Genomic DNA, 55,619 nt, shown 5'->3' with positions numbered 1-55,619 from the left:
GCCGCCGGCGTGGACCACGGTGGCGCGGATATAGTCGATCAGTTGGTTCTGGATGAGATCCTTGCAGTCCCAGATCGAATTGAAGATCTCCCCCACCGCCAGCGGCGTGGTGGTGTGCTGGCGGATCAGTTTGAACGATTCCTGGTTCTCGGCCGGAGTGGCGTCCTCGAGCCAGAATGGACGGTATTGCTCGAGATCCTTACCGAGCCGCCCCGCCTCGATCGGCGTCAACCGATGGTGAATGTCATGGAGCAGGTGCACGTCCCAGCCGAGCGCCTCGCGTGCCGCCTTGAACAGCTCGGGCACGATCCGAAGGTACTTGCTCGTGTTCCAGACGTTCTCGGTCGGCAGATCGGCGTCGGCGGGCTCATAGAAGTACTTGTCCTTGGACACACCATAGGTGGAGGGCATGCCGGGCACACCGCATTGAATGCGGATCGCCTTATAGCCTTGCGCCTGATATTCGAGCGCAGCGGCGATCGTATCCTCGATGGTCGTGCCGTTGGCGTGACCGTACACCATCACGTTCTCACGCGCCGCACCGCCGAGCAGTTGATAGACCGGCAGACCGGCGATCTTGCCCTTGATATCCCATAGCGCCATGTCGACTGCGGCGATCGCGCTCATCGTCACCGGGCCGCGCCGCCAATATGCACCCTTGTAGAGATACTGCCAGATATCCTCGATACGGTGCGCGTCACGGCCGATCAGGCACGGGACGACATGATCGGCGAGATAGCTCGCCACCGCCAGTTCGCGGCCATTAAGCGTCGCATCGCCGACCCCGGTAGTGCCGTCGTCGCATTCGATCTTGAGCGTGACGAAGTTACGTCCCGGCGAGGTGATGATGACGCGGGCGGAAACGATCTTTGGCATGACTATCCTCAGGCGAATTCAAGATTGATGGTTTCAAAGTCGGAGCATCTCGGCGCCGCCACGATGCCGGGCAGGTCGGACTCGATCACTTCACTCAAGGCGGCATCGCTCAGGCGGTGCGTACGCGGTCCAGGGCGGCGGCAACGCTTGCGCTGCGCGGCGAGTGTCGCCATCGACCTGTCGGCAGTCAGACGCAGGAGACTGCGGCGGCTGTTTACAGCGCTGAGCTTCATGATCTGACCAGCCTCCTAGAATTGGTCAGGTCATATGCCGACAGAAGCGTCGCTGGGGAAGTGCAAAATGGGTGTGAACAGTCCCTCGACTGCCGATTGGCCGCAGGCGTGTGTTCCATCCCAGCACTTCCTCCCGCGTGTTCACGCGCGGCATTGCTGTGGTGCCGTGCTGATGATACCCCTGTCAATCACGAGGATACGGGCGGTTGTCAATGGCGACGCGGCACCAAGGAGAGGCATGTGAAGGCAATTCAATCGCTGTTGGGCGCAGTTGCGATATTTGGTATGACCAGTGGCGTTGCCCATGCCGATGACGGCTACGACCTGTGGCTGCGAAACGGCGAGCACGCCGCAACGTCGGTCGTCGCGCAGCAATCCACGCCGACACTCAGCGTCGCCGCCGCCGAACTTCGCCGTGGGCTACCCGCGGGCGCGCGGGAGGTGCTGCTCGCGCGCACCACCTCCCCTCAAGTGACCGCGCTGAAGCTCGGTCTCGGTACGCTGGGCGAGGAAGGCTATGCAGTGCGACCGGTGTGGATCGGCGGGCGCGCGGTGACGCTGATTACCGGCAACAGCGATCGCGCGATCCTCTACGGGGCCTTCGCGTTGATCCGCTACGTGCATACCGGGAACGCACTGGCCACCGCGACGCTGACCTCAAGCCCACGTATCAAACTGCGCGTCCTGGATCATTGGGATAACCTCGACGGCACGGTGGAACGCGGCTACGCGGGGCAATCGCTGTGGGACTGGTGGACCCTCCCCGATTTCCGTGATCCGCGCTACGTGGATTACGCCCGCGCCAATGCGTCGATCGGCATCAACGGGACCGTCCTAAACAACGTCAACGCCAGTCCGACCAGCTTGACGGCGCCCTATATCGCCAAGGCCGCCGCACTCGCCGACGTGTTCCGGCCCTATGGTATCAAGGTGTATCTGTCGGCGCGTTTCTCCGCACCGATCGAGATTGGCGGCCTCAAGACCGCCGATCCGCTCGACCCTCAGGTTGCCGCTTGGTGGAAGGCGAAGGCGGACGAGATCTACCGCGCCATTCCCGATTTCGGCGGCTTCCTCGTCAAAGCGAATAGCGAGGGTCAGCCCGGCCCCCGCGATTACCACCGTACCCACGCCGATGGCGCCAACATGATGGCGGCGGCGGTCGCCCCGCATGGCGGCATCATCATGTGGCGCGCCTTCGTTTATGCCGAAACCAACGCAGAGGACCGCGCCAAACAGGCCTATGACGAGTTCAAGCCGCTCGACGGGAAATTCGCGCCCAACGTGATCGTGCAGGTCAAGAACGGTGCGATCGATTTCCAGCCGCGTGAGCCATTCCATCCGCTATTCGGGGCTATGCCGAAGACGCCGCTGATGATGGAATTCCAGATCACCAAGGAATATCTCGGCTTCGCGACGCACCTCGCCTACCTTGGGCCACTGTTCACGGAAACCCTCGACGCCGACACGTTCGAGAAGGGACCGGGCTCCACAGTCGCCAAGGTCATCGACGGGTCGCTGGAAGGGCATACGCTGACCGGCATGGCCGGGGTCGCCAACATCGGGCGTGACCGCGATTGGTCCGGATCGACGTTCAACCAGGCGAACTGGTATGCGTTCGGTCGGCTGGCGTGGGATCCGTCGTTGTCGTCCCAAACGATCGCGCGTGAATGGGCGGAGCAGACGTTCGGCACCAACCCGCGCGTCGTCGGTACCGTCACGCAGATGATGCAAGGCTCCCGCGAGGCGGTGGTCGATTACATGACGCCGCTCGGGCTTGCGCATCAAATGAGTACATCAGGCCATTACGGACCAGGACCGTGGATCTCCGATCTCAAGCGGCCGGAATGGAACCCGACATATTACAATCATGCGGATGCGGGTGGCATCGGCTTCGACCGCACCGCCACGGGCAGCAACGCGGTTGCGCAATACGCCCCGCCGGTCGCCAAGATCTTCGCCGATCCCGCGTTGACGCCGGAGCGGGACCTGCTCTGGTTTCATCATGTGAAGTGGGATCGCAAGATGGCGTCCGGTCGCACGTTATGGGCCGAAATGGTCGCGGATTATGATCGCGGCGTTGCTTACGTCGCCGACATGCGTACGCGCTGGGCGACTTTGAAGCCGCTCATCGATGCGGAACGCTGGCAGAAGACCGCCACGTATCTCGCCGTGCAGGAGCGCGAGGCGCGATGGTGGCGCGATGCAAGCCTTGCTTACTGGATGTCGGTCAACCATTTGCCGCTTCCAGCCGGCGCGGCGCCGCCGCAGCACGATTTGACGTGGTACAAGCAACTGAGCTTTCCATTGGCGCCGGGCCAAGGAAAATGATCGAGACGGCGCGGCAGTAATCGCCCATATACTGCCGCACGACTGCACATGCCGGGAAAGTTGCGCGCATCGGCCTTGCGCAAATGTCGCGTGTCCGTAATCTGCTGTGCGAAAGGTTTGCATGTGAAGGAACCCCGCCCCCGGCGCCAACGCAATGTGCCGACGATCAGCGATGTTGCGGCCAAGGCGGGCGTATCACCGATGACGGTGAGCCGAGTCATCAACCATGAGGCGAACGTTCGCGACGAGACGCGACGTCGCGTCGAGGCGGCGATCACCGCGCTCAACTACCGGCCAAGTGCCGCAGCGCGCACCCTGGCAGGCGGCGACGAAATTCGCATCGGCCTGCTCTATTCCAACCCCAGCTTCGCCTATCTGAGCGCGTTGCTGGTTGGCAGCCTCGATCAGGCGAGCCGTGCCAACGTGCAGATCATCGTCGAGAAATGCGACGAGGAAGGCACCGAAGGCGCGGCGATCGAACACCTGCTGCGCGGCCGCATCGACGGCCTTGTACTGCCGCCACCGCTCGGCGACTCACAGGTGATCCTGGAGGCGCTGGCGGATTGCGACATACCTATCGTCGCTCTGTCGACCGGTCATGCGCCGGATTGGGCGATGTCGGTCAGCATTGACGATCGCCAGGCTGCGTATGACATGACGCGACACCTGGGATCGCTTGGCCATCGGCGGATCGGGTTCATCACCGGCAACCGCAATCTTACTGCGAGCGGTGAGCGGCTGGAGGGATATCGCGCGGCATTGGCCGATCTGAACCTCGCCGACGCGCCGGAGCTGATCGCCGAGGGGCTGTTTACCTATCGATCCGGCCTCGACGCGGCAGACCAGTTGCTGGAGCTTGCCGATCCGCCGTCCGCGATCTTCGCGTCGAATGACGACATGGCGGCGGCGGCGGTGGCGATCGCGCACCGGCGTGGGCTGGATGTGCCGGGCGATCTGACCGTCTGCGGGTTTGACGATACCGCGCTTGCCACCACGATCTGGCCCGAGCTGACCACGATCCGTCAGCCCGTCACCGATATGTCGCGCATGGCGGTCGACCTGCTCGTCCGCGAGATCAAGGCGCGCAAGGCGGACGAGACGGGTGTGCCCTCGCAACATCTGCTTGCCGAGTACGAACTGATCCGCCGCCAGTCCGACGCCGCGCCTCGTCGCCGGCCGACCGTGCGATCCCCGCACCACGACGTCGCGATACAGATCGCCAAACACGCGCGCGAAGCGCTCTGACCCGCTAACAAAAAGGGGCGGCCGCTTTGCCAAGCGGCCGCCCCTCTTCGTGTCTGGCGTACTGCCGCTCCCCGACGGGGAGCGGCGCGGCACTCAGCCTTCCATCGCCTCCAGTTCGCGTCCGCGCGTTTCCCGGACCATCTTCTGCACGAAGAAGAACGAGATTGCCGCGAAGGTGGCATATCCCACGTAGGTGACCGCGAGACCCGGCGTCTTGGCGAGCGTCGGGAAGCTGACGGAGACCACCGCGTTGGCGATCCACTGCGCGAAGCCGGATACCGCCAGCCCCGAACCGCGAATCTGGTTCGGGAACATCTCGCCGAGCATGACCCACATGATCGGGCCCCAGCTCATGTTGAAGAACACGGTGTACAGGTTGGCGGCGATCAGCGCGATCAGCCCGTTGCTGCCCGGCAGCGCCACGGCGCCATCGGCGCCGGTCACAGCCGTCGAGAACGCCCAGGCGACCGTGCCGAGCGTCACCGTCATGCCGGCCGAACCGATCAGCAGCAGCGGCTTGCGGCCGATCTTGTCGACGGTCGCGATGGTGAACACGCATGCAGCGATCGACAGCACACCCGACAGGATGTTGATCATCAAGGCGTCGTTTTCGGAGAAACCAACCGCCTCCCAAAGTGTGGCGCCGTAGTAGAACACGACGTTGATGCCGACGAGCTGCTGGAACACGGCCAGACCGATACCCGTCCAGAGGATCGGGCGGATCTTGCCGGTCGTCTTGTCGATCAGGTCCGACATCTTCGGCTTGTGGTGATCGCCGGCGAGGCTCGCACGGATTTCAGCGACCTTGCGGTCCGCCTCGTTCGAGCCGAACAGCTTGGTCAGCACGGTGTGCGCCTCGGCCTCACGACCCTTGGCGACCAGGAAGCGCGGACTTTCCGGGATGAAGAACAGCGCCGTCAGATAGATCGCGGCCGGAACCGCCTGCAGCCAGAACATCCAGCGCCAGGCGGTGAAACCCAACCAGAAGTCCGCAGTCGATCCACCGGCATAACGCGCCACCGCGTAGTTGGCGACGAACGCGCCGGTCAGACCGGTGATGATCATCACCTGCTGCACGCTCGACAGGCGACCGCGGATCGCCGCCGGCGTCACTTCCGAGATGTAGACCGGCGAGATCACGCTTGCCGCCCCGACGCCGAGGCCGCCGAGGATGCGCGCGCAAATGAAGATCAACGAACTGCCTGCGGCGCCAGCGACCAGCGCGCTGATAAGGAACAGCACCGCCGACAGCATCATCACGTTGCGGCGGCCGATCGCATCGGCCATCCGCCCCGCGAGGAACGCACCGATCGACGAACCGACCAGGATGGCGCCGACGTTGATGCCGAGACCAAACTTGCCGAGCGAGAACGCCGCCTCCAGCCCCTTTTGCGTGCCGTTGATGACACCCGAATCGTAGCCGAACATAAAGCCGCCGATCGTCGCCACCGCCACGATCAGGGCGATGAAGCCGATATTCAGCTTTTGTCCGGGCGAAATTGCCGCCGTTCCTGTCACATCCTGCTCCTTGTTATGCCCCGTCGGTCCTTGCCGACCCCTCGTATTCCGTACTCGTACCGCGATCAGCGATCAGCGCCAGCCGGCATCGACGAAATAATCGTGACCGGTACACATGCGAGCATCGTCAGATGCCAGGAACAGCACCAGTGCCGCCACGTCGGCGGGCTGGATGCGCCCGTCCAGACACTGCGCGGCGACGATCTCCGCCTCGCCTTCCGGCGTGTACCAGCGTTCCTGGCGCGGCGTCTGCACGTTGCCCGGCACGATGGTCGATACGCGGATGTTGTCGCGGCCGAGGTCGCGCGCCATCGCCTTCGTCATGCCTTCGATCGCCGCCTTCGCGGTTTCGTACAGCGCGATCCCGGGCAGGCCGAGATGCCAGCTGATCGAACCGAAGTTGAGGATCACGCCGCCGCCGTTCGCGCGCATGCCCGGCACCACCGCTTGTGCGGCGAAGAACAGGTGGCGCAAATTGGTCGCCATCCGCTCGTCCCAATAGGCGGGCGTCACCTCGTCAATGGTATGACGATCATCACTGGCCGCGTTGTTGACCAGCACGTCGATGCCGCCGAACTCACCAAGGATCGCGTCGATCGTGCCCTGCAGCGCCGAAAGGTCGCGCAGATCGCACGGGCGGAACACGACACCCTCGTACTGCGCGGCATGCGCCTCGCCGGCTTCCGCGTTGATATCGAGAAACGCGACGCGCGCGCCCTGCCGCGCGAACGCCTCGACGAGGCCGGCGCCGATGCCGGTGGCGCCGCCCGTCACCAATACGCGTTTGCCCTTGAGACTTGGGTAGACTGCCCCGCTCATGCCGCGTGCCCAAGCAGGCCGCGCTTGGCGAGGTTGGCGATGAACGCGCCGATGCCGAGCTCCCACGGCGCGGCGTCGCGCGAGAACACCACCCGATTGACGAGGCGGCCAAGCCGGTCGCTTTCGATCGTCACGGTGTCGCCGACCTTGTGGGTGAAGCCACGGCCCGGCTCGTCACGGTCCTGCACCGGCGCGAACAGCGTGCCGAGAAACAGCACGAAGCCATCGGGATATTGATGTTCGCTCAGCGTCTGCTTGACGAGATCGAGCGGATCACGGCTGATTTCGGCCATGTTGCTGGCACCCTCGAGCCGGTAATTGTCTTCGCCGGCGATGGTCAGCTTCACCTCGGCCTTGCGTACGTCGTCGATGGTGAAGCTGTCGTCGAACAACCGCACCAGCGGGCCGAGCGAGCAGGACGCATTGTTGTCCTTTGCCTTGCCGAGCAGCAGCGCCGAACGCCCTTCGAAATCGCGCAGATTGACGTCGTTGCCGAGACACGCGCCCACCACCTGGCCCTTGCTGTCGACCAGCAATGCGATTTCCGGTTCGGGGTTGTTCCAGCTCGAATCGGAACGGATGCCGATCTCGTCGCCCGGCCCTACGGTGGAAAGCACCGGCGCCTTGGTGAACACCTCCGCATCCGGGCCGATCGCGACTTCGAGATATTGCGACCACAGCCCGGCTTCGACCAGCGCCGCCTTCAGCTCGGCCGCTTCCGACGAACCCGGCTGCACCGAACGGATCGAGCCGCCCACGCGCGCCTCAAGGCTGTCACGGATCGCGCCCGCCGCCGCCCAATCGCCACGCGCACGCTCCTCGATGACACGTTCCACCGCCGACACCGCGAACGTCACGCCGCACGCCTTGACGCACTGAAGATCGACCGGGCTGAGTACCTTGATATCGGCGGCATCGAGCGTGCCGAGCGACGTGCCGCCCTTGCCGGAGAAATCGCCAGCTTCAACCAGCGCCGAGACGGTTGGCGCGACCTGCGACATGTCGAACACCTCGCCCTCCAGCACCAGCACCGGGCTGGGGCCAGCGTGGGTCTCCACGCGGCCGAGAAAACGCCCGCTCCGCCAGTCAGCCGGCAGGCTCGCAACAATCGCGGTATCGCCCCTCATATCCCACTCCGCTCGTCTATCGGTTTGATAGCGCTACCAGCACGGTCGGCCCATCACTGTCAATAGAACCGGCCAATGCTTCAACAGGATTATCGCATTCGTTCACCGTCAAGTTCAAGCGGTGAAGCAAGAGCTTGGATGCGTTGCGGATTACGTATGATCGACGCCAACGCAAGACCTGCAACCGCTCCCAGTGGAGCCGTTTGGCTCGCCCGATCAAGCCGAGGAGCGGAATCGCGAATGCGAAGTCGGCGTGCTTTGCGCGGTAGCGGCAGCAGCGAAGCGGTGGCAATAGGGTCGCCGATGCGCCGCCGCCTTGCCTTCATGCTGCTTTTTGGCCTCGCCGGGTGCGACGTGCGTCGTGACGCGGGCGCGGTCGTGGCGAGCGTCATCGGCGAACGGCCCGAACTGAAGGATCCGGTCCGTGGCGGGCTTGCCGGGCCCGACCGGTTGCTGCTCGATTCCGTAGCGGAAGGGCTGGTCCGGTTCGATGCAAGCGGCCAGATCGAGCCCGGCGTCGCCGAACGTTGGACCGTGATCGACGGCGGCATGAGCTATATTTTCCGCATCCGCGACGCGGCGTGGAGCGACGGCAAGCCGGTCACCGCCGCTGAGGTAGTGGCGATCCTCAAGCGACAGCTCGCCCGCACCTCACGCAACCCGCTACGCCCGTTTCTCACCGCCATCGACGAGATCGTCGAGATGACGCCGGAGGTCATCGAAGTACGGCTCACGCGTCCGCGACCTGACCTGCTGAAACTCTTCGCGCAGCCCGAACTGGCGATCGTTCGCGCCGCGCCGCCGGGCGGCAGCGGTCCATTTCGCATCGTCGCCGCGCGCGGTCCACGGCTGGTGCTACGCCCCGCGCCCGATTTGGAACAGGCTAGCGACGACGGCGACGACACCCCGCCGCCCGAAGCGACCGTCCGCCTGATCGGGGAGCGCGCGGCCAAGGCGATCCTGCGGTTCGCACATCAGCGATCGGATCTGGTGAGTGGCGGCACGTTCGCGGATTGGCCGCTGCTCGCGCAAACGACGATCGCGCCTGCAAACGTCAGGATCGATCCCGCTGCCGGGCTGTTCGGGTTCGCGATCGCGGACCGTAGCGGCTTTCTCGCCGATCCCGCGAACCGCGCCGCAGTTGCGCGCGGCATCGATCGCAACGCGGTCGTCGCCGCATTCGCGCCGGGCTGGGCTTCGACGCCGACGATCCTGCCCGAGCAACTCGACTCGGCGGCACCGCCGGCGGTGCCGGCATGGCAGTTGGGCGACGACGCGGTGTTGTCACCCGCCGAGCGCGTGCGGCAGTGGCGGCAGGGTCATCCGGAGCCGCTCGTGCTGCGCGTGGCGCTGCCCGCCGGGCCAGGTGCGACGACCCTCTACGCTCAGGTCGCCGCAGCCCTGATCCGGATCGGCATCGTACCGCAGCGCGTCGGCTGGAACGAGCCTGCGGCACTCCGGCTGGTCGATGCGGTGGCGCCGTACGACAGCGCGCGGTGGTACCTCGCCACCGCGTGCCAGCCGTGCAGCGACATCGCGCAGGCTGCGCTAGATGCCGCACGGGACGCGCCGACGTTGACCGAGCGCGCGCGCCACATCGCGGAGGCCGATGCCGCGCTCGCCGCCGATGTAGCATACGTCCCGGTGGCGCAGCCGTTGCGCTGGTCGCTGGTGTCGCTGCGGCTGAAGGCGTGGACGGGGAACTCGCGCGCGTGGCACCCGTTGAATCGGCTGCGCTCCGACACCAATTGAGGTTCCATGACCCAGGCCACCCGCATCAAGCCCGAACCGCTGCACGGCCGCGCCGCCGGATATGTCGGGACCGATGTGGCGGCTGTGCGCAAGCGTATCGAAGCGCTGGAGCACCTGCTCGAAGGATTGTTCGTGATCCCCGGAATCAACCGGAAAATCGGCCTCGACGTGATCCTGGATCTAATTCCGATCGGCGGTGACGCGGTCGGCGCGGCAATGGGGGCGTACATGGTTTGGGAAGCGCGCAATCTCGGCATGTCCAAGACGCAGATGGCGCGGATGATGGGCAACGTTGGCGTGGACTTCGCCCTGGGCCTGATCCCGTTCGTCGGCGCCATTCCGGACGCGCTGTTCCGCTCGAATTCACGCAATCTGAAGATCATCCGGCGCCACCTCGACAAGCATTTCCCGTCGAGTGTTATCGTCGAGCAGCGCTAGCCAACCTTAGGCGGCTGGCTGTGGATCGCGACCAGTATCTGCCGACGTTTCTCGCGATTTCCTAGCGCCGCCCGCGCCAGATCTTCAACGCCGTCCCCGAGGTGACGCCGCCAGAGTTCGGCTTGCACCGTTCAAAAGCGAAACTCCGGTCGAGGCATAGCCACAGTTCGTTCAGCCACCCCTTGCCATTCGCGGTGACGCGGATCGCACTGGCAGGCAGTCCCGGGTTTGCGGCTGCAAACGCCGCCGCGAAAGCGCCTGCCGTCAGCGCCTTACGGGATAATGCGTCCATATCGGGATAGCGCAGCTTGGCGTACAACCCGGTCGAGCGCTTGAAGTAATCCGCCGGTGCGTTGGGCATGCAGGTGCCGTGCTTGGCCCATTCGTGCTGCATCAACTGGGCCGAAGGGGTCGCGCACAGATGTTGCTTGATCAGCGCGGCGGGCAGGATCGCTGTAGCCTGACAATATTGCGGCCACTCCGGGCCGACACCGTCCGGCCACAGCCCGTGCAGCGTGAAACCGAAACGGTTGCCACCGCCACATTCCATATCGGCACTGTTATCGCGGCGATGCGCCTGGCAATATTCCGGTGCCCAGGTCAGCGCGAGTGTGTAGCTGCCGATCGGTAAGTTCCGCACCGGTTCCTTGTCGGACGGAAGTTCCGGGTGCGGGCGCGGCACTGACGCGGGTATCGCACATTGCAGCGCCTGCGCCTGTGCGAGCCCGGGCAGCGCCACCGCAAGCAGCGGCAAGATACGATAGAGTTTCATGCGCGTCGTCCCCTCAACCATGCGCCCGCGAAAGTCAGGAAAGCGCGGCGAAATCAAGACCGATGTCGGCAGCCGGCGCCGACTGGGTGATCCGACCGACGCTTACATACGTAACGCCGCTTTCCGCAATGGCGCGGATCGTGTCGAGCCGAACCCCACCCGACGCTTCGGTCGGCACCCGGCCGGCCACCAGCGCCACCGCCTCGCGCAACACCGCGGGCGGCATGTTGTCGAGCAGGAGGTGCGTCGCTCCGGCTTCCAGCGCGGGCGCGATCTGCTCCACTGTGTCGACCTCGGCGATGATGCTGGCGATCCCTGCCGCTTTCGCGCGCCGCACCGCCTCACCGATGTCCCCCGCCACCGCGACGTGATTGTCCTTGATCATCGCAGAATCCCACAACCCCATGCGGTGATTGGTCGCGCCGCCCATTCGCGTTGCATATTTCTCCAGTACGCGCAGGCCCGGGATGGTCTTACGCGTATCGAGCAGGGTCGCGCCCGTCCCCGCGATCGCATCGACATAGGCGCGGGTCATCCTCGCCACGCCGGACAGATGCTGCACGGTGTTCAACGCAGACCGTTCGGCGGTGAGCATCGCACGTGCTGATCCGCGAAGCCGCAGCAAGTCGGTGCCAGGGGAAACGCTGTCGCCATCCTCGACCAGCCGCTCGATCACCACGCCTGGGTCGAGCGCGCGGAAGAACGCCTCCGCCACGCCGAGCCCGGCAACGACGATGGCATCGCGGCTATCCATCACGCCGCTGAACCGCGCCTCTGCCGGGATTACGGCAGTGGCGGTGATGTCGCCGCCCTCCCCCAGATCCTCGGCAAGCGTCGACGCCACGAAGGCGTCGAGGTTGAATCGATCGAGATGAAAAGGCATCAACCTGTCCCGCACCACTAGAAGATGGCCCGGCTTTGCCAGATCGGCCCTCTCAACGACAGTGTGTTGTTCAAGCCTATTCAGTTCCCGCAACGGCACCGTTCCCGCGCCGTGTCTCGCTGGTCGACGCAGCGAAACTCGGCGCGGGAACGGTTGCCAGGGTCAATTACCGGTCGCGGCCATCAAATGTTGCGGGTAGCGCGCACCCTCGACGTCGATCTCCGAAAGCGCGCTGGCGATCTCGGCGAGTTCGTCCTCACTCAACGTCACGCCCGTCGCACCGAGATTTTCCTCAAGCCGGTGCAGCTTGGTCGTGCCGGGGATCGGCACAATCCAGGGCCGCCGCGCGAGCAGCCACGCAAGCGCGATCTGCGCGGGTGTCGCTTCCTTCGCCTGAGCGATGGCCTTGATGCGATCGATCAGCGCCCGGTTCTTCGCCATTGCCTCGGGCGTGAAGCGCGGCAGCATCTTGCGGAAATCGCCTTCGGTCAGTTCGCCCGCCCCGAGTGCGCCGGTCAGAAAACCGCGACCAAGCGGACTGTAAGGCACCAGCCCGATGCCGAGTTCCTCGCATGTGTCAAGAATGCCGTTAGTCTCCGGGTCACGCGTCCACAGCGAATATTCGTTCTGGAGCGCCGCGACCGGCTGCACCGCGTGCGCCCGCCGAACCGTAGCGGCGGCGGCTTCCGACATGCCGGAATGGCGGACCTTACCCTCCGTGATCAGATCCTTGAGCGTGCCGGCAACGTCCTCGATCGGGACAGCGGTGTCGACGCGGTGCTGGTAGAACAGATCGATCACGTCCACGCCGAGGCGCTTGAGCGAAGCGTCGCACACCTCACGGATATGATCGGGCCGGCTGTTGAGCCCGCCGCCGACACCCTTGTCCGCGTTGAAGCCGAACTTGGTGGCGATCACCACCTGATCGCGCACCGGACGCAGCGCCTCGCCGACGATCACCTCATTGGTGAACGGCCCATAGACTTCGGCGGTATCGAAGAACGTCACGCCGAGATCGACCGCTTTGCGCAGCAGGGTGACGCTTTCGTCCTTGGATATTCCCTGACCGTAGCTGGAATTCAGCCCCATGCAGCCGAAGCCGAGCGCCGAAACTTCAAGCCCGCTGTTGCCGAGTATGCGTTTTTCCATGTGCGATACGCCTTTGCCGCTGTGATGTCGGCCCTGAAGATAGGCATTCGGAGCCGTAACGATTAGGGGGAGGAAAGCGGCATGGGCTTCGGCGCGGGTTCATCGACACCGCTGCACCTATGCAAGATCAGCGACGGCGCGACACCGCCAGCAGTCGCAACGCGAGCGCAAGTCGGCTGGCATCGTCCCGCGCGACGTGTTCGGCCGGCAGCAAAAGCTTCGCCCGCTCCAGTGCGGAAACGACATCGCCGCGCGACGCACCTTCCGCACAGAGCAGTTCACCCAGATATCGGACGGTAAACGGCGGTGCCCGGTCGCACGCTTGCGCCAGCGTTTCCAACCAATAGGCGTCGAGATCGCAATCCGCGTAGATCGCGCAATCTCCTGCCTCCGCAACCAGTTCCTGGAGCACCTCATCCGGATGTTGGCCATGCTGCAGCAGCATCTCGCGGGTTATGCCGTGAAGCTGCTCCGCCTCGCTCGACCAATCCCAGAACAGCCAATCGGGTGACGGACGGATCAACCAGCTCCGGGTCGATCCATCGACCTTCGCGAGCGCGACTTCGATCGGATAGGACTCTCCCGCCTCCGGCAGACACGACGCCTCGAAGTCGATGATCGCCACCTGCTGCGCCTGGGTAGAGAGACACTGAGTCGACACCGACCACCTCCGGACAGCAAGGTGCTGGCAATTCGCTTTCCTGTCACGAATTAAAACGCGCCGGCACGCCCGCGAAAGCCGCAATCCGCGCGAACCATGCCGCGCGTTCGGCCAGGCCAACCGCGCCGCCGTTGACCAGTCGCGTGACCCCCGCGAGATCGTTGCGGTCGGCGGCGGCGTTGCAGTTACGGTCGGACCATTGCGCAAGCGCGGGTTTGAGCGCGTGTTCGGCGGATGTGACAAGATCGGGATCGCCGACGAAATCCACGCCATGCCGCGCGGACGCCGTCGCATAGGCGGCGCGGCCGGTGGTTTGCAGGATGCCGCGTCCACGATACGTCCAGCCGTCCCGTGTTGCGGCCGGACCGTTGCCGAGCCTGCCGCCGTACACCAGACTGAACAGCGCTACGCCCTCGTCGCGCCGGCAGTGGTCGGCCATCTGCACGCAGGCCGCGCGATCGGCGAAATAGCCGTGCCAGTTGCCGGCATCCCAGATGGCGCCGAGCGCCTTTGCCGAATACCTGCCGTTCTCGACCAATTGTGTCAGCGCGCCGGTTTCATGCAGTACCTGCGCCATGAAGTGCGCCAGCCGCAACGGCGTGGTAACGCCATGCGCGATAAGCAGCCCGTCGCCATGCGCAAACGCCTGTTGATAGTTCGGCACCGCCCGCGGCGCGAACCGCTCGACAATATCCCCGGCGCGAGCGGTAATAATCCCGGTCATCACGACACCCCCAGTTACGAGGGTGCGCAAAGATCACATATTACGGTGCGTAGGACAGCCCCGTTAGGCGACGATCACGCTGCAACGAACGGGCCGAGATCACCCAGCCCCACCGTACCCGACGCCATCGCCAGCATCGCGTCCAGGCTCTTCTTCGCGCGCAGCCGCAGCCCTTCCTCGATCTCGATGCGCGGCGTCAGGTCGCGCAGCGCGACGTAGAGCTTCTCCATCGTATTGAGCGCCATGTACGGGCAGATGTTGCAGTTGCAGTTCCCGTCCGCGCCGGGCGCACCGATGAAGGTCTTGGCAGGCGCCGCCTTCTGCATCTGGTGGATGATGTGCGGCTCGGTCGCGACGATCAGCGTGTCGCCCGGCATCGTGTCGGCGAAGGCGAGGATGCCGCTGGTAGAGCCGACGTAATCGGCATGGTCGAGGATATAGGGCGGGCATTCCGGATGCGCGGCAATCGGCGCGCCCGGATTGGCGATCTGAAGCTTGAGCAGCTCGGTCTCGCTGAACGCCTCGTGCACGATGCACACGCCGGGCCACAGCAGCATCTCGCGACCCGTCTTGCGCGCAAGATAGCCGCCGAGGTTCTTGTCCGGGCCGAAGATGATCTTTTGGTCGGCGGGGATCTGCGACAGGATCTTCTCGGCCGAGGACGAGGTGACGATCACGTCGGAGAGCGCCTTCACCTCGGTCGAGCAGTTGATGTACGTCAGCGCGATATGATCCGGGTGCGCCGCGCGAAACGCCGCGAACTGCTCGGGCGGGCACGAATCCTCCAGCGAACACCCGGCATCCATGTCGGGCAGCACCACGATCTTTTCCGGGCTGAGGATCTTGGCCGTTTCCGCCATGAAGCGAACGCCGCAAAACGCGATCACGTCGGCATCAGTCGCCTGTGCCTTGCGCGAGAGGTCGAGACTGTCACCAACAAAATCGGCGAGATCCTGTATCTCAGGCTTCTGATAATAATGCGCGAGGATGACCGCGTTGCGCTCCTTGCGCAGCCGGTCGATCTCGGCGCGCAGGTCGAGCCCTTGCAGGTCTTGGGTCTGGACGGTCATGCGCTTGGTCTCCCTCGCGCGTGCAGATAGGCGCTCACGCGACGCTTGTCAGCCGGTCTTCACTTGCCGGCGGCGAGGATCTCGTCGAGTGAACGGCTACGGTCCCATTGCTCGCTGTTCCGGTTGCCCTCGCCCTCGAACTGCACGACGACATGCGCGTCGAGCCCGGCGATGGTGAGCGGGCGCTGATACAGATCGGCGATCTCGCGCCGCGCCGCCTCGCGCGCGCGCATCATGTTCTTCGCGGCGGTTGCTTCGCGCTGCACCACCTGCTCGGCGCGGCCGGAAGCACGCTGCCGCAGGCGCGCCATCGCACCGCGCGTGACGAGGAGGCCGGTCGTCTGGTCCACGGTCGCGCGTGCCTCGTCGACGTTGACACTGTCGACGCGCACGTCGGGCGGCGTGACGATCAGCGTTCGCGACGTCGCGTTCCAGAAGAAGTGGCTGCGATCGAGCTTGGCGAGATCGACGAAATAGTCCGCCTCGAATGGAGCCTTGAACACCAGCCCCGACGGCAACACCCCGCCCCAGCCCGCGTCGGAGGCGGTCGCCTGCACGGTACCGGTCAACATGCTGACGCGAAGGTCGGTCGCCCCGGCGAGTTTCGCGTCGACCACCTTGGAGATCGTCACCCCGTCGCTCTCGCGCTCGACCGTGTAGCTGACGGTATAATGTCTGTAGACGAGGTAGCCGCCCACGCCGAGCGCAACCAGCACCGCCAGGAACACCGCGCCGGCGATCGCGGGCACGATCCACGCCGAGGCACGCGGGGGTGCGGGCTCAGCCGACATGCGACCAGACCTCGCCATGCTCCGCCACCAACCCACGCCCGCGCAGGTCGATCAGGTGCGCCAGCACCGAGCACCCGGCGGCGGGGCGCAGCCTCGGGTCAAGGCCCACGTACATGCGTTCCACCATCTCCGGCAGCGGGCGTGCACCATCGCGCAGCAGCCGCAGGATCTGCCCCTCGCGCTGCTTGCGGTGGCCCATCATGCCGCGCACCAGCCGGCGCGGATTGTCGATCGGATCGCCATGCGCCGGGTAATAGATGCGATCGTCGCGCCGCAACACCTTGTCGAGGCTGGCCATATAGTCGGTCATGTCGCCATCGGGCGGCGCAACCACACTGGTGGACCAGCCCATGACATGATCGCCGCTGAACAGCGCGTTCGCCTCGGCAAGCGCGAAACAGAGGTGGTTGGACGTGTGTCCCGGCGTATGGATCGCGCTGAGCGTCCAGCCCTCCCCCGCCACCGTGTCGCCGTCCGCAAGCACGCGGTCCGGCGCGTAATCGGTGTCGAACCCGGCCTCCAGCCTGGGGCCGGTGTTGGCTTGCGCGAGCGGGGCGCAGCCGACGATCGGCGCGCCGGTGATCGCCGCGAGCGGACGCGACGCCGGACTGTGATCGCGGTGCGTGTGGGTGATGACGATCGCGCCGACTGGCCGCCCGGCGATCGCAGCGACGATCGCGTCGATATGCTCGGGTGCATCGGGACCGGGATCGATCACCGCAAGTTCACGCTGACCGACCAGATAGAGCTGCGTGCCGGTATACGTAAACGGCGACGGATTGGGCGCGAGCAGCCGCGCGACCAGCGGCTCCAGCGGTTGCGCGATGCCGGTCTGCTGTTCGTCCATCACCGCGATGTGGCGGCGCGGCGCGTCGAACGCAAGCCCGCGCCGCGCGTCCAGCCTCAGCGCGCCCGCGCCATGTCCGCGTCCAGTTCGGCCAGTGACCGGACGATCGCGGCAAGCGCTTCCCGGCGGCCCTCGGCGGGCATCCGCGTATTGTCGGTGACGTTGGCGCGCGCCTTGCGCAAACCTGCCATAGCCGAGCGATAGGCATTGCGTTGCATAACTGCGCCACTCGTCGCCATTGCGGTGGCGTGCGCGGCGGCTTTCTCGATCCGGTCGTTGCAGACGGTGATGCGACGCCGCCCTCCCTGCTCGTCATGGATCACCAGCGGGCGTTCCGCACTGTCGCCGCAGTTGGACGAGACGACCTGCGGCAGATTGGCGAACCTGTCGTCGGTGGCGATATCCTCATCGTCGATGCGGACGCTGTGACGGCGCATCTCGCGGCCGTCGGTAGTGACGATCTTCTCCACGGCCGTAGTAATGTGCGAAGCGGCGGCTGGTGGCTGGGAAGGCGCGTCGACACTAACGTCGGACATGGGTGGCAAGGGCGGCGCGCCGGCGATGCGTGGCGCATCTGGTGCCAGCGGCGGAAGTGGGGCACGCCGGTCACCAGTCGCTATCGGCGTGATCGGGAGCGGCGCCACGAGAGGCGCGATCCGATCGATCGTCGCCAGATCGACGCCCGTAACCGTCTTCACCCGCACGCGGACATGCTCCGCCGCCTGCGTGCCCGACGCGGTCAGCCCCAGCGCCGCCACGCCGACCAGCGCCACCGTCGCCGCGCCGCCGGCCAGCCGCGCACGCGAAATGCGACGGGTGGTCAGCATCCGCAGCCGCCCTTTCAGATCGTCGATGGTATGGAGGTGACATGCCGCCGACACCGCGCCGCCATGCGCCGCTTTCAGGATCGCGCAGGCATAGGTGTGCCGCGTGATCGCCGGTCGACCGGCCAACACGCGCGCGTCATTCGCCACTTCCTGATCGGTACGAAACGCGCGGAACGCGTACCAGGCGACCGGATTGAACCAGTGTAGCGCCAACACCGCCAGCGCAATCCAGTTCGCGATCAGATCGCCGCGCGCATGGTGGCCAAGCTCGTGCGCCAACGCGAGATCGCGCTCGGCATCATCGTAGCGCGCGCTGAAATCGGCCGGGAACGCGACGTAGCGACGCCAGATGCCGAACGCGAGCGGACCGCGCGCCGCCGGCGTTTCGATCACGGCGATGTCGCCACGCGCCTCGACCGGCGCCGCCTCGGCAAGCAGATCGCGGCAGAACTGCCGGTGCGCGAGGATGTGGAAGCCGGCGAACGCCAGCGCGCCGATCAGCCAGACCGCCGCCAATACCGGCACGAACACCGTCCAGTCGAACGCCTGCGCCGCCTGCCCTGCTCCGGCGGCTGGGGCGGCCAACATCACCGCGATCGGCTCGCTTGCCCGCCTGACCGGCAGAATCGCCGCGTGGTGAACCGCCTGCGGTACCAGACGCGGCACCGTCGCAGGTAAGGGCGGCAGCACCAGACGCAACACCGGCAACGCCCACAAGGCATAGGCCACGTCGGCACCGAACGCGCGCCGCACCGGGTGCCGGATCAGCAGCACCAGCGCCATCAGCACGCCCGAGGCGATCAGCCCTTCGATCATCCAGCCGATCATGATTTCAGACCTTTCAGCAAAGCCTCGATCTCCGCGATATCCTGCGCCGACAGCGCATCCCGCTCGGCGAGATGGGCGACCAGCGGGGTCAGCTTGCCGCCAAACAGCCGGTCGATCAGCCGCCGCGATTCGCCTGCGACATAGTCTTCGCGCGGGACGAGCGGACGGTAGAGATAGCGCCGCCCATCCGCCTCATGCGCGATCACCTTCTTGGCGAGCAGACGGCCGAGCAACGTCTTGACCGTGTTGGCCGACCAGTCACGCGTGACGGCGACGCGTTCCGACACGTCCTGCGCAGTGAGCGGGCTGTCTTCCCACAGCACCTCCATCACCGCATGTTCGGCATCGCTGATCCGTTCCGCCACGACTCGCTCCTAAATCCGATTACGCTTGTAATCACACATGATTACAAGCGTAGTCAATAGCGCGGGCGCATGCTCCCTTGACCACCGCCGCACCGCGCCCCTATCCGCCGGGGATCGTCAAGGAGTATCCATGCAGAAGCTCTATCCGAACGCCGCCGCCGCGCTTGACGGTCTGCTCCACGACGGCATGACGATCTGTGCGGGCGGCTTCGGCCTGTCCGGCATTCCCGAGCGCCTGATCGACGCGATCCGCGATGCCGGCACGAAGGATCTGACGATCGCCAGCAACAATGCGGGCATCGACGGCGAGGGGCTCGGCAAGCTGCTACGCACCCGGCAGGTCAAGAAGATGATCTCCTCCTATGTCGGCGAGAACAAGGAATTCGAGCGGCAGTATCTGGCTGGCGAACTCGAGGTCGAGTTCTGCCCGCAGGGGACGCTTGCCGAACGCTGCCGCGCAGGCGGTGCCGGCATCCCCGGATTTTATACGAAGACCGGTGTCGGCACGCTGGTGGCCGAGGGCAAGGAAGTGAAGAGCTTCGATGGGGAAGATTACATCCTCGAGCGCGGCATCCGTGCCGATCTGTCGATCATCAAGGGCTGGAAGGCGGACGAGAGCGGCAACCTCATCTTCCGCAAGACCGCGCGCAATTTCAACGCACCGATGGCGACCGCCGGGCGGGTGTGCGTAGCGGAAGTCGAGGAAGTAGTGCCGGTCGGCAGCCTCGATCCCGATACCATCCACCTGCCCGGCATCTACGTGAAGCGGATGATCGTCGGCAGCCCGTACGACAAGAAGATCGAGTTCCGTACCGTGCGGGAACGCGCCGCTTGAAGCGACTGCCTGCCCTGCTCCCTGCGGCCTTTCTGCTGCTGCAAGGTTTTGCGACGGTGCCGGTAACGGCCAACGACATGGGCAACCGTGACGACGCGCGTCTGGCGGGTCGGAGCGAGACCGGTACCGACCATGCCGTCTACCGGACGTCATCGGATGCCGCGCCCGTCATCCAGGCCACGTATGCGGGACCGGACACCGCTTCGCCCGCGGGTCACGTGGCGATGGTGCAGCCGATCACGGTGGCGATGACCGCTACGCCGTCTCGCCTGATCCGCCGGCGCGATCGGCGCGCCACGCCGCGCGGACACAGCAAGGCACTGTCGCCGCCGTCGCGTTCGATAGCGGTACCGGCGGGCGAGCAATATCTCTACGGCTCGGGCGAAGCCGCCGCCGCGTATATCCAGACCTATAACGCGCTGGAGACGTACCTCCTCGGTATCGCGGCGGATCGTGCGATCGGGCGTAATGTCCGGTCGGTCGTGCTCGCTCCCGGCGCGAGGCTCCAGAAACCAGCCTTCCTGCCGTGCGAACAGAAGCCGATGGCGGTGGTGTTCGACATCGACGAGACGGTGGTGCTCAACCTCGGCTTCGAGCAGGCCAGCCTTGCGGCAGGCGGCGGCTATAGCGCGGAGCGCTGGGACGCGTGGGAAAAGTCGGGCAGCAGGGCGGTCTCGCTCGTTCCCGGCGTGCAAGACGCCATCAAGGTCGCGCGCGACGCGCATGTCGAGGTGATCTTCAACTCGAACCGCTCGGGCGCGAATGCGGACGAGACCGCGGCGATGCTCAACGGACTTGGCGTCGGCCCGGTCGCGTACGGCAAGAACCTCTGGCTGAAGGGCGACGGCGGCAGCACCGGCAACGGCAAGGATGCGCGCCGTCAGGACATTTCGCTGCACCACTGCGTGATCGCGATGGTCGGCGATCAGCTCGGCGATTTCAGCGATCTGTTCAACGCCAGCGACCTCACCATCGCCGCGCGCCGCCAGCTTCCAGCGGGACGCGAGATCCGCCTGCTGTGGGGCCACGGCTGGTTCATGCTGCCGAACCCGGTTTACGGCACCGCGCTCAAGGGCACGCAGGCGGAGGTTTACCCCGCCGACAAACGCTGGACGCCCGGATCGGCGCCCCTACCCGACCCCGCTACCACGGAGAGTAAGTAATGGCCTGGACCCGTGACGACATGGCCGCGCGCGCCGCACGCGAATTGCAGGATGGTTTCTACGTCAACCTCGGCATCGGCATTCCGACGCTGGTGGCGAACCACATCCCGGCGGGCGTGGAAGTGACGCTGCAGTCCGAGAACGGCATGCTCGGCATCGGCCCCTTCCCCTTCGCGGGCGAGGAGGATGCCGATCTCATCAACGCCGGCAAACAGACGATCAGCGAACTGCCGCAGAGCGCTTATTTCGGGTCTGACCAGAGCTTCGCGATGATCCGCGGCGGCCATATCGACCTCACCGTGCTGGGCGCGATGGAGGTTGCCGAAAACGGCGACATTGCCAACTGGATGATCCCCGGCAAGATGATCAAGGGCATGGGCGGTGCGATGGATCTCGTCGCCGGCGTGAAGAAGATCATCGTCGTGATGGAGCATACCAGCAAGAACGGTGACGCCAAGTTCATCCCCGCCTGTACGCTGCCGCTGACCGGCAAGAACGTGGTGGACATGATTATTACCGATCTGTGCGTGTTCAGCCGCCCCGATCATGACAGCCCGTTCGCGCTGGTCGAACTCGCACCCGGCGTGACCGAGGGGGAGGTCGCCGACCGGACCACCGCGCACTATCTGCCGTTGCAGGCGGCTTGATCCTCCGCGTTGCCGCGATTGGGCTGGCGCTGCTCGCCGCCGGTCTCGTCGCCATCCTGACATTGCTGACGCCGCCGGGTCAGCTCACCTTCCTGGACGGCGCGCTTGGTGGAGGCTGGGGTGCCGAACGGCCGGGCCATGATCTTGGCTTCGGCAACCATGGCCAGACCCTCGACGTGTGGCGGCCGACCGGGGCCACGGGCAAGGCGCTGCCAGTTCTGATCTTCTTCTACGGCGGCGGCTGGGTAGCCGGCTCGCACGATGCCTATGGTTTTGCAGCGCGTGCGTTTGCAAAGCAGGGCTTCGTCGTCGTGGTGCCGGATTACCGCAAGGTTCCAAGCGTTCGATTTCCCGCGTTCGTCGAGGATGGCGCGGATGCGGTGAAATGGACGCGCGATCACATCGCTGCATACGGCGGCGATCCCGCCCGCATCGCGGTCGCCGGCCATTCCGCCGGTGCCTATATCGCCACGCTGCTCGCCCTCGACACGCACTATCTCGCCAACGAAGGCATGCCGCGGGACACAATCAAGGCGGTGGTCGGCCTGTCCGGGCCGTATGATTTCTACCCCTGGACTTCGCCGCGCGCGGTCGAAGCCTTCAAGGGTACGCGTGATCCGCGCACCACCCAGCCAATCACCTATGCGCGCGCCGATGCGCCGCCGATGCTGCTCGTCACCTCCTCCGGCGATACCGAAGTGCAGCCGCGCAACGCCGCCAATCTCACGCGGCGGCTGAAGTCGCTCGGCGCGACTGCCGCGTTCCGAGACTACCCCGATCTGACTCATGAAAACGTGGCGATGGCGCTGTCGATACCGTTCAGAGGGAAGGCACCGGTGCTGTCGGATAGCGTAGCCTTCCTCCACCATGTTCTTGGCGAATGATGCCTAAGCAACAACCCTGATAGGCGCGGTTTGGCGATTATGGTAAACGGTGGCAAGCGGCTCTCACGCAATGAACATGCAGCCAAAGGTTGCAGCCGCGCACTAAATGGCTAAACCGCGCGCATCATGGCTAATCCGCAAACACTCTACGAAAAGATCTGGAACGCGCATATCGTCGAGAAGCGCGATGACGGGACGTGCCTCCTTTATATAGACCGCCACCTCGTTCATGAGGTGACGAGCCCGCAGGCTTTTGCCGGTCTGCGTGTCAACGGCCGCACGGTGCGCCGCCCCGATCTGACGCTCGCGGTGCCGGATCATAATCTGCCGACCACGCCGCGCGTCGACGCGCAGGGGCATCGCCTGCCGATCACCGACCCGGAAAGCGCGCAGCAGCTCGATATGCTGACGCGCAACACCGCCGAATTCGGCATCGACTATATCGACGCGACCGCGCCCGCACAGGGCATCGTCCACGTCATCGGTCCGGAGCAAGGCTTCACCCTGCCCGGCACGATCCTGGTCTGCGGTGACAGCCACACGTCGGCGCACGGCGCGATCGGCGCGCTCGCGTTCGGCATCGGCACGTCAGAGGTCGAGCATGTGCTGGCGACGCAAACCCTGCTGCTCTCGCCCTCCAAGACCATGGAGATTCGCGTCGAGGGCACGCTCGGTGCCGGCGTGACCGCGAAGGACGTCATCCTCCACGTCATCGGCAAGATCGGCGCGGCGGGCGGCACAGGTTACGTGATCGAATATACCGGCTCGACGATCCGCGATCTGTCGGTCGAGGGCCGGCTGACCATCGCCAACATGTCGATCGAGGGCGGCGCGCGCGCTGGCCTGATCGCGCCAGACGAGACCACTTTCGCCTATCTGAAAGACCGGCCGATGGCGCCGAAGGGTGCCGCATGGGACGCCGCCGTCGCCTATTGGCGCACCCTGCCGAGCGATCCAGGCGCGGTGTACGATCGCACCGTGCTGATCGACGCGACCGAAATCGCGCCGTCGCTCACCTGGGGCACCAGCCCCGAGGACGTCGTGCCGATCACCGGCACCGTGCCCGATCCGATGAGTTTCGCGGATCCGTCGAAGCAGGTCGCCGCACAAAAATCGCTCGATTACATGGGCCTCACCCCCGGCACGCCGATGGCGCAGGTGCCGGTGCAGCACGTTTTCATCGGCAGTTGCACCAACAGCCGTATCGAGGATCTGCGCGCCGCCGCCGCGATCGCCGGCGGCCGCCATGTCGCTGCGGGCGTGCGCGCGCTGGTCGTGCCCGGCTCCGGTCTCGTCAAGCGTCAGGCCGAGGCGGAGGGGCTGGATCGCATCTTCGTCGAAGCCGGATTCGAATGGCGCGAGCCGGGCTGTTCGATGTGCCTGGCGATGAACCCGGATAAAGTGCCGCCGGGCGAACGCTGCGCTTCCACATCCAATCGCAATTTTGTAGGGCGGCAGGGCCCGGGTGCGCGGACGCATCTGGTCTCCCCCGCGATGGCGGCTGCGGCCGCGATCAACGGCCGGTTGAGTGACGTCCGCGAGTTCGACACAGGGGTAATATCATGAAGCGCGCATTGATCCTCCTTATCATGGGCACGGTTGTAAGCGGCATTGCCGCGTATGCCGCCACCGCGCGTCCGATCCGCGTTGCGGCGGTCATCGGCGAACATTGATCGCGCGAGTGCCGGTGTAAAGTACGCCGACACTCTGTGATGGTCCTTGGGGAAGCACCTAGATGAAGCCTGTCACCCACGTCTCCGGCCGCGCTTATCCGTGGGGCGCGAAGAACATCGACACCGACGTCATCATCCCTGCGCACTGGCTGAAGACGGTCACGCGCGAGGGGCTGGGCAAGGGCGCGTTCGAGACGGTGCGGGCGGAAAGCGGCAATATCTTCGACGATCCGCGTTACGCCGGTGCGCCCGTACTGATCGCCGGCGACAATTTCGGTTGCGGGTCTAGCCGCGAACATGCCGCGTGGGCGCTCGCCGACATGGGCATCTCCGCCGTGATCGCGCCAAGCTTCTCCGACATCTTTTCCGGCAACGCGTTCAAGAACGGCATCGTCACGGTTGTCTTGCCGCAGGATGCGATCGATCGGCTGATCGAAGTCGCGAAGACCGACGCCGTATCGATCGATCTCGAAACCATGACGGTCACCACGCCGTTTCAGGATCGCTTCCCGTTCGCGCTCGATCCGTTCCGCCGCCAGTGCCTGATGGAGGGCCTCGACGAGATCGGCCTTACGCTGGCGCGCGATACGGCAATCTCGGGCTATGAGGCTGGTCTGGCCGAGAGCCGCCCGTGGATGGCGGGCGAGCGGTTTCACGCCAGCGCCTGACCCCCGGCGCAGGGCGCGGTTGCGCACCCGGTACGGCTTCCCTATCTCGCAGGAGACAGTTTCAGGCTTTAGGGGAAGCGCCAGATGACCACTTTCGACGAACGCGAGCGCGCATTCGAAGCCAAATTCGCCCGTGACGAGGAAGCTGCGTTTCGCATTCACGCGCGCCGCAACCGTCTGCTCGGCTATTGGGCGGCCGATCTGATGAAGCTAACCAAGGAAGAAGCCGACACCTACGCCACATCGATCGTCCACGCCGATCTTGAAGAGGGTGGCGACGACGACATGGTGCGCAAGCTGCTCGGCGATCTGACCGCCGCGAATGTCGAGTGCGACGAGGCCACGGTCCGCCGCGCCATCGACGAGCGTACCGTCGAGGCACGCCGCCAGCTGCTGGCGTCCGAATAGATGCCGATGGCCGCACATGAGATCGAGGCGCTGATCGTCGCCGCGATTCCCGACGCGAAGGTCGAGATGACCGACCTCGCCGGCGATAACGACCATTGGGCCGCCCGCGTCACCAGCGAGATGTTCCGCGGGCTCCCCCGCGTCAAGCAACAGCGTGCGGTCTACGCCGCGCTGGGTGACCGCATGGGGGGCGTGCTCCACGCCCTGCAACTTACCACCGCCGTTCCAGAGTGAAGGAAGCGTTATGACCCCCGAGACCAACGACGATACCCAGGCCCGCCTCGCCGCCATGGTGACCAAGAGCGACGTGCTGCTGTTCATGAAGGGCAGCCCGTTGTTTCCGCAGTGCGGCTTCTCCAGCCGCGCGGTCGCCATCCTCAACCACGTTGGCGTCGAGTTCGACAGCGTGGACGTATTGCAGGATCAGGGCGTGCGTCAGGGCATCAAGCAGTTCTCCGACTGGCCTACCATCCCGCAGCTTTACGTGAAGGGTGAGTTCGTCGGCGGGTCGGACATCATGATGGAGATGTACGAGAGCGGCGAACTGTCGCAGCTTCTCACCGATGCCGGGCTGGTCAAGGCCGCCTGAGGATAATGGTTCCACCGCACCCGGTGCGTGAGCCGGGTGCGGACGGACCGACGCGAGATCGGGGGCAGCATCGGCCCGTCCTGCTGAAGCGTTACCGCTCGGCTGCTGTTAGCTTTGCAGAACGCGTGCCAAATTAGCAAAAGTAACGAGAACGAGCGGCTTATAAGGTTAACGGCCAGCATGCCCGTAATGGGTATGTAAACTATCTCGACATTTCCGGCGTTCCATCAACGCGGGTTCCGAACGCGCTTGCGCACTAATCTGCAAGCCCTCTGCTCCTTTGCTAGGCGGGCGGCGATCCGTTCATTCAACGCGCGGTGCTGAGCGCTCAGCTCCCATCCCAACACAACGCCACTTGGACCTTGGTCTTTGCTAGGGAAGTAGTGCGAGGCGTAGGTCGAGATCACCACCCTTCGACAAGCCGCTGCCCAGCGTTTAAGCTCCTGGCGATGATGATCTCCCCCCCTTTCGCCCGCACCGGCGGCCGCATCCTCGTCGATCAGTTGCTCGCCCAAGGCAGCGACCGGATCTTCACCGTACCGGGCGAGAGTTTCCTGGCGGTGTTGGACGCGCTGCATGACACGCCAGCGATCGACGTTGTGGTATGCCGGCAAGAAGGCGGCGTCGCCTTCATGGCGTGCGCGGACGGTGCGTTGACCGGGCGGCCCGGCATCGCCTTCGTCACACGCGGGCCGGGCGCAACCAACGCCTCGATCGGCGTCCATGTCGCGATGCAGGACAGCCAACCGATGATCCTGTTCATCGGCGATGTCGATCGCGCCACGCGTGATCGCGAGGCGTTTCAGGAGATCAATTTTGAGGCGATGTTCACACCGATCGCCAAGTGGGCGGCGCGGATTGACGACGCGCGTCGCATCCCCGAATATGTCGCGCGCGCCTATGCGACAGCGATCAGCGGGCGGCCCGGTCCGGTCGTCCTCGCGCTGCCCGAGGACATGCTCAAGGATGTTGTCGAAGCGATCGACCGCCCCTGTGTCGAACGGATCATCCAGGCGGTCGACCCGATCGAACTGCGCGCGCTGGCCGGACTGCTCGATACGGCCGAACGGCCGGTGATGATCGTCGGCGGCGCCGGCTGGACCGGCACCGCCGCGCGCGACATCGTGGCATGGGCCGAGCGCAGCGGCGTGCCGATCGCCTGCGCGTTCCGGCGGCAGGATGCGGTGCCGAACGACTGCACGGTGTGGGCAGGCAACCTGGGATATGGCCCCAATCCGAAGCTGGTCGAGCGCGTACGCGCCGCCGATCTGCTGCTGGTGGTCGGTCCGCGATTGGGCGAAGCAACGACCGATGGCTACGCGCTCATCACGCCCGATCATCCTGGACAAACGCTGGTCCACGTCCATCCGGACCCGGTTGAGCTCGGCAGCACCTATCGCACCGATCTCGCGATTTGCGCAGACATGGCCTCGTTCGGGGACGCGTTGCTGTCGATCGACATGACAGCGCTGGCGGCGGGTGCGGAGGCGCACGACGATTATCTCGGCTGGTCCACACCCGCCCCGCGCGATGGCCTGGCGCTCGATCTCGGCCCCTGCGTGGCGGCAATGCGCGACATGCTGCCGGCCGACACGATCATCTGCAACGGTGCTGGAAACTACAGCGGCTGGTGGCACCGCTACTGGCGCTATGCCGGCCCGGTCAGCCAGCTTGCGCCGACCGCGGGCGCAATGGGCTACGGTGTTCCCGCCGCCACCGCTGCCGCGCTGCGTCATCCGCAACGCATGATCGTCGCGCTCGCCGGTGACGGCTGTTTCCTGATGAACGGCCAGGAACTCGCGACGGCGGTGACACACGGTGCGAACATGCTGGTGCTGGTGATCGACAACGGTGGTTATGGCACGATCCGCATGCATCAGGAGCGCGACTATCCCGGTCGCGTCAGCGGCACCCGGCTGGGTAATCCCGATTTCGCCGCGCTTGCACGGGCGTATGGCTGCTGGGCGGAAACGGTAGAGGCGACCGAAGCGTTCGCGCCGGCTTTGCAGCGGGCGCTGGCCGAGCCGGGAGTCAAGCTGCTCCACCTGAAGACGGAGATGCGCGCCATCACCGCCGGTGCGATGCTGCGGGACGGAGCAGCATAAGTCTCACACGAAAAAGCCGCCCCGGTGTCCCGGAGCGGCTATATCTTCTACACAGGCGATGACTCAGATGTCGTCGCCAAGCAGGCCCTTGACCTTGCCTTTGAGCTGCTGGCCTTTGCCGGTCGCTTCCTGATCAGCGCCGTCGGCCCGCGTTACCGGATCGTCGCTCTGCTGCTTGGCCTTGCCAAGCGCTTCGTTGACGTTGCCTTTGATCTTGTCGACGAGTTCACCCATGATGGAATCTCCTGTCGGTTGCCGCGTCGCGCAGGTGCGTGACGCTACCTGCTTAAACAACGGTCGGACCCCATCGTTGTTCCACCTCAATGATCCAGATCAGCTATGGCGAGACGTCAGATCAGGCCTGAGAGCGGACTCGACGGATCGGCATAGCGACGCTTGCCCATCCGCCCGGCAAGATAGGCCAGCCGCCCGGCCTCCACGCCCGCCTTCATCGCGGCGGCCATCATGATCGGGTCCTTCGCCTCAGCGATCGCGGTGTTCATCAGCACGCCGTCGCAGCCGAGTTCCATTGCCGCCGCCGCGTCGGATGCAGTGCCGACACCGGCATCGACCAGCACCGGCACGCCGGCGCCCTCGACGATCAGCCGGATCGTCACCTGATTCTGGATGCCGAGCCCCGAACCGATCGGCGCGCCCAGCGGCATGATCGCCACCGCGCCGGCGTTCTCCAGCCGCTTCGCCGCGATCGGATCGTCCACGCAATAGACCATCGGCAGAAAGCCCTCCTTGGCGAGCACCTCGGTCGCGCGCAGCGTCTCGACCATGTCGGGGTAGAGCGTCTTGGCCTCGCCCAGCACCTCGAGCTTGACCAGATCCCAACCGCCCGCCTCGCGTGCCAGCCGCAGCGTGCGGATCGCGGACTCGGCATCGAAGCAGCCTGCGGTGTTGGGCAGGTACGTCACCTTCTTGGGGTCAATGAAGTCGGTCAGCATCGGCGCGTTCGGGTCCGACACGTTGACGCGCCGAACCGCGACGGTGACGATCTCCGCGCCCGAGGCTTCCAGCGCGGCAGCGTTCTGCGCGAAATCCTTGTACTTGCCGGTGCCGACGATCAGCCGCGAGCGAAACGTCCGCCCAGCCACGCTCCACGTGTCGGCTGCGACCGGTGCGGCGTGATCGCCACCTCCGACGAAATGCACGATCTCCAGCGTATCGCCATCCTCGACCAGCACATCCTTCAATGTCGAGCGCGGCACCACCGACAGGTTGCGCTCCACCGCGACCTTCTCCGGCAGCAGCCCCATGTCGGCGGCGAGGTCGGCGAGCGTCAGCCCGGCGCGCACCCGGCGATGCTCACCGTTGATGGTGATCGAGAGGGTTCCGTCAGTGTGCATATCGATTCCCAAATTGATCTCGCCCGGCGCGCCTGCGTGGCGTAGATAGGCGCGCGCACCGCCAAACGAAAGTCCACGATGCCCGACACCATCTTCGTCCTCAACGGCCCGAACCTCAACCTGCTCGGCACGCGCGAGCCGGAGATCTATGGCGACGAGACGCTCGACGACATCGCCGGCATGCTCGAGGATCGCGCGCGCGAACTCGATCTGTCGGTCGACGTGCGGCAGTCCAATCATGAGGGCCATCTCGTCGACTGGCTGCACGAGGCGCAGGCGGTGGGCGCGAAGGCGGTGCTGCTCAACGCCGGCGCACACACCCACACCTCCATCGCGATCCACGATGCGATCAAGGGCATCAGGACGCCGGTGATCGAGGTGCATCTCTCGAACCCGCACACGCGCGAGGCGTTTCGCCACAAAAGCTACGTCGGCATGGCCGCGAAGGGCACCGTGGCGGGGTTCGGTGCGTATTCCTACATGCTGGCGCTTGAAGCGGCGGCGCGGTTCTGACAGGACGCGCCGTTTGAACCAGAGCAAAATCAGGGATAACGGGGGTCGCATGACCGACAACACCACCAACGACGCAATGCGGATCGACGTCGATCTGGTCCGCCAGCTCGCCGAGATGCTCGACGCGACCGATCTGACCGAGATCGAGGTCGAGGACGGCGACCGCAAGATCCGTATCGCCCGCAAGGCCGCGCAGGTCGCACCCGCGCCAATGCACTATGCAGCGCCCACCGCCCCGGCGGCGGCCGCGCCCGCGCTCGCCGCGCCGGAGATCGTCGCCGCGCCTGCCGCCGTCAGCGCCAATGCGGTGAAATCGCCGATGGTCGGCACGGTCTATCTCTCGGCCGAACCCGGCGCCAAGGCGTTCGTGTCTGTCGGTGATACAGTTGCGGCGGGCGACACCTTGCTCATCGTCGAGGCGATGAAGGTGATGAACCCTATCGTCGCGCCGTCGGCCGGCACGGTGAAGGCGCTGCTGGTCGAGAACGGCCAGCCGGTCGAGTTCGACCAGCCGCTGGTGGTCGTAGCGTAATATGCCCGACATCAAGAAGCTGCTGATCGCCAATCGCGGCGAGATCGCGCTGCGCATTCACCGCGCGTGTCATGAAATGGGCATCCAGACGGTGGCGGTGCATTCCACCGCCGACGCCGATGCGATGCACGTGCGGCTCGCCGATCAGGCGATCTGCATCGGCCCGCCTTCGGCTGCCGAGAGCTATCTCAACATCCCCAACATCATCTCGGCGGCGGAGATTTCCGGCGCGGACGCGATCCACCCAGGCTACGGCTTCCTGTCGGAGAACGCCAAGTTCGCCGAAATTGTCGAGGCGCACGGGCTAATTTTCGTCGGCCCCAAGCCCGAGCATATCCGCACGATGGGTGACAAGGTCGAGGCCAAGCGCACCGCCGGCGCGCTCGGCCTGCCGCTGGTGCCGGGTTCGGACGGCGCGATCAGCGATGTCGCGGAAGCCCGCGCGATAGCGGCGAGCATCGGTTACCCGGTGATCATCAAGGCCGCATCGGGCGGCGGCGGGCGTGGCATGAAGGTGTGCACATCCGAGGACGAGCTCGAAACTCTGATGCAGCAGGCCGGCCGCGAGGCTAAGGCCGCGTTCGGCGATGCTACCGTCTATCTCGAAAAATATCTCGGCAACCCGCGCCACATCGAGTTCCAGGTGTTCGGCGACGGCAACGGCAACGCGATCCACCTGGGCGAGCGCGACTGCTCGCTCCAGCGCCGCCACCAGAAAGTGCTGGAAGAAGCCCCCTCCCCCGTGCTCGGCCCCGAGGATCGCGCGCGGATGGGCGGTATCGTCGCCAAGGCGATGGCCGACATGGGTTATCGCGGCGCCGGCACGATCGAGTTCCTGTGGGAAGACGGCGAGTTCTATTTCATCGAGATGAACACCCGCTTGCAGGTCGAACATCCGGTGACGGAAGCGATCACCGGCATGGATCTGGTGCGCGAGCAGATCCGCATCGCCGAGGGGCATCCGCTCTCGGTCCGGCAGGAGGAATTGGAGTTCCGCGGCCACGCGATCGAATGTCGCATCAACGCCGAGGATCCGCGCACCTTCGCACCCTCCCCCGGCAAGATCGAATATTACCACGCACCGGGCGGCATGCACGTCCGCGTCGATAGCGGGCTTTATGCGGGCTATCGCATCCCGCCTTACTACGACTCGATGATCGCCAAGCTGATCGTCTACGGCCGCACCCGCGAGGGCTGTCTGCTGCGACTGCGCCGTGCGCTTGAGGAGTTCGTGATCGACGGCGTGAAGACGACGATCCCGCTGCATCAGGCGCTGCTCGATGATCCCGAGTTTCAGGCGGGCGACTATACCATCAAGTGGCTGGAAGACTGGCTGGCGCGGCCGGAGAATCTGGGCTGAGCCTTTTCGCTTGGTCGACGCCCACTAACCTTCCCGGCACAATCCTGTCGGCAAGGTTAGTGCGGCCACTCCTTCTCACGTTCGCTCGCAACGCTCCATCCCGTAGACGTAGCCTGCCGCGACCGGAGTGCGATGAAGCCACCGCACCCTTGCCCAACCCCGCCCCCGCTCCCTAAGGTGTCCCCCCACCGCAAGGACCAGACATGGCCGTCATCGCCGACCTGAAAGCGCTAACCCCGGCGCAGAAAAGCTCGATCTGGGCGAGCTATCTCGGCTGGACGCTCGATGCGTTCGACTTCTTCCTGATGGTCTTCATGTTCTCCGCCGTGGCCAAGGAATTCGGCACCGATGTAAAGACCACCGCCCTGGCGACGTTTTATACGCTCGCCGCACGCCCGTTCGGCGCGCTGGTATTCGGCCTCGCCGCCGATCGTTTCGGGCGGCGGCCGGTGATGATGATCGTCATCCTTGCCTTCTCCGCTTTCTCGGTGCTGTCCGCGTTCGCCTGGTCGCTCACCTCATTGTTCGTGATCCGCGCGCTGTTCGGCTTCGCGATGGGCGGTGAATGGGGGATCGGCGCAAGCCTCGTAATGGAGAGCATCCCCGCCAAACTGCGCGGGCCGGTGTCAGGCCTGCTGCAATCGGGCTATCCGTCGGGCTATTTCCTCGCCAGCTTGGTGTTCTTCCTGCTGTTCGATCATATCGGCTGGCGCGGCATGTTCCTGATCGGCGTGATCCCAGCCATCCTGGTGTTCCTGATCCGCATGCACGTCGAGGAAAGCCCAGCCTACGAGGCGCTCGCCAAGAAGCCGCGCGTCAACCCGTTCGCCGCGCTCGCCGCCAACTGGAAGATCGCGCTGTACCTCGTCGTGCTGATGACCGCGTTCAACTTCTTCAGCCACGGCACTCAGGATATCTACCCGACCTTCCTCAAGGCGCAGCATCACCTCTCCACGCAGACCGCCGGGCTGATCGCAATGGTGATGAACGCGGGTGCGATCGTCGGCGGGATCGGCTTTGGCATCTGGTCGGAACGGATCGGACGCAAGCGTGCGATCATCATCGGCTGCCTTTGCGCGGTGCCGGTCATCCCGCTATGGGCGTTCTCGGTCACGCCGGTGATGCTGGCGGCGGGCGCGTTCCTGATGCAGGTTGCGGTGCAGGGCGCATGGGGGATCGTGCCGGTCCACCTTAACGAACTGTCGCCGGCGGCGGTGCGAGGGATGTTTCCGGGGTTCGCCTATCAACTGGGCAACCTGATCGCGGCGCGTAACGCCGTCATCCAGGCCGACATCGCCGAGCGGCACGGCGGCGATTACGGCCTCGCGCTGGCAATGGTGGCGGGGATCACACTGGTGGTCATCATCTTCTGGACCGCGATCGGGCCGGAGCGGCGCGACGTGGATTTCGTCAAGGAGGCGGAAGCATGAAGGCGACGATCTGGCACAACCCGCGCTGCGGCACCTCACGGACCACGCTGGCGATCTTGGAAGGAACACCTGGTGTCGAGGTCGAGGTGATCGAATACCTCAAGACCCCGCCAAGCCGTGACAAGCTCGCCGCACTATATGCCCGCGCCGGGATGACGCCGGCCGAAGGCGTTCGCGCGAACGAAGCGACTGATCGCGGGCTGGACGTCACCACCATGAGCGACGAGGCCGTGCTGGACGCGATGTTGGCCGATCCGATCCTGATCCAGCGCCCGTTGGTGGAAACCGAAAACGGCGTAGTGCTCGCGCGTCCGCCGGAGAAGGTTCGCGCGATCCTCTGAGTCGCGGGGTCGGCGCTACGTCTCCTCGAAACCACCGGCCCTGAAGATCACTCCGCCTTTGTATGCGAACTTAGCGACGGACCCGCAGGCCGTGTCCGCTCGATCACAAACGTATGGGTCATGCTCACCGCCGTTGGTATTGCCGGGAGACTAGCAGCGCGAACTTGCTCAGGCCAGCGCGACCAGACGGTCGGGTGCGTAGCGCGCGGGATCGATCGCCGCGACAGACGGGTCGGGCGCGCACCCGAGCAGCAGCCCCGCCGTCAACGCGGCCGCCGCGGGCGCGGTCTGGATGCCGAATCCGCCCTGCCCTGCGCACCAGAAGAACCCGGGCATGCGCGCGTCGAAGCCGTATACCGGCAGGCGGTCCGGTGCGAAGCTCCGCAAACCTGCCCAGCGCCGCTCCACCTTCGTGACACGCCAGTCCACCACCTGTTCCAGCCGGTCGATCGCGAGCGCGACATCCAGATCCTCCGGCTGCGCATCGCACGGCGCGCACGCGGTCTCGTCATGTGGGCTGAGCCACACGCGTCCGTCCGCCGTGGGCTTGAAGTAGAAACCGCCGGCAATGTCGACGACCAGCGGCAGATCGGCGGGCGCAGGCGGATCGGTCAGCAACTGGATCATGGTGCGGCGATACGGCTGCACGCCGATCGGCGCCGCTCCGGCGAGACACGCGACCGCATCGGCCCACGCCCCGGCGGCGTTGACGAGGATGGCGGCCCGGTAGGTCACGCCGCCTGCCTGCAACACCCATGCCCCCCCCTCGCGCGATGCCATGTGCAGCGGTGCGCTCGTCACCAGCGCTGCGCCTGCCCGCCGCGCGACGGCGAGATACTGCGCGTGAAGCGCCGCCACATCGATATAGGTGCTGCTCGGCTCGGCGATGCCAAGCGTCCATTCGGGCCGCAGCCCGGGGATCCGGCGGGCCGGATCGACGCGATCCAGCGCAATCCCGCTACCCGCGAAGTCCGCCAGAAACGCACCTCCCGCCGCCGCATCTTTCGTTCGCCCGATGTGCAGCGCCCCAAGTGGATCGAGGAAACCGCCGGCTTGCAGGAACGGACCGGAGGCGGTGGTGAGCGGTTGTACATCCGGCCCGCCGTACGTCTCGGACCAGAACGCCGCGGAGCGACCCGTCGCATGATAACCCGGCGCATCCTCCGCCTCGATCAGCAGCACGCGCGCACGCGTACCGATCGCCGCCGCGAGACTGGCGCCGGCCATTCCGGCCCCGACGATCGCCACGTCATAGCCGGTCATTCGCCACCGCGTAGCCGCGCGCCGAGAAACGAATCGATCTCGCCCAGCGCACGGTTGCGCACCGGATCAACCTCCCGCAGGATTTCATGCGCGCACTCCTTTCCGAAGCGCACCAGCCGCACGTCAGGCAGCTTTGCCGCCACTCGGACCGCCGCGCGGGCGGACACGAGCTTGTCGTAATCGGCGACCAGCATCAGCGTTGGAACCCGCATTTCACCCAGGCGTGGATCGCGGCGCATCGCCCGGGTCGAGGCAAACGCCTCGGCGAGCCAGCGCCAGCTCGGTGGCCCGAGCAGGAGGCCGGGTTGCGACTTCTGCCAGTAGATCTCGTCCTGGTACCGGTCGTTGTCGTGGGTCAGCAATGCCTGGCGGGTCTCGGTAGTTGCTGGAATCTCGTTGCCGCGCCAAGCCCGGCGCGCCGGATCGCCGATACGGCCGAACAGGCGCGCACCCCATTCGCCAAGGCCGGCGCCGATCGGGCTGTTGAGCCCCAGCATCGGCGCCACCAGCACCGCCGCATCAGGGGAAATCGCGCGCTCCGTCATCGCGCGGAGGACCAGATGTCCGCCCATCGAATGACCTACCGCGACGCGCGGTTCAGCCGCCCCCACATGCCACGCCCGCCAAAACTGTTCGAAATCGTCGATGTAGAGTGAAAAGCGATCGACATGCCCAACATGGGCATCGGGCGAACACCGCCCGGAACCACCCTGCCCTCGCCAGTCGAATGCGGTGACAGACCAACCCTGCGCATGCCAATGCGCTAGCGTCTCGAGATATTTCTCGAACACATCGCCGCGCCCCGCCTGAAACAGGATGCTGCCGCGTGAGCGCCCTTCTGCCGGCCAGTCGAACCGACGCATCACCCACCCATCGGGCGCGCGCCAGCGTCCCACCGTCGCGCCGGCGGGGATGACACGGCGATAGAGTTGCGGCGACAGCATCGGTCTTGGTTACTTTTTTGAAAGCCATCCCGTCTAGGAGCTTTTCCGATGGGTGGGACAATCATTGCATTCCTGACGGGCGTCCTCGCGCTCCTGCTGCTGTGGGCCGGCATCGAGGATGTGCGCACCCGCGAGATCGCCAACTGGAAGAACCTGACGATCGCGCTGCTTGCGCCGCTATCGTGGTGGGCGAGCGGGATGACGCCATGGCCGGATATGGCATTGCAGCTAGGTATCGCGGCCATCGTGTTCGCGCTGTTCTGTGGCGCGTTCGCGCTCGGCTGGATGGGCGGCGGCGACGTCAAGATGATCGGTGCGCTTGCGTTATGGTTCCCGCTGCAACTGCTGGTGTGGATGCTGGTGGTGATGTCGATCGCTGGCGGCGTGCTGACGGTTTTGATGGTGCTCGATCGCGGCGCGCGAAAAGGCGGCGAGATCGAGATCCCGTACGGTGTCGCAATCGCCTTCGCCGCTTTGCTCGCGCTGCGTGAACTGCATCTTAACCACTCTCCTATAATGGTTTGAGCCGGATTTTTACCGGGCGTCGAAAGGCCTGAGATGAACAGTCGTAAGATCTTTTTGCTGTTGGGTGCGCTCGTCGTCGCCGCCGTTACGGCGTTCATGGCGCGCAGCCTGATCGTCGGGACACCGGCGCCTCAGGCGGTTGCCGCGGTGGCGGCCGCGCGCGTCGATGGGCCTGAAGTGCTGGTGGCGACGCGCTCGCTTCCGGTCGGCACCATCCTCGACGCGACGGCGGTGAAGTACCAGCCATGGCCGAAAGATTTGGTCGAGAACGCCTACTTCATCCACCAGGGCGGTTTCGATGCCAAGACGCTGCAAGGTACGGTCGTGCGCAACCCGATCACCGCCGGTCAGCCGATCACGCAGGGCGCACTCGTCAAGCCGGGTGACCGCGGGTTCCTTGCCGCTGCGCTTGGCGCCGGGATGCGCGCGGTTACGGTTCCCGTCTCGCAGCAGAGCAGCGTTGCCGGCTTTGTATTCCCGGGCGACCGCATCGATCTCGTGCTGACGCAGAATGTCGTCGGCGGCGGTGATGGTGCGCCGCTGAAGGTGGCGGAGACGATCATGCGCAACCTGCGCGTGCTCGCCACCGATCAACGCACCGACAATACCGTCGACGAGAACGGCAAGACGCAGGTCCGCACCTTCTCGATGGTAACGCTCGAGGCGACGCCGAAGATGGCGGAGCAGATCGCTGTCTCGCAAACGCTCGGTTCGCTGTCGCTGTCGCTGCGCAGCCTCGCCGACAACCAATCCGAGCTTGATCAGGCGATCGCCAGTGGCGCGGTCGACGTGCCGAACGGGAGCGATCCCAAGGCGGAAAGAGCGATGATCGCCAGGGTCGCCGCACAGCCCAGCGCGGGCAGTACGTCGTTCGAAACGGGCGCCGACGTGTCGCGTTTCCAGCGCAGCACCGTACCGGGCAAGCCGATCGACACGTCGACGCCGGCAGGAGCCGCGGCGGCAGCGGCCACGAAGGGGCCGGTCGTGCGGGTCGCCCGGGGCAATGCCGTGACCGATGTCGCGGTTGGGGGGAAGAAGTAATATGCGCACTGTATCGAAGACGATCGGCTGGCCGCTGGCCGTAGCGCTGGCCGCGGGGGGCGCCACCGCCGCGCCGCGCAATCGCCCTGCCGCCTCCAATGCGCGGCGTCCAGTGGTGGCCGCCGCTTCGCCCAGCACGGTGTTGCAGGTCAGCACCGGTCGCGGTCGCCTTATCAACCTGCCCCGCCCGATCACCGACGTGTTCGTGGCAAGCGACGCGATCGCGGACGTACAGGTCCGCTCGCCGACGCAGCTCTACATCTTCGGTAAGGGCACCGGCGAGACGACGGTGTCCGCCACGGCGGCGGGCGGCGCGGTCGTCTATGCGGCCACCGTCCGCGTGGGCAACAACTTCGACACGATCCAGCAGATGCTCAACTTGGCGATGCCGGACGCACATATCACCGCGACGACGATGAACGGGCTGGTGCTGCTTACCGGCACGATCAACAGTCCGGGCGATGGTGCCGAGGCTGAGCGTCTGGTTCAGTCCTTCGTGGGCGACAACATAAAGGTGCTGTCGCGGTTGAAGACCGCGACGCCGCTTCAGGTCAACCTGCAAGTCCGTTTCGCCGAGGTAAGCCGCAGCTTCGTCAAGAACCTGGGCGTAAACCTGACGAGCTATGACAAGCCCGGTGGGTTCCAGTTCGGGTTAGGCCAGGGCCGAACCGTCCCGCAATATTACCCCAACGGCGGAATGTTCACAAACGCCACAACCGCAACCCCGAACAACAGCGCAGTCACTGCAGCTGTTACGGGCACGACGATTGCCGCCGCGGGCAAACTGCTTGGGTTCAACCTGCTCTCCACGCTCGATCTCGGCGAGACGGACGGTCAGGTGACGACGCTCGCAAACCCGAACCTCACTGCGCTCTCGGGCGAAACCGGCACGTTCCTCGCTGGCGGCGAAATCCCGATCCCGATCAGCCAAGGCCTGGGCGCGGTGTCCGTCGAGTACAAGCAGTACGGCGTCAGCCTCGCCTATACGCCGACCGTGCTGGCGGACGGTCGCATATCGCTGCGGGTCCGCCCCGAAGTGTCCCAGCTTTCGTCGCAGGGCGCGGTCACGATTGCCGGCACGACAATTCCGGCACTGACTACGCGGCGGGCGGAAACGACGGTGGAACTCGGCTCCGGCCAGAGCTTCATGATCGCCGGTCTGCTCCAGAACGACCACAACAACTCGATTACCAAGGCGCCGGGCGTCGGCGACTTGCCCGTCCTCGGTGCGCTGTTCCGCTCCAATGCGTTCAACCGCAACGAAACCGAGCTGGTGATCGTCATCACCCCGTATCTCGTCAAGCCGGTCGACGCGAACCAGATCGCGCTGCCGACGGATGGCTACAAGGCGCCGACCGACCTCAGCCAGATCCTGACCGGGCAGTTGGGCGGCGGCACCACTGGAGGCCAGCGGCCCAAACCGACGCTCGCCGCGCCGGTGACGGCGCAGCCGGGGCTGGGCGCGGTCGCACCGCTGCCGTTCGCGCCGTCGCAGCCCGGCGTCCCCGCCCCGCTCGACAAGGCACAGGCCGTGACCGCACCGCCTCGCAAGAAATCCGCCGCGGTCGCCACGCCCGGCTTCGACTCCAACTGATGTTTATTCGCAAGGATTTCGCCATGCGCAAACAATGGATCCTGATTGCGGCGCTCGCCGCCGCAGCATGCACGGGCACCCAGAACCGCGGCCTAGAGTCAGTTCACCAGCCCGTGGTATCCCGCAACGACTACGTGTTCGACGTGGCGACGACTCGCAGCGGCCTCGCACCCGGTGAGGCGCAGCGGCTGGCCGGGTGGATGGCGGCGCTGCGGCTCGGCTACGGCGATCATGTCGCGATCGACGATCCCAACGGCTACGCGCCAGCAGCGCACGACCAGGTCGCGACACAGGTTGCTCGCTATGGCCTATTGCTCTCGGACGATGCGCCGATGACGGATGCTCCTCCGGCACCCGGCATGCTTCGCGTCGTGGTAAGCCGGATGAAGGCGACCGTCCCGGGCTGCCCCGATTTCAGCCGCGTCAGCCAACCCAACTACGAAAATCAGACCGGATCGAATCAGGGTTGCGCAATCAACTCCAACCTCGCCGCAATGGTCGCCAATCCGATGGATCTGGTGCGTGGTCAGTCGGGCAGCGGCATGACCGATACGTTTGCCGCGAGCAAGGCGATCGACACGTTCCGCAAAGCCACGCCAACCGGGGCTGGCGGCCTCAAGGGAACCAGCTCGAAATGAACGCACCCTTCAACATGAGCAAGATCGGGCTGCGTGATCCCTTCGTCGCCTATGTGTGCGACGAAACCACCGCCGATGCGATCCGCGGTGTTGCCGCAGAGATGGGATGGCCGCCCGAGAAGGTGAACAAGGGCGGACTACGCAACGCGGTTCAGTCGTTGTCGGTCTCGGCCAGCCCGCAGATTTTGCTGGTCGATCTGTCAGAGAGCGGTGATCCGCTGAACGACATCAACGCGCTTGCCGAGGTGTGTGAACCAGGAACCGTCGTCATCGCCGCCGGTCAGGTCAACGATGTGCGGCTATACCGCGATCTGATCGTTAGCGGGATTCAGGATTATCTGCTGAAGCCGCTCAATCCAGCGGTGCTGCGCGAGGCGCTAACGCACGCGCAGGCGGTGTTCAACGCACCCAAAGTAACCGAGGACACCGGCGAGCGCCCGCATTGCGCGACCGCGTTCATCGGCGCGCGCGGTGGTGTCGGTGCATCGACGATCGCCACGTCGGTCGCGTGGCTGATCAGCCAGCGTGGCCCCCGCAACACCGCAATCCTTGATCTCGACGTGCATTTCGGGACGGGCGCGCTCGCGCTTGATCTCGAGCCCGGCCGCGGCCTGACCGACGCTATCGAGAACCCCAGCCGCATCGACGGCCTGTTCATCGAACGTGCGATGGTGAAGGCGGGCGAGAACCTGTCGGTGCTATCGGCCGAAGCGCCGATCAACGCGCCGGTCATGACGGATGGTGCCGCCTTCTACCAATTGCAGGAGGAAATGCGCCTCGCCTTCGAGTGCACGATCGTCGATCTGCCGCGTGGGATGCTGGTACAGCATCCGCACCTTGTCTCCGAGCTTCAGGTCGCGGTGATCGTCACCGAAATGACGCTGGCAGCGGCACGTGACACGATCCGGCTGCTGTCGTGGCTCAAATCGAACGCGCCGATGACGCAAATCGTCGTCGTTGCCAACAAGGTCTTGCCTGCCGCCATGCTGGAAATCAGCCGCAAGGATTTCGAAGGGTCGATCGAGCGGAAAATCGACTATTTCGTACCGCTCGACCAGAAGCTTGCCGCGCAGGCCGCGAAGCTGGGCAAGACCGTCGCCGAAGCGGGCAAGGCCTCGAAAACGGTGGTCCCGCTGACCGAGATCGCGACGCAGATCATGTCCGTCGGCGATGCCGACGGGGTGGTTGCGCCCGGCGGCAAGAAGAAGCCCAAGGGGCAATCGCTGCTCGGCAAGTTTGGTGATCTCAAGGCGATGATGCCCAAGCGCGCGCTCAAGAAGAAGTGATCTCGTCCCCGACCCTACGGAACGATTGAAACCGCGATGGATATGATGTCGCTCATTTTTATCAGCATTGGTGCGCTCGGCACGCTGGCGCTGGTGGTGTTCGCGTTCGCCGGCCCCTCGCCTGAGCGCGCGCGCGCGCGGCGACTGTCGTCCGTGCGTGAGCGGCATAGCGAATCCGCCTCCGCACTCGCGGCCGTACAGGCTCGCCGTGTTGCCGCGTCACGCGGTAACAAGATGGACGCGGCGGCAATGCGCTTCCTGCCGCGCCCCGCGCTGCTCAAGAAGCGGTTGGCGATGACCGGCAAGCCGTGGACGGTCGGCAAGTACGGCATGGCCACGCTCGGCTGCGCGGTGGTGGTGGCGCTGGTGCTGATGATCCTGCACATGCCGCTGGCGCCGTCGATCCTGCTCGGCGTGGCGATGGGTGCCGGCATTCCGCATATGGCGGTGGGGTTCTTCATCAAACGGCGGATCGGCAAGTTCACCGCCAAGTTCCCGGACGCGATCGAGCTGCTGGTGCGCGGCCTGCGCTCCGGGCTGCCGATCACCGAGACGATCGGCGTGGTGGGTCAAGAAGTCGAAGGGCCGATCGGCGTGGAGTTCCGCTCTATCACCGACAAGATGCGCATCGGGCGCACGCTGGATGCGGCGCTGCAAGACACCGCAGACCGTCTCGGCACGCCCGAATTCCAGTTCTTCTGCATCACCATCGCGATCCAGCGCGAGACCGGCGGCAACCTTGCCGAGACGCTCTCCAACCTCGCCACGGTGCTGCGCATGCGCGGCCAGATGAAGCTCAAGATCAAGGCGATGTCGTCCGAATCCAAGGCGTCGGCCTATATCGTCGGTTCGCTGCCGTTCATCGTGTTCTCGATGATCTGGATGATCAACGCGACATACATGCAGAACTTCTTCGTCGATCAGCGGCTGATGGTGGCCGGCCTCGGCGGCTTGCTGTGGATGGGTATCGGCGCGTTCATCATGGCCAAGATGGTCAATTTCGAAATCTAACCAGAGGCGAGCGGGACGATCATGGGCTCTACAGCCGGACCAAAGATCCTCGGGATCGATGTCTTCGCCGTCGCGACGTTGCTCGCGGCCGTGGCGGCGCTCGCGGTGCTGCTTGCCATCTACGCGGCAACGACCGTGAACGATCCGATGACCAAGCGCGTCAAAGCGTTGAACGATCGTCGCGAACAGCTGAAGGCCGGTATCACCGCCTCGACCAAGCGCCGCGCCAAGCTTGTTACAAAGAACGAGACGACCGATCGGATCAAGGCGTTCCTGACCTCGCTCAGCATGTTGCAAGACAGCCAGGTCAAGGCGGCGCAGATCAAGCTTCTCCAGGCCGGTATCCGGTCTAAGGAATATGCCGTCGCGGTGATCTTCGGCCGGCTGGTGCTGCCGATCATCTGCGGCGGCCCAATGCTGTACCTTGTTTACGGCACCGACACGTTCCAGACCTGGTCGCCGTTGAAGGCTTATGGTCTCGTCGCGGGCAGCTTCATCCTGTCGTACAAGGCGCCCGACCTTTTCCTCAACAACAAGATCAAGAAGCGTTCGGACGCGATCCGTAAGGGCTTGCCCGATGCGCTCGATCTGCTGGTGATCTGTGCCGAGGCGGGACTCACCGTCGACGCCGCGTTTGGGCGAGTAGCGCGCGAACTCGGCAAGGCCTACCCCGAATTGGGTGACGAGTTCACACTGACCGCGATCGAGCTTGGCTTCCTTGCCGAACGACGCCAGGCGTTCGAAAACCTCGCATCGCGCGTGAAGCTCGATGCGGTGAAGGGCGTGGTTACAACGATGATTCAGACGGAAAAATACGGCACACCGCTCGCTTCGGCGCTGCGCGTGCTGTCCGCCGAGTTCCGAAACGAACGCATGATGCGTGCGGAAGAAAAGGCCGCGCGACTGCCCGCGATCATGACCATTCCGCTGATCCTGTTCATCCTGCCGACCTTGTTCGTGGTAATTTTGGGCCCTGCGGCGTGTTCGATCTCGGACGCGTTCATCCACGGCGGACACTGACGAGTCCCGAAGCGGCGCAGATTTCGGGGCACGCCGACGGCAGCGCGGGCTTGATACCCTTGGATGCCGCCGTCACAGGAATGGTAATCATTCCGTTAAGGGTTCGCGTACATGTTGTTCACTTCGCCGTTGCAATTGCTCGTTCTTTGCGCGGTGGCGGTGGTGGCCTGGTTGCTCGGGTTCGCGACCAACCCCAACACGGTCAATGACGGCGAAGGTATGCGCAAGCTGATGCGCGACTTCGCGACGTTTCGTGCACAGTCGCAAAGCCGGCTGAACACGCTCGCGCGACACGCTGCGACGCTCGAGGCAACGCATCAGGCGATGGTGGACCGCCTCGCTGAAGCAGAGACTCGCATCGCGACGTTCAGGGCTGCCACGCCTGCACCTGCTGCCCCGCCGGTCGAAACCGCGGAGCCGGCGATGCGCGACGGCGACAGCGCTGCGTCTGCGCTGGATGGCGACCCGAGCGATCCCATCATCCCGCCGCTCACGCCCGGCGAAACGGCTGCACCGCCGCCGATCGCCGAAGCCTTCCCGGAGCTTGCAAGCGGCGTCGGCACGGTCGAAACGCCTTTCGTGACTGAGCAAGACGCGCTGACGCGGATCGACGGCATCGATGCAGCGCTCGCTATGCGCCTTTCTGAACTCGGCATCGCACGGTTTGCGGATATCGAGCACTTGTCCGATCAGGACGAAATGGCACTTGAACTCCGGCTCGCGTTACCCGCCGGGTATATTACGGGCCGGCAATGGCGGCAGCAAGCCGCGGCGTTGCGCGTCGACGATCTGGGCGACAGGGCAGACCGCCCCCGCACACCCCGCTGAACACCGCCAAGGCGATCACGGCGGCGCCACCGAGCAGTCATCAAACGCCCGAGACAAGCAGCCGGTGTCGTTCACGATGACGCGGGCGAGCCGACCACCGGCCCGCCCGTCTCTCACCCCTTAGCCGCAAGCGCCGCCTGCGCCGCCGCCAGCCGCGCGATCGGCACGCGATATGGCGAAGCGCTGACGTAATCGAGCCCGGTTCGCTCACAGAAGGCGATCGATGCCGGGTCGCCGCCATGCTCGCCGCATATGCCAAGTTTAATGCCGGGTCGGCTCGCCCGGCCGCGTTCGGCCGCCAGCTCGATCAACTGCCCGACGCCTTCGATATCGAGGCTGACGAACGGGTCCTTGGCGTAGATGCCTTGCTCGACATAGGTGTTAAGGAAGCGGGCCGCGTCGTCCCGCGACACGCCAAGAGTCGTCTGGGTCAGATCGTTGGTGCCAAACGAGAAGAACTCACCGACCTCAGCGATCTCGCCCGCCATCAGCGCGGCGCGTGGCAGTTCGATCATCGTGCCGACGAGATACTCGATCGTGCGGCCCTTGTCGGCAAAAACCGCTTGCGCGGCCTTGTCGACCACGGTCTTCATCAGTTCCAGCTCGCGGCGCGTACCGACCAGCGGGATCATCACCTCGGGGATCGGCGCTGCCCCCGACTTCTCGGCAACCTCGATCGCCGCCTCGAAGATCGCGCGCGCCTGCATCTCGTAGATCTCGGGATAGGTCACACCGAGCCGGCAACCGCGATGACCGAGCATCGGGTTGAACTCGTGCAACTCGGCAGCGCGGCGCTTGAGCGTGTCGATGTCGATGCCAGCCGCCGATGCCACCTCTGCGAACTCAGCCTCCTGATGCGGCAGGAACTCGTGCAGCGGCGGATCGAGCAATCGGATTGTTACCGGCAATCCGGCCATCACCTCGAACAACTGCACGAAGTCGCTGCGCTGTTCCGGCAGCAGCTTCTCCAGCGCCGATCGCCTGCCCGCCTCGTTCTCGGCCAGGATCATCTGACGGACATTGGTGATCCGTTCGGCATCGAAGAACATATGTTCGGTACGGCAGAGACCGATGCCCTCTGCGCCGAACTCGCGCGCGACCCTGGCGTCGAGCGGCGTCTCGGCATTGGCGCGCACCTTGAGACGGCGGACCTGATCGGCCCAGCCCATCAGCGTACCGAAGTCGCCCGACAGCTCGGGCTGCACTGTCGGCACCGCGCCGGCCATCACCTCGCCGGTGGTGCCGTCGATCGTGACGATCTCGCCCTCCGCGATCTCGCGGCCGCCGACCCGCATCACGCGCGCCTTGGCGTCGATCGCGATCGAGCCAGCACCCGACACGCACGGCCGCCCCATGCCGCGCGCCACCACCGCCGCGTGGCTGGTCATGCCGCCGCGCGCGGTGAGGATGCCTTTGGCGGCGTACATGCCGTGAATGTCCTCAGGCGAGGTTTCGACGCGGATCAGGATCACGCTGTCGCCTGCCGCCGCACGCTTCTCGGCGGTGTCGCTGTCGAACACCGCCGCACCGGAGGCGGCGCCCGGCGAGGCGGGCAGCCCCTTGGTCAGCACGTCGCGCGTCGCCTTGGGATCGAGCGTCGGGTGGAGCAACTGGTCGAGCGCCTGCGGCTCGACCCGCGCGATCGCCTCCTCGCGGGTGATGAGCCCCTCCTCCGCCATCTCGACCGCGATCTTGAGCGCGGCCTTGGCGGTGCGCTTGCCCGAGCGGGTCTGGAGCATCCACAGCTTGCCCTGCTGCACGGTGAACTCGATGTCCTGCATGTCGCGATAGTGCGTTTCGAGCAGGTCGAACACCTTGGCAAGTTCGGTGAAGGTCTCCGGCATCGCCTCCTCCATCGATGCGGGCTTGGCACCGGCCGCTTGCCTAGCGGCCTTGGTGAGATATTGCGGCGTGCGGATACCGGCGACGACGTCCTCGCCCTGCGCGTTGATGAGGAACTCGCCGTAATAGGCGCGATCACCCTTGGCGGGGTCACGCGTGAAGGCGACGCCCGTGGCCGAGGTTTCGCCCATGTTGCCGAACACCATCGCCTGTATGTTGACGGCGGTGCCCCAGGCGGCGGGGATATCGTTGAGCCGGCGATAGACCTTTGCGCGCTCCGACTGCCACGAGCCGAACACCGCGCCGACCGCACCCCACAACTGGTCATGCACGTCCTGCGGGAACGGCTTCCCCCATTGCTGTTCGACCAGGGCCTTGTACTCGGCGACGAGCTTGCGCAGGTCGTCGGCGGTCAGATCGGTGTCGAGGAAATAGCCGTTGTCCTCCTTGGCGATCTCCAGCGCTTCCTCGAACGCACCGTGATCGAGCTCTAGCACCACGTCCGAATACATCTGGATGAAGCGACGATAGCTGTCCCACGCGAAGCGCGTGTCTCCGGAGGTGGCAGCAAGCCCCTCGACGGTCGCGTCATTAAGACCGAGGTTGAGCACGGTATCCATCATGCCGGGCATCGACGCCCGCGCGCCCGAGCGGACCGACACCAGCAACGGGTCGCCAGCATCCCCGAACATCTTGCCGGTCACGCCCTCGATATGCGCGATGCCGGCGGCCACCTCGTCGCGCAGCGACTGGGGGAACTGGCCGCCCTCGTCGTAATAGCGGGTGCACATTTCGGTCGAGATGGTGAAGCCCGGCGGCACCGGCAGGCCGATCGACGCCATCTCGGCAAGGTTGGCACCCTTGCCGCCAAGCAGGTTGCGATCCCCCTTGCCGCCATCCGAAACACCGCCACCGAAGCGGTAGACATAGCGCTGGTCGGTCGCAGTCGATGCTTCGGCCAAGGTGCTCGCCATGTCGTCTTCTCCGTGGATGTTGTTTTCCGGTTTGTGCAACGCAACACGGCTTTGTTCAAGCCGCGGGCGGGACGGCGGTCGGCCGCTGGATTGCGCTCGCTTCGAGGTTTGTCGGAGTAATCGCGTACTGCCGATCAGCCCTCGATCCGGGCGAAATCCGCCACACCGTGCACCGCCGTGCGCACCCGCGAGAGCAGCGCCAGCCGTGCGGTACGTTTGGCGGGATCGGGATCGTTGACGATCACGCTTTGGAAAAACGCGTCGATCGGCGCACGCAGCGTGGCGAGCGCGGCCATCGCCGCCTCGAAATCCTCGTGCGCGACGGCATCGTCGGCGGCTGGCTCGGCCGCGTCGAGCGCGGCGATGAGCGCGGCCTCGGCCGCCTCGGGCGTATAATCGCTCACCGCATCGGAACCGGTGAACCCCTCCTTCTTGAGGATGTTCGCCGCACGCTTGTACCCGGCGAGCAGGTTCGCGCCATCCTCGGTGCGGATGAACGCCTGCAACGCCTGCACGCGCGCGAGCAGGCGAACAAGATCGTCCTCGCCGCCTAGCGCGAACACCGCGTCGATCAGGTCGTGGCGGACGCCGGCTTCGCGCTGCTGAACTTTAAGGCGGTCGGCGAAGAACTCGATAGGTGGTGAGGGATGCAGTCCTGCCGCGCGCAAACCCGCGTAGCTCCGCGCATTCGCCGCGACCGGGAAGCGGATCAGTTCCTCGCCGTTCGCCATCAACCGCTGCACGTCGCCAGAGACATCAAGATACATCGGTGTACTTGGCGAGGATATACTTGCCGCAGCCAGATACGCCTCGATATGCAAGTCCACCGCCTTAGTCAGCCATACACCGAGGCTGCCGCGCAAGCCGTTGGCGACGATCAGACGGATGACCCCCAATGCCGCGCGCCGAAGCGCGAACGGGTCTTTCGATCCAGTCGGCAGTTCCTCGATCAGGAAAAACCCACGTAGAGTATCCAGCTTATCCGCCAGCGACACCGCCACCGTAACCGGCGCGGTCGGCACGTCATCGCCCTGCCCCACCGGCTTGTAATGATCGCGGATCGCCTCGGCGACTTCCGCCGGCTCGCCCTGCGCGGCGGCGTAATAGCCGCCCATCAGGCCCTGCAATTCCGGAAATTCGCCGACCATGCCGGTGACGAGATCGGCCTTGCACAGTTCCGCCGCGCGCCGCGCGAGCGCCGGGTCGCAGCCCGGCACGATGCCTTCGCTCGCCAGCCATTCCGCCAGCTTCGCCACGCGCTCCACCTTGTCGGCAACCGTGCCGAGCTTCTCGTGAAACACGATGCGGTCGAGCTTGGCCGCCTGATCCGCCAGCGGCACCTTGAGATCGGTTTCGTAGAAGAACTTCGCGTCGCTCAACCGCGCGGCGAGCACCTTCTGGTTGCCCTCGACGATCTTCTCGCCGCCGTCGACCGCGTCGATATTGGCGGTGCAGACGAACGCGTTCGCCAAATTGCCGGACATATCGCGGCACACGAAATATTTTTGGTTCACCCGCGCGGTAAGCTGGATCACCTCGGGCGGTACGGCGAGGAAGGCTTCGTCGAAGCGGCCGAGCAGCGGCACCGGCCATTCGGTCAGCCCGGCGTTCTCGGTCAGCAGCCCCTCGTCGCGGACCAGTTCGAGGCCGGCCTTGCGCGCCGCCATCGTCGCGCCAAGCGCGATGATCTGGCGACGTTCGTCCTGATCGACGATGACGTGGCAGGCATGTAGCTTCTCGACATAATCGCTCGCCGAGCCGATCGTGATGACGCCGGGATGGTGGAAGCGATGGCCGACCGTCTGCGCGCCCGACGTGACGCCAGCGACCTCGCACGGCACCACATCTTCACCGAACAGCGCGACGATGCCTTGCAGCGGCCGTACCCAGCGGATCGATTCGGTGGAGAGCGACGCTGCGCCCCAGCGCATCGACTTGGGCCATGGAAAGGCGCGGATCACGGCGGGGATCGCTTCGGCCAGCACGTCGGCGGTGGCGCGGCCCGCCCGCTCGACGAGGGCGAAGAACACGCCGTCACGCTCGACGAGCTGGTCACGGGAGAGCCCGGTCTTGCGCAGGAATCCTTCCAGCGCCTGCGGGGGTGCGCTGGTCTTCGGCCCCTTGGTCTCCTCGGAGACGGCGGCAGTCGCCACCGGCAGGTCGCGCGCGATCAGCGCAAGCCGGCGCGGCGTGGCGAAGGTGACGATCGCATCGGTATGCAGCCCGGACTTGGCGAGTTCGGCCGCGAACAGCCGGGCAAGATCGTCGCGCGCCTTGTCCTGCATGCGCGCCGGGATTTCTTCCGAGCGGAGTTCGAGGAGGAAGTCAGCCACGGTGAATCGCCTTGATAATCGTCACGTCAGCGAACGGCGGGACCATCGCCGCCATCACGCCGCCCACCCCGGGAAGCGCGCCTGCCAGCCCTCCGCGTTCTTCTCCATGTACGCCGCGCACGCGCCCTTCGCGAGATCGCGGACCCGGCCCATATACGCCTGTCGCTCCGCCACCGAGATCACGCCGCGCGCCTGCAACAGGTTGAAGACGTGGCTCGCCTTGATCGCCTGTTCGTAGGCCGGGATCGGCAGCTTCGCCTCCAGGCAATTCTCGCACTCGGCGGTCGCCTTGCGGAACAGGTCGAACAGCCGCTCGGTATCGGCGATCTCGAAGTTCCACTTCGACATCTCGCGCTCATTCTCGAGGAACACGTCGCCGTAGCTGACGCCCGCGTCGTTGAAGGCGAGATCATAGACGCTGTCCTTGTTCTGAAGGTACAGCGCGAGCCGCTCCAGCCCATAGGTCAGTTCGCCGGCGACGGGTTTGCAGTCATAGCCGCCCATCTGCTGGAAGTAGGTGAACTGCGTCACCTCCATGCCGTCGCACCACACTTCCCAGCCGAGCCCCCACGCGCCGAGCGTCGGGCTTTCCCAGTCATCCTCGACGAAGCGGATGTCGTGGCGGGTGAAATCGATGCCGATCGCGGCGAGGCTGCCGAGATACAGTTCCTGCAAGTTCGAAGGGCTCGGTTTCAGGATCACCTGATACTGGTAATAATGCTGGAGCCGGTTGGGGTTCTCGCCATAGCGGCCATCGGTCGGGCGGCGGCATGGCTGGACGAAGGCGGCGTTCCACGGATCGGGGCCGAGCGCGCGCAGCGTCGTCGCCGGATGGAAGGTGCCCGCGCCCATTTCCATGTCATAGGGTTGCAGGATCAGGCAGCCGTGCGCGCTCCAGTAATCGTGGAGCGTCAGGATCATGCGCTGGAAACTCAGAGGCGCGGCAGCGGCTTGCGTGGGCGTCTCGGCAGACGGGTGGCTTGCGGCCAAGGAAATACCCTCTCGGTGATGATGGCCGGCTTTGGCGTATGGCTTTCCGAGGGTCAACAGCGCGCTTGGGCCGGTCGGGAACGATTAAGGTGGCGCAAACGCCTGCTTTCTATCATCGGCCCGACAGATGGATTTGAGCGGGACTCACACGATGCGCTTTCTGAAGACCTTGCTGGCGGCGACGATCATCATGGCGACGCCTGCCTGTGCGCGGCCCGCGCCGGCGGTGAAGGATGTCGATCCCGCCTTGTGGGTGGTGAAGGACAAGGACACCACCATCTACCTGTTCGGCACGATCCACGCGCTGAAGCCGGGGCTGAGCTGGTTCGACGAGGCGGTGAAAAAGGCGTTCGACGCGAGCGACAGCCTCGTCCTAGAAATCCCGATGCCCTCGCCCGAGGAAGCGCAGAAGGTGATGCTGCCGCTCGCACTTTCTCCGACCGGGCCGACGCTGACCGAGAAGATCCCGGCGGACAAGCGCGCGGAGTATGCCGCCGGCCTCGCCAAGCTCGGCCAGAAGCCGGATGCCTTCGACCGCTTCGAACCGTGGTTCGCAGGCGCGACGATCGGCCAGCTCGAAATGCAGAAGACCGGCTTCGGCCGCGACGACGGCGTCGAGATACAGCTTGATGCAGCCGCCAAGGCGGCCGGCAAGCCGGTCACCGGGCTGGAGACGCTGGGCCAGCAACTCGGCTATTTCCATGATCTGCCGCAGGCCGCACAGGTCTCGTTCCTGATGTCGGGAGTCGAGGATATCGACAAATTCCCATCGGAAATGAACAAGATGGTCAATCTTTGGGGTAAAGGCGATGCCGATGGCCTTGGGCGGATGATGAACGAGGATCTCAGCAAGCAGCCCGCACTCCGCCAAGTTCTGTTATGGGATCGCAACGCGCGCTGGGCGGACTGGATCGCCAAGCGGATGGAGCAGCCTGGCACGGTGTTCATCGCGGTCGGCGCGGGGCACCTCGCCGGCGATCACAGCGTGCAGACGCTGCTGGCAAGGAAGCACCTGACGGCGACCCGGATCCGGTACTGACCTGCGGCTCCGTCAGAACCGATAGGTCAGCACCAGCGGGATCGCGTGATTCACCAGCGTATCGTTGGCGCGGTAGACCCGCTGGTTGAGGTAGCCGACCTCGAAATCGAGCGTGCGCGCCACCGGCACCGTCACACCGGCGAAGCTGCGCAGCTGGTCGAGCGTATGGCGCTGCCCGGGCGTCCGGTTGAGCGCGAGGAACGGCTCGCTCCATAACACCAGCCCGACCGACTTGACGCCACCGGTTGCATAAACCGCGCGCAATTGCTGGCGGAACCGCCAGTTCGTACCAGGCAGATTGCTCAGGAAGCGCTGTTCGAGCCGGCTACGCGTGGCAAACCGCACGCTACCGACCGAACCGATCGCCCAGTTGAGCTGTTCGACCGCCTGATCCTCGGCAGTGTTCGGCGCGCCCGGCACGAAATTGGCGAAATGCACCCACCCCGCCCAAGCGGTTAGCGATCGACCCAGCGTATGGCCGATCTGCAACCGCGATTCGAACTGCGACTGGCGCTCTTCGCCGCCGGCGCGGCCGACTACCTCGCCGGAACCGACCCAGCCGTCGCCCAGCGGTTTCACCACCACAAGATCCGGCCACGGCTGCACCGATTGCGCGTGGGCGGGAACGGCAGCGGCTACGAGAGCGGCGATCGACAGAAGCTTGAACATCATTGCGGGGCGCTTTGGCGGCTGCCGCCGCACCTCGCAACGATCAAAGGATTGCCGAACTGTTGCTGGCGATCGAAACTCAGCCCTGCGCCCCGGCGGCGACCGGCTGACGCGCCGCGATCAAACCGGTCAACACCCGAACCCGCTCGCGTTCCGCCGTCCAGTCAGCGGAAGGGCGCGCCTGCATCTGGTCGAGCAGCAGTCGCAGTTCCTTGTTCCATTGGACAACGTGGTCGGACATCTCACTCTCCTCTTGTGTTATGCCGACGATGTAGGAAGCGGCGCGCATCATTTCGAGCAGCGTCGCACCTTGCCCTTTTCGCGCGCTTCGGCTATGCGCGCCGGCTTCCGGTCAGGGTCATCCCTGGAGGCCTGACCGGACTTTGATCCAAACGTATTTCGGAGACATGCAATGAGCGAACAACTGACGCTCGCAGCCGAGACGCGCGATAAGGTTGGCAAGGGAGCCTCCCGTTCGCTACGTCGCGCAGGCCGCGTACCCGCCGTCGTCTATGGTAACAACCAGGAGCCGCTGGCGATCCACGTCGAGGAAAAGGCGCTGATGCGTCTCCTCATGACGGGCCACTTCATGAACTCGCAGGTCATGATCGACGCCGGTGGCGAGAGCGTCCGCACGCTCCCCAAGGATGTCGCGTTCGACGCGGTCACGGAGCGTCCGGTTCACGTCGACTTCCTGCGCATCGGCGCACACACCACGGTTCACGTCAGCGTGCCGGTCGTGTTCACCGATGAGGACGAGGCTCCCGGCATCAAGACCGGCAAGGGTGTGCTCAACATCGTCAAGCACGAGATCGAGCTGGTCTGCGACGCAGCGGCGATCCCGGACGACATCACCATCTCGCTGGCTGGCCGCGAGATCGGCGATTCGATCCACATCTCGAACGTAGACCTGCCGCAGGGCGTGACCGCCGCGATCACCGACCGCGACTTCACCATCGCGACGATTGTCCCGCCGACCGTGCCGACCGTCGCCGACGATGCGGCCGACGCCGCCGTCGCCGAAGCGCAGGCCGCCGACGCAGCCCCGGAGAGCGAGGCGTAAGCCTTCCCCGATCGGGCAGGATTTGGGCAGGGAAGCGCAAGCCTCCCTGCCCTTTTCGTTTTTGGAGCAGTGTGACGTGCAGATTTGGGTCGGTCTTGGTAATCCCGGCGCGCAATATGCGCTGAACCGTCACAATGTCGGCTTCATGGCGATCGACACGATCGCGGATTTTTACAATTTTTCAGCCGTGAAGAAGGCGTTTCAGGGCTGGACCCAGGAAGGCCGGGTCGGCTCGGAAAAGATCCTGCTGCTGAAACCCGCCACGTTCATGAACGAAAGCGGCCGCAGCGTCGGCGAGGCGATGCGCTTCTACAAACTCGCCGAGAGTGACGTCACCGTGTTCCACGACGAACTCGATATCGCGCCGTTCCGGGTGAAGGTGAAAGTGGGCGGCGGCACCGCCGGGCATAACGGCTTGCGCTCGACCGAGGCGCATATTGGTAACGCGTTCCGCCGCATCCGGCTTGGCATCGGTCATCCGGGGCACAAGGACAAGGTGTCGCCCTATGTGCTCGGCAATTATGCGAAGGCGGAGATGGACCCGCTGTCCGATATGTTCGGCGCGGTCGCGGCGGAGGCGGCGTGGCTGGCCAAGGGTGACGACGTACGCTTCATGAACGATGTCGCGTTGCGGCTGGGGGATGGCAAATGACGATCCGGAGCCTGTTCGCCACGCCCGTCTATGACGGCGCGCTCGGCGATGCCGCGCTGCTCGACGAACTGGAGCAATCCTGCCTGATGTTCGCGTCGGAAGATCGCGCCGGCCGCGGCTGGTCGAAGGCGCATAACTATCGCGGCTACACCAGCTACGCCTCGCTCAACGACCTGCCGCAGCGTGATCCGGCGTTCGGCGATCTCGTCAGGAAACTGAACAAGCATGTCGCCGCCTTTGCGGAGGCGTGCGCGTTCGATCTCGGCGGGCGCAAGCTCAAGCTCGACAGCCTGTGGGTCAACGTTCTCAAGCCCGGCGGCATGCATTCCGGGCATATCCACCCGCATTCGGTGGTGTCGGGCACGCTCTATGTCGCGGTGCCGCCGGGCGCCGGCGCGATCCGCTTCGAGGACCCGCGCCTGCCCTTCATGATGGCCGCGCCGACCCGCCGCGAGGATGCGCCCGAAGCGATGCGGACGTTCGCCCACGTTACGCCGGAACCGGGCACGGTGCTGCTGTGGGAAAGCTGGCTGCGCCACGAGGTGATCGCCGGCACCGCCAAGCAGGACCGGATCAGCATCAGCTTCAACTATAGCTGATCTGGCCTTCCGCCGCCGCAGCCGCTATCGGCGACACCAACGCGCGCCCGCTGCGGCGCACCAGCATTCAAGGACGATAAAATGGGTTTCCGCTGTGGTATCGTGGGCCTGCCGAACGTCGGCAAATCCACCCTGTTCAACGCGCTGACGCAGACCGCGGCGGCGCAGGCGGCGAACTATCCGTTCTGCACGATCGAGCCCAACGTCGGCAACGTCGCGGTGCCGGATGCGCGTCTGTATCAACTTGCCGAGATCGCCGGATCGGCCAAGATCGTCGAGACGCAGCTCGCCTTCGTCGACATTGCCGGGCTGGTGCGTGGCGCGTCGAAGGGCGAAGGCCTCGGCAACCAGTTCCTCGGCAACATCCGCGAGGTCGATGCGATCGTGCATGTGCTGCGCTGCTTCGAGGATGGCGACGTGACTCATGTCGAGGGCAAGGTCGATCCGATCGCCGATGCCGAGACGGTCGAGACCGAGCTGATGCTGTCCGACCTCGAAAGCCTTGAAAAGCGCGTACCGAACCTCGCCAAGAAGGCGGCGCAGGGCGACAAGGAGGCCAAGATCGGCGTCGCGGTGCTGGGTCAGGCGCTCGACCTGCTGCGCGAGGGCAAGCCCGCACGGCTGACCGTGCCGAAGGACGAGGAGGAAGCGCGCGTGTTCGCGCAGGCGCAGCTGCTCACCTCCAAGCCGGTGCTGTACGTCTGCAACGTCGATGAGGGTGATGCGGCAAACGGCAATGCGTTGTCCGCGCGCGTGTTCGAGAAGGCCAAGGCCGAGGGCGCGCAGGCGGTGGTCGTCTCCGCCGCGATCGAGGCGGAGATCGCCACCATGCCGCAGGAGGATCGCGGCGAGTTTCTGGCGGAACTGGGCCTGGAAGAAACCGGCCTCGCTCGCGTCATCACCGCCGGGTACAAATTGCTCAAGCTGCTGACCTTCTTCACCGTCGGCCCCAAGGAAGCGCGCGCGTGGACCGTCCATGTCGGCGCCAAGGCTCCGAACGCTGCGGGCGAGATCCACACCGATTTCGAACGCGGCTTCATCCGCGCCGAGACGATAGCGTTTGCCGATTACGTCGCCTTCAAGGGCGAGACCGGCGCGCGCGATGCCGGCAAGCTGCGTCAGGAAGGCAAAGAATATGTCGTGCAGGACGGCGACGTGATGCTGTTCCGCTTCAACGTCTGACGGGTACGGCGCTTTCCGGTATCGTAGCGGTGGTCACGATATCGGAAAGCGGCTAAGCAGCGCGCGATGCTGCTCCGCCTGCTCCTCTGCGTCCTGCTCGCCACGCTCGGCTGCCAACCGGCGGCGGCGATGCCGTGCCACGACGCGGGCGGCATGACGATGGCAGCAGAGCACGGCACGCCCGCCGAGCGGCATCACGAGGCGATGCCCGCGCATGCCTGCCTCGGCTGCATCCCGCCCGAAACGCTGCGCGCCGGCGCGCTGCCCGCGCCGGTCTTCGCACGGACGCTTCCGGCCGCCCCTGCACTCACCAAGCTCGATCCGGACAGCGGAACCCCGCCCGCGCTGCCGCCACCCCGCGCCTGAAGCG

General features: G+C 65.4%; 57 protein-coding genes (1 of these 57 running past the window's edge). 33 read left to right on the top strand and 24 right to left on the bottom strand.

Going from position 1 to position 55,619, the window contains the following annotated elements; translation table 11 throughout:
• A protein-coding gene (gene manD, locus OXR00_RS00290) for a D-mannonate dehydratase ManD (protein WP_267386041.1) crosses the window boundary here: on the bottom strand, positions 1-876 show its 5' portion. It extends 336 nt beyond the left edge of the window; only the first 876 of its 1,212 coding nucleotides appear in the window; its start codon is at positions 874-876; the stop codon falls past the left edge of the window.
• A gap of 8 nt (positions 877-884) precedes the next feature.
• The gene (locus OXR00_RS00285; protein WP_267386040.1) at positions 885-1,109 is read right to left on the bottom strand and encodes a hypothetical protein; all 225 of its coding nucleotides are present in this window, start codon (positions 1,107-1,109) and stop codon (positions 885-887) included.
• Positions 1,110-1,394: 285 nt separating this feature from the next.
• Here OXR00_RS00285 and OXR00_RS00280 point away from each other — a divergent pair, with 285 nt between their 5' ends.
• Positions 1,395-3,437: an alpha-glucuronidase family glycosyl hydrolase gene (locus tag OXR00_RS00280; RefSeq protein ID WP_267386039.1), complete on the top strand. Its 2,043-nt coding sequence runs from the start codon at positions 1,395-1,397 to the stop codon at positions 3,435-3,437.
• Positions 3,438-3,560: 123 nt separating this feature from the next.
• Positions 3,561-4,682, top strand: a complete 1,122-nt coding sequence (locus OXR00_RS00275) for a LacI family DNA-binding transcriptional regulator (protein ID WP_267386038.1) — start codon at positions 3,561-3,563, stop codon at positions 4,680-4,682.
• Positions 4,683-4,775: 93 nt separating this feature from the next.
• Here OXR00_RS00275 and OXR00_RS00270 read toward each other — a convergent pair whose 3' ends face one another.
• The 3 genes from OXR00_RS00270 to OXR00_RS00260 all read right to left on the bottom strand — a co-directional run bounded on the left by OXR00_RS00270 (position 4,776) and on the right by OXR00_RS00260 (position 8,146).
• A complete protein-coding gene (locus tag OXR00_RS00270) occupies positions 4,776-6,200 on the bottom strand; it encodes a sugar porter family MFS transporter (protein ID WP_267386037.1) in 1,425 nt (474 codons plus the stop codon).
• A gap of 72 nt (positions 6,201-6,272) precedes the next feature.
• Positions 6,273-7,019, bottom strand: coding sequence for an SDR family oxidoreductase (locus tag OXR00_RS00265; protein ID WP_242151159.1), 747 nt, complete (start codon positions 7,017-7,019; stop codon positions 6,273-6,275).
• On the bottom strand, positions 7,016-8,146 hold the full coding sequence (locus OXR00_RS00260) for a fumarylacetoacetate hydrolase family protein (protein ID WP_267386036.1): 1,131 nt from the start codon (positions 8,144-8,146) through the stop codon (positions 7,016-7,018). The genes OXR00_RS00265 and OXR00_RS00260 overlap by 4 nt, the downstream gene beginning before the upstream one ends.
• Positions 8,147-8,449: 303 nt before the next feature.
• Here OXR00_RS00260 and OXR00_RS00255 point away from each other — a divergent pair, with 303 nt between their 5' ends.
• A complete protein-coding gene (locus OXR00_RS00255; protein ID WP_267386035.1) occupies positions 8,450-9,898 on the top strand; it encodes an ABC transporter substrate-binding protein in 1,449 nt (482 codons plus the stop codon).
• A gap of 6 nt (positions 9,899-9,904) precedes the next feature.
• On the top strand, positions 9,905-10,336 hold the full coding sequence (locus OXR00_RS00250; RefSeq protein ID WP_267386034.1) for a DUF4112 domain-containing protein: 432 nt from the start codon (positions 9,905-9,907) through the stop codon (positions 10,334-10,336).
• Positions 10,337-10,397: 61 nt separating this feature from the next.
• Here OXR00_RS00250 and OXR00_RS00245 read toward each other — a convergent pair whose 3' ends face one another.
• From OXR00_RS00245 to OXR00_RS00200, 10 genes are all read right to left on the bottom strand, one after another.
• Positions 10,398-11,108, bottom strand: a complete 711-nt coding sequence (locus OXR00_RS00245) for a ribonuclease T (protein ID WP_267386033.1) — start codon at positions 11,106-11,108, stop codon at positions 10,398-10,400.
• 34 nt (positions 11,109-11,142) lie between these two features.
• The gene (gene nadC / locus OXR00_RS00240) at positions 11,143-11,991 is read right to left on the bottom strand and encodes a carboxylating nicotinate-nucleotide diphosphorylase (protein ID WP_267386032.1); all 849 of its coding nucleotides are present in this window, start codon (positions 11,989-11,991) and stop codon (positions 11,143-11,145) included.
• 162 nt (positions 11,992-12,153) lie between these two features.
• The gene (locus OXR00_RS00235; protein WP_267386031.1) at positions 12,154-13,140 is read right to left on the bottom strand and encodes an aldo/keto reductase; all 987 of its coding nucleotides are present in this window, start codon (positions 13,138-13,140) and stop codon (positions 12,154-12,156) included.
• A 127-nt stretch (positions 13,141-13,267) separates the two neighbouring features.
• The gene (locus OXR00_RS00230; protein ID WP_267386030.1) at positions 13,268-13,765 is read right to left on the bottom strand and encodes a hypothetical protein; all 498 of its coding nucleotides are present in this window, start codon (positions 13,763-13,765) and stop codon (positions 13,268-13,270) included.
• Positions 13,766-13,844: 79 nt separating this feature from the next.
• Positions 13,845-14,525 (bottom strand): hypothetical protein, encoded by a 681-nt coding sequence (locus OXR00_RS00225; protein ID WP_267386029.1) that lies wholly within the window; start codon positions 14,523-14,525, stop codon positions 13,845-13,847.
• Positions 14,526-14,599: 74 nt separating this feature from the next.
• Entirely contained in the window at positions 14,600-15,595 is a 996-nt protein-coding gene (nadA, locus tag OXR00_RS00220) for a quinolinate synthase NadA (RefSeq protein WP_267386028.1), read from the bottom strand.
• A 59-nt stretch (positions 15,596-15,654) separates the two neighbouring features.
• Positions 15,655-16,386 carry a DUF4230 domain-containing protein gene (locus OXR00_RS00215; protein ID WP_267386027.1) on the bottom strand — a complete coding sequence of 244 codons (732 nt, stop codon included), beginning with the start codon at positions 16,384-16,386 and terminating at the stop codon, positions 15,655-15,657.
• A complete protein-coding gene (locus OXR00_RS00210; RefSeq protein ID WP_267386026.1) occupies positions 16,376-17,233 on the bottom strand; it encodes an MBL fold metallo-hydrolase in 858 nt (285 codons plus the stop codon). The genes OXR00_RS00215 and OXR00_RS00210 overlap by 11 nt, the downstream gene beginning before the upstream one ends.
• A 56-nt stretch (positions 17,234-17,289) precedes the next feature.
• Complete coding sequence (locus tag OXR00_RS00205) at positions 17,290-18,888, bottom strand: M56 family metallopeptidase (RefSeq protein WP_267386025.1); 1,599 nt, start codon at positions 18,886-18,888, stop codon at positions 17,290-17,292.
• Positions 18,885-19,253 carry a BlaI/MecI/CopY family transcriptional regulator gene (locus tag OXR00_RS00200; RefSeq protein WP_267386024.1) on the bottom strand — a complete coding sequence of 123 codons (369 nt, stop codon included), beginning with the start codon at positions 19,251-19,253 and terminating at the stop codon, positions 18,885-18,887. Before OXR00_RS00200 ends, OXR00_RS00205 begins: the two co-directional genes overlap by 4 nt.
• A gap of 130 nt (positions 19,254-19,383) precedes the next feature.
• On the opposite strand from OXR00_RS00200, the gene OXR00_RS00195 reads away from it, so the two are divergent.
• The 10 genes from OXR00_RS00195 (at position 19,384) to OXR00_RS00150 (ending at position 28,225) form a co-directional block, all read left to right on the top strand.
• Positions 19,384-20,088 (top strand): CoA transferase subunit A, encoded by a 705-nt coding sequence (locus OXR00_RS00195; RefSeq protein WP_267386023.1) that lies wholly within the window; start codon positions 19,384-19,386, stop codon positions 20,086-20,088.
• Positions 20,085-21,251, top strand: a complete 1,167-nt coding sequence (locus OXR00_RS00190) for an HAD family acid phosphatase (protein ID WP_267386022.1) — start codon at positions 20,085-20,087, stop codon at positions 21,249-21,251. The genes OXR00_RS00195 and OXR00_RS00190 overlap by 4 nt, the downstream gene beginning before the upstream one ends.
• Complete coding sequence (locus OXR00_RS00185) at positions 21,251-21,898, top strand: 3-oxoacid CoA-transferase subunit B (RefSeq protein ID WP_267386021.1); 648 nt, start codon at positions 21,251-21,253, stop codon at positions 21,896-21,898. The genes OXR00_RS00190 and OXR00_RS00185 overlap by 1 nt, the downstream gene beginning before the upstream one ends.
• Positions 21,895-22,782 carry an alpha/beta hydrolase gene (locus OXR00_RS00180; protein WP_276592845.1) on the top strand — a complete coding sequence of 296 codons (888 nt, stop codon included), beginning with the start codon at positions 21,895-21,897 and terminating at the stop codon, positions 22,780-22,782. The genes OXR00_RS00185 and OXR00_RS00180 overlap by 4 nt, the downstream gene beginning before the upstream one ends.
• A gap of 126 nt (positions 22,783-22,908) precedes the next feature.
• Positions 22,909-24,348, top strand: a complete 1,440-nt coding sequence (gene leuC / locus OXR00_RS00175) for a 3-isopropylmalate dehydratase large subunit (protein WP_267386020.1) — start codon at positions 22,909-22,911, stop codon at positions 24,346-24,348.
• Positions 24,349-24,517: 169 nt separating this feature from the next.
• Positions 24,518-25,123, top strand: a complete 606-nt coding sequence (leuD, locus tag OXR00_RS00170) for a 3-isopropylmalate dehydratase small subunit (RefSeq protein WP_242151107.1) — start codon at positions 24,518-24,520, stop codon at positions 25,121-25,123.
• 84 nt (positions 25,124-25,207) lie between these two features.
• On the top strand, positions 25,208-25,531 hold the full coding sequence (locus OXR00_RS00165) for a DUF1476 domain-containing protein (protein ID WP_242151104.1): 324 nt from the start codon (positions 25,208-25,210) through the stop codon (positions 25,529-25,531).
• Complete coding sequence (locus OXR00_RS00160) at positions 25,532-25,765, top strand: BolA family transcriptional regulator (RefSeq protein WP_267386017.1); 234 nt, start codon at positions 25,532-25,534, stop codon at positions 25,763-25,765.
• Between the two features lie 10 nt (positions 25,766-25,775).
• Positions 25,776-26,120, top strand: coding sequence for a Grx4 family monothiol glutaredoxin (gene grxD, locus OXR00_RS00155; RefSeq protein WP_267386015.1), 345 nt, complete (start codon positions 25,776-25,778; stop codon positions 26,118-26,120).
• A 452-nt stretch (positions 26,121-26,572) separates the two neighbouring features.
• A complete protein-coding gene (locus OXR00_RS00150; protein ID WP_267387100.1) occupies positions 26,573-28,225 on the top strand; it encodes a thiamine pyrophosphate-binding protein in 1,653 nt (550 codons plus the stop codon).
• 63 nt (positions 28,226-28,288) lie between these two features.
• On the opposite strand, the gene OXR00_RS00145 is transcribed toward OXR00_RS00150, so the two are convergent.
• Positions 28,289-28,459, bottom strand: a complete 171-nt coding sequence (locus tag OXR00_RS00145; RefSeq protein WP_267386013.1) for a CsbD family protein — start codon at positions 28,457-28,459, stop codon at positions 28,289-28,291.
• A 116-nt stretch (positions 28,460-28,575) separates the two neighbouring features.
• Positions 28,576-29,580 (bottom strand): sulfur carrier protein ThiS, encoded by a 1,005-nt coding sequence (gene thiS, locus OXR00_RS00140; protein WP_276592844.1) that lies wholly within the window; start codon positions 29,578-29,580, stop codon positions 28,576-28,578.
• A gap of 78 nt (positions 29,581-29,658) precedes the next feature.
• Between thiS and aroQ the strand changes: the two genes are divergently transcribed.
• The 5 genes from aroQ to arsC all read left to right on the top strand — a co-directional run bounded on the left by aroQ (position 29,659) and on the right by arsC (position 33,756).
• Positions 29,659-30,093 (top strand): type II 3-dehydroquinate dehydratase, encoded by a 435-nt coding sequence (aroQ, locus tag OXR00_RS00130; RefSeq protein WP_267386011.1) that lies wholly within the window; start codon positions 29,659-29,661, stop codon positions 30,091-30,093.
• Between the two features lie 49 nt (positions 30,094-30,142).
• Positions 30,143-30,625 carry an acetyl-CoA carboxylase biotin carboxyl carrier protein gene (gene accB / locus OXR00_RS00125; RefSeq protein ID WP_267386010.1) on the top strand — a complete coding sequence of 161 codons (483 nt, stop codon included), beginning with the start codon at positions 30,143-30,145 and terminating at the stop codon, positions 30,623-30,625.
• 1 nt (position 30,626) lies between these two features.
• Positions 30,627-31,985 (top strand): acetyl-CoA carboxylase biotin carboxylase subunit, encoded by a 1,359-nt coding sequence (accC, locus tag OXR00_RS00120; protein ID WP_267386009.1) that lies wholly within the window; start codon positions 30,627-30,629, stop codon positions 31,983-31,985.
• Between the two features lie 203 nt (positions 31,986-32,188).
• Positions 32,189-33,415: an MFS transporter gene (locus OXR00_RS00115; RefSeq protein ID WP_267386008.1), complete on the top strand. Its 1,227-nt coding sequence runs from the start codon at positions 32,189-32,191 to the stop codon at positions 33,413-33,415.
• Entirely contained in the window at positions 33,412-33,756 is a 345-nt protein-coding gene (gene arsC, locus OXR00_RS00110; RefSeq protein ID WP_267386007.1) for an arsenate reductase (glutaredoxin), read from the top strand. Before OXR00_RS00115 ends, arsC begins: the two co-directional genes overlap by 4 nt.
• Positions 33,757-33,924: 168 nt before the next feature.
• On the opposite strand, the gene OXR00_RS00105 is transcribed toward arsC, so the two are convergent.
• Positions 33,925-35,019, bottom strand: a complete 1,095-nt coding sequence (locus OXR00_RS00105; protein WP_267386006.1) for an FAD-dependent oxidoreductase — start codon at positions 35,017-35,019, stop codon at positions 33,925-33,927.
• Entirely contained in the window at positions 35,016-35,963 is a 948-nt protein-coding gene (locus tag OXR00_RS00100; protein WP_267386005.1) for an alpha/beta hydrolase, read from the bottom strand. Before OXR00_RS00100 ends, OXR00_RS00105 begins: the two co-directional genes overlap by 4 nt.
• A 48-nt stretch (positions 35,964-36,011) precedes the next feature.
• Here OXR00_RS00100 and OXR00_RS00095 point away from each other — a divergent pair, with 48 nt between their 5' ends.
• The 8 genes from OXR00_RS00095 (at position 36,012) to OXR00_RS00060 (ending at position 43,906) form a co-directional block, all read left to right on the top strand.
• Entirely contained in the window at positions 36,012-36,488 is a 477-nt protein-coding gene (locus OXR00_RS00095; RefSeq protein ID WP_267386004.1) for a prepilin peptidase, read from the top strand.
• Between the two features lie 33 nt (positions 36,489-36,521).
• Positions 36,522-37,529 carry a Flp pilus assembly protein CpaB gene (gene cpaB, locus OXR00_RS00090; RefSeq protein ID WP_242151069.1) on the top strand — a complete coding sequence of 336 codons (1,008 nt, stop codon included), beginning with the start codon at positions 36,522-36,524 and terminating at the stop codon, positions 37,527-37,529.
• 1 nt (position 37,530) lies between these two features.
• Complete coding sequence (locus tag OXR00_RS00085) at positions 37,531-39,123, top strand: type II and III secretion system protein family protein (RefSeq protein ID WP_267386003.1); 1,593 nt, start codon at positions 37,531-37,533, stop codon at positions 39,121-39,123.
• Between the two features lie 23 nt (positions 39,124-39,146).
• Positions 39,147-39,761, top strand: a complete 615-nt coding sequence (locus tag OXR00_RS00080; RefSeq protein WP_267386002.1) for a CpaD family pilus assembly protein — start codon at positions 39,147-39,149, stop codon at positions 39,759-39,761.
• On the top strand, positions 39,758-41,047 hold the full coding sequence (locus tag OXR00_RS00075; protein ID WP_267386001.1) for a pilus assembly protein CpaE: 1,290 nt from the start codon (positions 39,758-39,760) through the stop codon (positions 41,045-41,047). Before OXR00_RS00080 ends, OXR00_RS00075 begins: the two co-directional genes overlap by 4 nt.
• 36 nt (positions 41,048-41,083) lie before the next feature.
• Positions 41,084-42,058, top strand: a complete 975-nt coding sequence (locus OXR00_RS00070) for a type II secretion system F family protein (protein WP_267386000.1) — start codon at positions 41,084-41,086, stop codon at positions 42,056-42,058.
• A 21-nt stretch (positions 42,059-42,079) separates the two neighbouring features.
• Positions 42,080-43,078 (top strand): type II secretion system F family protein, encoded by a 999-nt coding sequence (locus OXR00_RS00065; RefSeq protein ID WP_242151054.1) that lies wholly within the window; start codon positions 42,080-42,082, stop codon positions 43,076-43,078.
• Positions 43,079-43,189: 111 nt separating this feature from the next.
• On the top strand, positions 43,190-43,906 hold the full coding sequence (locus OXR00_RS00060; protein WP_267385999.1) for a hypothetical protein: 717 nt from the start codon (positions 43,190-43,192) through the stop codon (positions 43,904-43,906).
• Between the two features lie 113 nt (positions 43,907-44,019).
• Here the strand turns inward: OXR00_RS00060 and ppdK are convergent, their stop codons facing one another.
• From ppdK to OXR00_RS00045, 3 genes are all read right to left on the bottom strand, one after another.
• Positions 44,020-46,722, bottom strand: coding sequence for a pyruvate, phosphate dikinase (gene ppdK, locus OXR00_RS00055; RefSeq protein ID WP_267385997.1), 2,703 nt, complete (start codon positions 46,720-46,722; stop codon positions 44,020-44,022).
• Between the two features lie 134 nt (positions 46,723-46,856).
• Complete coding sequence (glyS, locus tag OXR00_RS00050) at positions 46,857-49,055, bottom strand: glycine--tRNA ligase subunit beta (protein WP_267385995.1); 2,199 nt, start codon at positions 49,053-49,055, stop codon at positions 46,857-46,859.
• Between the two features lie 54 nt (positions 49,056-49,109).
• The gene (locus tag OXR00_RS00045) at positions 49,110-49,976 is read right to left on the bottom strand and encodes a glycine--tRNA ligase subunit alpha (RefSeq protein WP_267387098.1); all 867 of its coding nucleotides are present in this window, start codon (positions 49,974-49,976) and stop codon (positions 49,110-49,112) included.
• 220 nt (positions 49,977-50,196) lie between these two features.
• On the opposite strand from OXR00_RS00045, the gene OXR00_RS00040 reads away from it, so the two are divergent.
• Positions 50,197-51,084 (top strand): TraB/GumN family protein, encoded by an 888-nt coding sequence (locus OXR00_RS00040; protein ID WP_267385994.1) that lies wholly within the window; start codon positions 50,197-50,199, stop codon positions 51,082-51,084.
• A 12-nt stretch (positions 51,085-51,096) separates the two neighbouring features.
• On the opposite strand, the gene OXR00_RS00035 is transcribed toward OXR00_RS00040, so the two are convergent.
• Positions 51,097-51,756, bottom strand: coding sequence for a DUF2490 domain-containing protein (locus tag OXR00_RS00035; RefSeq protein ID WP_242151040.1), 660 nt, complete (start codon positions 51,754-51,756; stop codon positions 51,097-51,099).
• A 76-nt stretch (positions 51,757-51,832) separates the two neighbouring features.
• Positions 51,833-51,994 carry a hypothetical protein gene (locus tag OXR00_RS00030; protein WP_242151038.1) on the bottom strand — a complete coding sequence of 54 codons (162 nt, stop codon included), beginning with the start codon at positions 51,992-51,994 and terminating at the stop codon, positions 51,833-51,835.
• A gap of 171 nt (positions 51,995-52,165) precedes the next feature.
• Between OXR00_RS00030 and OXR00_RS00025 the strand changes: the two genes are divergently transcribed.
• From OXR00_RS00025 to OXR00_RS00005, 5 genes are all read left to right on the top strand, one after another.
• On the top strand, positions 52,166-52,816 hold the full coding sequence (locus OXR00_RS00025; RefSeq protein WP_242151035.1) for a 50S ribosomal protein L25/general stress protein Ctc: 651 nt from the start codon (positions 52,166-52,168) through the stop codon (positions 52,814-52,816).
• A 76-nt stretch (positions 52,817-52,892) separates the two neighbouring features.
• A complete protein-coding gene (pth, locus tag OXR00_RS00020; RefSeq protein ID WP_267385992.1) occupies positions 52,893-53,468 on the top strand; it encodes an aminoacyl-tRNA hydrolase in 576 nt (191 codons plus the stop codon).
• A complete protein-coding gene (locus OXR00_RS00015) occupies positions 53,465-54,067 on the top strand; it encodes a TIGR02466 family protein (RefSeq protein ID WP_242151031.1) in 603 nt (200 codons plus the stop codon). The genes pth and OXR00_RS00015 overlap by 4 nt, the downstream gene beginning before the upstream one ends.
• A gap of 81 nt (positions 54,068-54,148) precedes the next feature.
• Positions 54,149-55,249, top strand: a complete 1,101-nt coding sequence (gene ychF / locus OXR00_RS00010; protein ID WP_267385991.1) for a redox-regulated ATPase YchF — start codon at positions 54,149-54,151, stop codon at positions 55,247-55,249.
• A 66-nt stretch (positions 55,250-55,315) separates the two neighbouring features.
• Positions 55,316-55,615: a hypothetical protein gene (locus OXR00_RS00005; RefSeq protein WP_267385990.1), complete on the top strand. Its 300-nt coding sequence runs from the start codon at positions 55,316-55,318 to the stop codon at positions 55,613-55,615.
• Positions 55,616-55,619 lie beyond the last annotated feature (4 nt).

Source organism: Sphingomonas sp. GC_Shp_3 (assembly GCF_026540945.1).
In the GTDB taxonomy this organism is placed as follows: domain Bacteria; phylum Pseudomonadota; class Alphaproteobacteria; order Sphingomonadales; family Sphingomonadaceae; genus Sphingomonas.
This window is presented reverse-complemented; position numbering and strand designations above follow the sequence as displayed.

What these genes read in the sequence shown, in the direction of transcription:
- OXR00_RS00160 (WP_267386017.1), top strand. Translation starts at nt 25,532, where the DNA reads ATGCCGATGGCCGCACATGAGATCGAGGCGCTGATCGTCGCCGCGATT.
- OXR00_RS00075 (WP_267386001.1), top strand. Translation starts at nt 39,758, where the DNA reads ATGAACGCACCCTTCAACATGAGCAAGATCGGGCTGCGTGATCCCTTC.
- OXR00_RS00265 (WP_242151159.1), bottom strand. Translation starts at nt 7,019, where the DNA reads ATGAGCGGGGCAGTCTACCCAAGTCTCAAGGGCAAACGCGTATTGGTG.
- OXR00_RS00025 (WP_242151035.1), top strand. Translation starts at nt 52,166, where the DNA reads ATGAGCGAACAACTGACGCTCGCAGCCGAGACGCGCGATAAGGTTGGC.
- OXR00_RS00030 (WP_242151038.1), bottom strand. Translation starts at nt 51,994, where the DNA reads ATGTCCGACCACGTTGTCCAATGGAACAAGGAACTGCGACTGCTGCTC.
- aroQ (WP_267386011.1), top strand. Translation starts at nt 29,659, where the DNA reads ATGCCCGACACCATCTTCGTCCTCAACGGCCCGAACCTCAACCTGCTC.
- OXR00_RS00185 (WP_267386021.1), top strand. Translation starts at nt 21,251, where the DNA reads ATGGCCTGGACCCGTGACGACATGGCCGCGCGCGCCGCACGCGAATTG.
- OXR00_RS00245 (WP_267386033.1), bottom strand. Translation starts at nt 11,108, where the DNA reads ATGAAACTCTATCGTATCTTGCCGCTGCTTGCGGTGGCGCTGCCCGGG.
- OXR00_RS00115 (WP_267386008.1), top strand. Translation starts at nt 32,189, where the DNA reads ATGGCCGTCATCGCCGACCTGAAAGCGCTAACCCCGGCGCAGAAAAGC.
- thiS (WP_276592844.1), bottom strand. Translation starts at nt 29,580, where the DNA reads ATGCACACTGACGGAACCCTCTCGATCACCATCAACGGTGAGCATCGC.
- OXR00_RS00105 (WP_267386006.1), bottom strand. Translation starts at nt 35,019, where the DNA reads ATGACCGGCTATGACGTGGCGATCGTCGGGGCCGGAATGGCCGGCGCC.
- OXR00_RS00080 (WP_267386002.1), top strand. Translation starts at nt 39,147, where the DNA reads ATGCGCAAACAATGGATCCTGATTGCGGCGCTCGCCGCCGCAGCATGC.
- leuC (WP_267386020.1), top strand. Translation starts at nt 22,909, where the DNA reads ATGGCTAATCCGCAAACACTCTACGAAAAGATCTGGAACGCGCATATC.
- OXR00_RS00250 (WP_267386034.1), top strand. Translation starts at nt 9,905, where the DNA reads ATGACCCAGGCCACCCGCATCAAGCCCGAACCGCTGCACGGCCGCGCC.
- OXR00_RS00255 (WP_267386035.1), top strand. Translation starts at nt 8,450, where the DNA reads ATGCGCCGCCGCCTTGCCTTCATGCTGCTTTTTGGCCTCGCCGGGTGC.
- OXR00_RS00035 (WP_242151040.1), bottom strand. Translation starts at nt 51,756, where the DNA reads ATGATGTTCAAGCTTCTGTCGATCGCCGCTCTCGTAGCCGCTGCCGTT.
- leuD (WP_242151107.1), top strand. Translation starts at nt 24,518, where the DNA reads ATGAAGCCTGTCACCCACGTCTCCGGCCGCGCTTATCCGTGGGGCGCG.
- cpaB (WP_242151069.1), top strand. Translation starts at nt 36,522, where the DNA reads ATGAACAGTCGTAAGATCTTTTTGCTGTTGGGTGCGCTCGTCGTCGCC.
- ychF (WP_267385991.1), top strand. Translation starts at nt 54,149, where the DNA reads ATGGGTTTCCGCTGTGGTATCGTGGGCCTGCCGAACGTCGGCAAATCC.
- OXR00_RS00070 (WP_267386000.1), top strand. Translation starts at nt 41,084, where the DNA reads ATGGATATGATGTCGCTCATTTTTATCAGCATTGGTGCGCTCGGCACG.
- OXR00_RS00195 (WP_267386023.1), top strand. Translation starts at nt 19,384, where the DNA reads ATGCAGAAGCTCTATCCGAACGCCGCCGCCGCGCTTGACGGTCTGCTC.
- OXR00_RS00040 (WP_267385994.1), top strand. Translation starts at nt 50,197, where the DNA reads ATGCGCTTTCTGAAGACCTTGCTGGCGGCGACGATCATCATGGCGACG.
- OXR00_RS00210 (WP_267386026.1), bottom strand. Translation starts at nt 17,233, where the DNA reads ATGGACGAACAGCAGACCGGCATCGCGCAACCGCTGGAGCCGCTGGTC.
- nadA (WP_267386028.1), bottom strand. Translation starts at nt 15,595, where the DNA reads ATGACCGTCCAGACCCAAGACCTGCAAGGGCTCGACCTGCGCGCCGAG.
- OXR00_RS00150 (WP_267387100.1), top strand. Translation starts at nt 26,573, where the DNA reads ATGATCTCCCCCCCTTTCGCCCGCACCGGCGGCCGCATCCTCGTCGAT.
- OXR00_RS00100 (WP_267386005.1), bottom strand. Translation starts at nt 35,963, where the DNA reads ATGCTGTCGCCGCAACTCTATCGCCGTGTCATCCCCGCCGGCGCGACG.
- OXR00_RS00095 (WP_267386004.1), top strand. Translation starts at nt 36,012, where the DNA reads ATGGGTGGGACAATCATTGCATTCCTGACGGGCGTCCTCGCGCTCCTG.
- nadC (WP_267386032.1), bottom strand. Translation starts at nt 11,991, where the DNA reads ATGCCTTTTCATCTCGATCGATTCAACCTCGACGCCTTCGTGGCGTCG.
- arsC (WP_267386007.1), top strand. Translation starts at nt 33,412, where the DNA reads ATGAAGGCGACGATCTGGCACAACCCGCGCTGCGGCACCTCACGGACC.
- OXR00_RS00285 (WP_267386040.1), bottom strand. Translation starts at nt 1,109, where the DNA reads ATGAAGCTCAGCGCTGTAAACAGCCGCCGCAGTCTCCTGCGTCTGACT.
- OXR00_RS00060 (WP_267385999.1), top strand. Translation starts at nt 43,190, where the DNA reads ATGTTGTTCACTTCGCCGTTGCAATTGCTCGTTCTTTGCGCGGTGGCG.
- OXR00_RS00215 (WP_267386027.1), bottom strand. Translation starts at nt 16,386, where the DNA reads ATGTCGGCTGAGCCCGCACCCCCGCGTGCCTCGGCGTGGATCGTGCCC.
- OXR00_RS00225 (WP_267386029.1), bottom strand. Translation starts at nt 14,525, where the DNA reads ATGACCGGGATTATTACCGCTCGCGCCGGGGATATTGTCGAGCGGTTC.
- OXR00_RS00015 (WP_242151031.1), top strand. Translation starts at nt 53,465, where the DNA reads ATGACGATCCGGAGCCTGTTCGCCACGCCCGTCTATGACGGCGCGCTC.
- ppdK (WP_267385997.1), bottom strand. Translation starts at nt 46,722, where the DNA reads ATGGCGAGCACCTTGGCCGAAGCATCGACTGCGACCGACCAGCGCTAT.
- accB (WP_267386010.1), top strand. Translation starts at nt 30,143, where the DNA reads ATGACCGACAACACCACCAACGACGCAATGCGGATCGACGTCGATCTG.
- OXR00_RS00205 (WP_267386025.1), bottom strand. Translation starts at nt 18,888, where the DNA reads ATGATCGGCTGGATGATCGAAGGGCTGATCGCCTCGGGCGTGCTGATG.
- OXR00_RS00165 (WP_242151104.1), top strand. Translation starts at nt 25,208, where the DNA reads ATGACCACTTTCGACGAACGCGAGCGCGCATTCGAAGCCAAATTCGCC.
- OXR00_RS00260 (WP_267386036.1), bottom strand. Translation starts at nt 8,146, where the DNA reads ATGAGGGGCGATACCGCGATTGTTGCGAGCCTGCCGGCTGACTGGCGG.
- OXR00_RS00235 (WP_267386031.1), bottom strand. Translation starts at nt 13,140, where the DNA reads ATGGAAAAACGCATACTCGGCAACAGCGGGCTTGAAGTTTCGGCGCTC.
- OXR00_RS00280 (WP_267386039.1), top strand. Translation starts at nt 1,395, where the DNA reads ATGACCAGTGGCGTTGCCCATGCCGATGACGGCTACGACCTGTGGCTG.
- grxD (WP_267386015.1), top strand. Translation starts at nt 25,776, where the DNA reads ATGACCCCCGAGACCAACGACGATACCCAGGCCCGCCTCGCCGCCATG.
- OXR00_RS00045 (WP_267387098.1), bottom strand. Translation starts at nt 49,976, where the DNA reads ATGATCCTGACGCTCCACGATTACTGGAGCGCGCACGGCTGCCTGATC.
- accC (WP_267386009.1), top strand. Translation starts at nt 30,627, where the DNA reads ATGCCCGACATCAAGAAGCTGCTGATCGCCAATCGCGGCGAGATCGCG.
- OXR00_RS00085 (WP_267386003.1), top strand. Translation starts at nt 37,531, where the DNA reads ATGCGCACTGTATCGAAGACGATCGGCTGGCCGCTGGCCGTAGCGCTG.
- OXR00_RS00065 (WP_242151054.1), top strand. Translation starts at nt 42,080, where the DNA reads ATGGGCTCTACAGCCGGACCAAAGATCCTCGGGATCGATGTCTTCGCC.
- OXR00_RS00145 (WP_267386013.1), bottom strand. Translation starts at nt 28,459, where the DNA reads ATGGGTGAACTCGTCGACAAGATCAAAGGCAACGTCAACGAAGCGCTT.
- OXR00_RS00005 (WP_267385990.1), top strand. Translation starts at nt 55,316, where the DNA reads ATGCTGCTCCGCCTGCTCCTCTGCGTCCTGCTCGCCACGCTCGGCTGC.